Below are 53,785 nucleotides of genomic sequence, written 5' to 3' on the forward strand. Positions count from 1 at the left end.
CCAGCGCCATGCACGCGCCCTGGGCGGCGTACTGCAGCATGGGGTGCGCGGCGTCGCCGAGCAGGGACACGCGGCCGTCGGTCCAGCCGTCGACCGGGTCGCGGTCGCAGAGGACCCAGCGCCGCCAGTCCTCGCCCAGCTCCAGAAGCTGCTGCGCGGTGGCCCCGAGGCCGGGGAACTCCCCCAGTACACGGGCGCGTTCGGCCGGAACTCCCGTGACCACCTCGCGTGCCCCGTCGTCCCGTACGGCGGCGAGGTTGAGGAACGCGCCGTGCCCGATCGGGTAGTGGACGAAGTGCCAGAGGGGACCGGCCCACAACGTGACCGTGTTCCAGCGGAGTTGGCCGGGAACCCGCTCCATCGGGATGACGGACCGGTAGATGGTGTGACCCGAGACGTGCGGCTCGCCGTCCCCCACGAGCTGCGCCCGCACCGCCGACCGGATCCCGTCGGCACCGATCAGCGCCGCCCCGGTGACGCGCTCCCCGGTACCGAGGACGGCCGTCACGCCGGCGCCGTCCTGCTCGTACGAGACGACCGGGCTGCCGGCGCGCAGCACCACTCCGGAGGCGGTGCGGCAGGCGGCCAGCAGCGGCTCGTACAGGTCGTTGCGGTGGACGACGACGTACGGGTTGCCGAACCGCGTCCGGTACGCGCCGGTGAGCCGCATGCTCGCGACGCGCTCCCCCGTCGTCCCGTCCATGAACCGCAACTCGTCGATATGGACGGCCCGTTCGCGTACGGCATCCCCCACGCCGAGGTGGTCGAGGGCACGGAAGGCGTTGGGGGCGAGCTGGATCCCGGCGCCGAGTTCGGCGAAGGCGTCGCGGCGCTCCAGCACGGTCGCGCGGTGCCCGCACCGGGCCACACCGAGCGCGGCCGCGAGCCCACCGATACCGCCTCCGGCGATGAGGACGTCCACACTCTCCACCTCCCTTCGCCCTTCTCGCGCCCGGGGCCGGGCGCGCAGCGTCACGGCCCCGGGGACGCGCTCAACTCCGGGCCGCGGCCAGCTCCTCGGCCGCCTCGTCGAGATCCTTCGCGGTGTCGATCGCCCGCCAGTAGGCGCCCTGCGGGAGCGGGAATCCGGCGAGGCGCCGCTCGCGCGCGAGGCGGGGAAAGGTCGTCCGCTCGTGGTCGCCCCGCTCGGGGAGCAGTCCGGTGAAGGCGGGCGCGAAGACGTAGACGCCGGCATTGATGAGGTACGGCGAGGGCGGGGCCTCGACGAAGTCCACGATCCGGCCGAACTCGTTGGTCTCCACGGCCCCCCACGGCATGCGCGGCCGGGACAGCGCCAGCGTGGCGAGCGCGTCACGCTCCTCGTGGAAGGCGGCCATCTCGCGCAGGGAGAAACGGGTCCAGATGTCGCCGTTCATGGCGTACCAGGGGCGGTCGGGCTCCGGGAGCGACGCGGCCGCGTACCGGAGGCCGCCGCCGCGGCCGAGCGGCTCCTCCTCGACCACGGTCGTCACGCGCAGCGGGAGCCGGCCCGCCCGGGAGGCGAGCCAGTCCTGGAGGACCCGGGCGAGGTGCCCGCACGAGACGACGGCGTCCGTGACGCCCTCGGCCGCCATCCAGGCCAGTTGGTGGCCGATGATCGGGGTCCCGGTCCCGGGAATCTCGACCATCGGCTTGGGACGGTCGTCGGTGTACGGACGCAGCCGCGCCCCCTGGCCACCGGCCAGGACCACGGCCTGCGTCGGAGAGGGGTGGCCGTCGCCGCGGCCCGCACGCTGCTCTTCTGTCATGTTTCGCACCTTATGCGCAGGAGCGGCATGCAGAAATGCGGAGCGGCGGAACACGAGGGAGCGGAGCGGGAACGGGGAGGGGCGGAGAGCGGCGGGCCCGGACCTCGGGCCCGCCGCCTCAGCTCGCGTCCTGCGCCACGCCGTACGCGAAGGAGGTGTCGCACACCGGGCGGGAGAAGCCCTGCGCCTTGCGGGGGCCGTACTTCGAGACGGCCGCACGCCCGAGCGCGCGGGCGATCGACGCGCAGTGACGGGCCAGCGAGGGACGGGCCTCGGTCGCTTCCTGGAGACCGGTGAGCGCGGCGCCTGGATCCTTCTCCTGGAGCTCCGCGAGCAGCCGGTCCCGCAGGACGTCCTGCGGCGCGCGGGACACGGCACGCGTGGAGGCATTCTCCGCGGAGGCGGTGAGCACCTGGGTGTCGGCGTCGGGCGCCGCCCACGGAACACGGGCGACCGCGAGCGTGCCCGACAGCACCAGGACGACGGGGAGGACAAGTGCGAGGGTTCTGCCGATACGGCGGGCTGCTTGGTTCACGCGGAGATCGTAGCGAGAGGTAGTGATTTGGCGACATTTAGTCACCCTGTCGAGCTACGGATCCCGAGCCGGTCCGTTCAGCGGGTTGACGCACAGAACCGAAAAGCCTGAAGTGTCCCTGGATGTACCGCGGCGCCGCACACCACGCGGAGTGGTGTGCGGCGCCGCGTACCTCGATGCGACGACGGTCCGGGGCCGGAACGTCCGTCGGCCGGAACGTCAGTCGGTCAGGCGCTCGCCGGTGGACGTGGAGAACACGTGGGTCTCGCCCGCACGCGGAACGACGTGCAGCGTCGAGCCCTTCTCCGGAACCTGGCGGCCGCTGACGCGCACCACGAGGTCCTTGCGCTCGCCGCCGCCGACCTCGGCGGTGCCGTAGACGTAGCCGTCGGCGCCGAGTTCCTCGACGACGTTGACCGTGATGGCCAGACCTGCGGGGGCGTCCGCGGACTCCTTCGACAGCGAACCCGCGGCGCCGCCGTTCTGCTCGACGACGTCGAAGTGCTCGGGGCGGACGCCGACGGTGACGGTGCGGTCGCCCTTGTCGGCCGCGGTCGACAGCGCCTCGCGGGACACCGGCACCACGCTGTTGCCGAACTTCACGCCGCCGTCGGTGATCGGCACCTCGACGAGGTTCATGGCCGGGGAGCCGATGAAGCCGGCGACGAAGAGGTTGGCCGGGCGGTCGTACATGTTGCGCGGCGAGTCGACCTGCTGCAGCAGACCGTCCTTGAGGACCGCCACGCGGTCGCCCATGGTCATGGCCTCGACCTGGTCGTGGGTGACGTAGACGGTGGTGATGCCGAGCCGGCGCTGCAGGCTCGCGATCTGCGTACGGGTCTGGACGCGGAGCTTGGCGTCGAGGTTCGACAGCGGCTCGTCCATGAGGAAGACCTGCGGCTCACGCACGATCGCCCGGCCCATCGCCACACGCTGGCGCTGACCGCCGGAGAGCGCCTTCGGCTTGCGGCCGAGGTACTCGGTGAGGTCGAGGATCTTCGCCGCGTCCTCGACCTTCTTGCGGATCTCCGCCTTGTTGACCCCGGCGATCTTGAGCGCGAAGCCCATGTTGTCGGCCACGGTCATGTGCGGGTAGAGCGCGTAGTTCTGGAACACCATGGCGATGTCCCGGTCCTTCGGAGGGAGGTGGGTGACGTCGCGGTCACCGATGCGGATCGATCCGCCGTTGACGTCCTCGAGCCCCGCGAGCATCCGCAGGGAGGTGGACTTGCCGCAGCCGGACGGGCCGACGAGGACGAGGAATTCGCCGTCCTCGATCTGGATGTCGAGCTTGTCGACGGCGGGCTTGTCGGAACCCGGGTAGATCCGGGTAGCGCTGTCGTACGTGACCGTAGCCATGGTGTTGTGGTCCCTTCACCGGCAGGAACGTGCCGGACGATCCGTTGTAAAGGTGTAGTCCACCCGAGTGAACTGCCGGTGACGGTACCTTGCGGCTCCGCGGTTTGTCAGTAGTCGGTGGCGCGCGAAACCAACGTGCACGCCCCCGCTCACCTGCGCGGTCGCCCGCCCCCGGCGACGTGGCTCGGGGCACCGGCGGCTGTGTAGTCTGTACGCGCTGCCGCCTTAGCTCAGCTGGTAGAGCACCGCTCTTGTAAAGCGAAGGTCGTCGGTTCGAATCCGACAGGCGGCTCGGACCCTGAACAGGCACGACGGAAGGGGCGGCACCGGAGGATCCGGTGCCGCCCCTTCCGGCTGTCCGTCCACGCGCTCAGGAGCCCGACATGACGTCCCCGAACATGGGGTCGTCCCCCGAGTTCCCGATGCCCACGGATGACGCACCGAAGCTCACCGCGCCGGTGGCCGTCACGCCTCCCGTGGAGCCGCGCAGGACCCACACGGCGCCGTCATCGCTGTTCTCGCCGCCCGCGCCCACCGACAGTTCGGCGCGGCCGTCCTTGTTGTGGTCGGCGAGCCGGACGGCGTCGCCGAACAGATCCGACGACTCGTTGGCGCCTGGGACACCCGAGCTGCCCTGGTTGAAGGACCGGGCGCCGGTCCCCGTCAGGCCGGAGGCGCCACCGCGCAGCACCCAGACGTTGCCCGCGTGGCTCGCGGCGCCCATGGTCTCGAAGTTCGCGCCGACGGCGAGGTCCGGGTAGCCGTCGCCGTTGACGTCGCCCGCGGCGAGTGCGCCACCGAACGAGTCGTGGGACTCGTCCGTTCCCGGCACACCCGCCGTGTCCTGGCTGAAGACGGCGCTGCGCGCGGTGTCGACGCCCGCCGTACCGCCGTAGAACACGGTGGCGTATCCGCCCTTCGCCGTCTGATCCGTGACGGAGACGAAGTCGGATCCGACGACCAGGTCGTCGTGCCCGTCGCGGTCGAAGTCGGCCACGGTGAGCGCACCCGCGTACCCCGTGCCCACCCCGGTCTGCAGCGTGGGCCCGGTCGAGGCGCCGCGGTAGACGAAGTTGCCCGCGGAGGAGCCCACCACCGCGTCGTCCGCGCCGTCGTCGTCGAAGTCTCCGGCGGCCAGCTGGACGGCGCCCCTGGGGTACGGGCCGGACTCGATCTGCGCGTCGAAGCGCAGCTTCCCGGCCGCGCCGCCGGACTTGGTGAAGCCGCCCTTGAAGATCCACACGTCCTTGCCGGTGGAACCGACGGCCAGATCGGCCTTCCCGTCACCGGTGAAGTCCCCGACCGCGAGGGACTGGCCGAACGCGTCGTGGCCCGAGGCGTTCGGGTCGCTGATCGTCGTGCCGCCCGACAGGCCGGACGGGCCGCCCCACAGGATCGTGACCGAACCGCCGCCGACATCGCCGCTGACGTCCTCCAGCGGTGTGCCCACGACGAGATCGCCGTAGCCGTCCCTGTTGAGGTCGCCGTGCGCGAGCTCGGTGCCGAAGCGGTCGGAGGTCTCCGACGCGCCTGGGACGCCGGAGGAACTCTGCGATGTGACCTTTCGGCGCGCCGCGCTGATTCCGCTCGACGAGCCGTAGTTGACGACCACGGCGCCCGCCTTCGCCTTCCCGCCCGCTACGGCACCCGGGGCGCCGGTCGCCAGATCGCGGTAGCCGTCACCGTTGAAGTCGTCGGCGAGGCCCGATGGCGCGGCACTCGCGCCGCCGGGCACCGTGATGAGCAGGCAGCCGGCCAGGACGGCAGCGACGACGGTGGCGCCCAGGACAAGGGGACGCCGGGAGCGCTTGCGATGGGACGGGGGCATGAATTCCTCTCCAGGGCACACGTGCGAGCCCAGGGATGACCTCCGGCGAGTTCGGAGGGTTGTACGGAAAAGACGAGCTTGTGGCGCCGACGACACCATGGCGCGCGATTCCCTCCAGGAGCCGAGGAGAACGCCCCGTCAGTCGCCAGGAACCCAGTCCGTGTGCTTCAACGTCGGCATGAGCCGGGTGAGGACATAGGCGATGACCGGTGTCTCCCGATCCTCGTCCTGGAAGCCGAGTGCGTGCTGGAACTTCTCCATGTCCTGCGGCTCGGTAAGGGCGAAGGACGGACTCAGCGAGACACCGGGGCGCGCCACAAGATCTCGCAGGTGTTCGGCCCCGCAGCCCTCCGCCAACTGAGCCGTGGTGAGAGAACGCTTCTGCTTCGGCCTTCCTGCAGGCTGAGGCAGTGAGAGGTAGGCCATGATCCGGTGTCGTCCCGGAGCGATTTCAGTGATCCCGGCGCGGTGCCGACCGTGCAGGTTGGCCAAGGCCGCCGGCATCTCGGGCAGTAAGGGCGGCTGTTGGAGAACCACGTCCCGTTCGCCGTTGTCCCACCGGGTGTCGTGGATGGTCAGCGGAGGGCGGCCGGGAACCTCGAGCCGCCACGCGGTGGCGAAGCCGGCGCAGCTCACGCCGGAGGTTGTGGTGCCCTGCTTCGCGACGTAGCTGCGCGTCGGTTTCAGGGTGATGGTGCTGCCGAGTCTCATGAAGGGCTGTGCTCCTGTTCGGCGCCGGGGGTGGACTTCGGGCTTCACGGCGTCAACGGCGTTGGCGTCGGCGGCGTCAACGGCGTTGGCGTCGGCGGCGTCAACGGTGTCGGCCGGGTGACCTGGGACCGTTCCGTCAGGCGTACGTCCAGCGCCACGCGTTCGCGCTGTACGCGCACTTGATCCTCGCGCCGCTCGCCGTGGTCGTGACGGCCCCGTGGTCGCTGTTCCGGCAGAACTGGCCCGCCGAGTAGCAGTTCCCCGCGTTGGAACGGATCGAGCACGTCCCGGTGGTGTCCTCGCCTCCGCTGCCGCCACCACTGCCACTGCTACTGCCGCTGCCGCCGCCGCTACCGGTGGCGGCCTCGGCGGCGGCCGTCCTGGTGACGGTCCTCGTCTCGGTGACGGTGACCGTGGGCCGGGGCCTCGCCTTGGCCTTGACGGTCTCGGTGACGGTGGGGCCGGGTTCGGGCGTGGCCGTCACGGTCTCGGTGACGGTCGTCGCGGGCTTGACCGTGGTCTCGGCGGGCTGCTCCGCGCCGTTCCCGAGGGCGGCCATCAGCACGCCCGCGAGGAACAGGCCCGAGCCGCCGAACCACACGCGCGGGCGCTTGCGCAGCGGGCGGGTGTCGGGCGGGCGCGGCGTGGGCGGTGTGGGCGCGGTGTACGGGTTGGTCATCTTTACCCCCCAGATTTCCGGTGAAGTGACCGTAGCGCCTGGGAAGTTGAAGCGTGAAGAAAATGTGAGAGACGTGATGGTTCCGTGACTACCGCTGTCGATGTGCCCCGGAAAGCTTCGGTGTGCCCCAGGAGGTGGCCGACCGCGGCCCGCAGCCGCGGCAGGGAACACCCGGCGGACGGAACGGAACGGCCGTCCGCCGCGTCTTGCGAGGGGACCACGGCAAGGGAGGTTCCGTGCTCGAAGGTGTTTTCATGGCTGTGCCGGCCCTGATGATCGCGGTCGGCCTCTTGTGGGGTGCCCGGGCCCTGGGGCGTTATCTGCGGCTCAAGGCGGCCTGGACGAGCGGCGTCTCCGCACAGGCGAACTGCCTGCGGGCGTACGTCACCACGAGCGGCAACCGCGACCGTGTCCGCTCCACCCAGCACCACGTCTACGAGTTCACCGACCGTACGGGCCGTCCCGTGCGGTTCGAGGAGACCAACGGCCCCACGACCACGGTCGTGGGTGACACCGTCGTCGTCCACTACCCGCCCGACCGGCCCGAGCGGGCCACCGCGATCCCGCCGCAAGGCTCCGGTGAACTCGCCCGCATGGTCGGGACGCTCGTGTTCCTCGGCGTCTTCATCGGCGTCTGCGTCGTCTTCATGGTGGTCACGCAGTCCTTCTTCACCACGGACGAGCCGACGTTCACCGAGATGCCCTGACGGCCCGGCCCCCCGTCACGTCACGTCAGGCTCACGCCCCGACAGCGCCGACGCCCCGGACGAAGGATCGTCCGGGGCGTCAGGCGTCCGGAGTCCCCGGGCGCGCGGGCCGGTCAGCCGAACGCGGGCGGGACGCTCTGCTCGTACTGGAAGACGTTCTGCGGGTCGTACTTCGCCTTGATCCGGCGCAGCCGGTCGAAGTTCGATCCCCAGTAGGCGGTTTCCCACTGATCCATACCGACGTTCGGCACGTTCACGTACGCGCCGTTCACGTACGGCCGGAGCGCCTGGCTGAACTCGGCGATCCAGGCCTGCGCGACGGGGGTCAGCTCGTCGCCGCTGTCCGGTTCCCCGCGCGTTCCCCAGCCAGCGCCCGGCTCGGAGTAGAAGAGCGCGTCACGGTGCGGGAACGAGGTGCCGCCGCGCGGCGGCCTCCGCACCGCCCCGCCGAAGGCCTGGGTGAAGAAGTTGCTGTCGTCGGTGGGGGCGTCCCGCATGAACGAGGCGATCACGCTGATCGCTCGCCTCGGGAACGGCTCGCTGGTGAACTGCGAGAAGAACTTCCAGTTCGCGGGCTCGTCCTCGGTCGGGATCTGGAACCCCGCATAGATGTCGCCCCAGTTGCCGGTCTGCACCGAGACCTCGGGCGTGCCGATCGACAGGATCGGGGCCAGCAGTTCCTTCGCCTCCGCCTCCGACCCTTCCGCGAGCACCGCGAACAGCAGGATCTGGTTGCGGTGGATCTCGACCTGGGTTCCGAGGCGGTTGTCGGCGACCGGCGCCGTGCGCTGCCAGGCGTCGAAGACCCCGTGCAGGTTCCCGAGGCCGTCCCACGTCGCCTGCACATAAGTGACGCTCTTCAGCGGGGTCACCTTGTACGTGAGCGAGGTGACGATCCCGAAGTTGCCGTTCCCCGCGCCGCGGAGCGCCCAGAGCAGGTCCGCGTGGTCCTTCAGGTCCGCGTTGACGACCTTGGCGCACTCGTCGCCCGACGGGACGACGATCTCGGCCCCGATCAGACTGTCGCAGGCCATGCCGAGGTAGCGGGTGAGGAAGCCGAAGCCGCCGCCGAGCGTGGCACCGGAGAGGCCGACGCTGCCCTCGGTTCCGGTCGTCACGGCGAGGTCCTGCTTGGCGAGCGTGGTCACCGCTTCCAACTGGTTGAGTCCGGCGCCGACCCGGGCGATGCGCGCCTCGGTGTCGATGTCGGCGCCCTTCAACTCGCTGACGTCGATGACGATGCCGTTGTCGACGTTCGACCAGCCCTCGAGGCTGTGGCCGCCGCTTCGCACCCGCAGTGCGACGTCGTGCTGGCGCGCCCAGGTGAGGGCGTTGACCACGTCCTGGGTGTTCTGGACGTAGACGATGACCAGCGGATAGTGGACGAACAGCTCGTCCCAGCCGAGGCTCGCGTCCGCGTACCCGGGGTCGTTGGGGCGGACGATGCGGCCGGTCAGTTTCGCCGGCGCGCACCGCACGGTTTCGGTGGCTCCGGTCGCGGCGCTCGCGGCCGGGGCGCCTGCGGCCGCCACGCCTGGGAGCACGACCGAGCCGGCACCGGCTGCCGCCGTCGCCTTGAGCAGGCGGCGACGAGAAAAGTCGTTCATGGTCCGTATTCCTCTCGACCGGAATCCGCCAGTATCCGGCTGAGGAAATTCCTGTCCGCCAGCTGGCGCGTTGAGTGCTTTGTGGACGATTTCTCGGACCGCAGATTAACAAGGCGGGGCTACGGAATTGCCGCCCGACACGCCAATGAAGGATGACGGTGGAATGTTGAAAGGTGATATAGGCGAGCGGGCATAAAAGAGGGCCCGTCCGGGTGGAACAGGGCGTGCACCATCCGCGTCATCGGCGTGGCAGCGAGCCTGCCGCGACGTCGGCTGTGGTGCCGCGCACGAGCCGGAAGCCGCTCGCTCCGCGAGCGCCAGGCGGGTGCGGGCGCGTCGATCCGGACTGTGCTCGACCAGCACCCCTGCATTCATTACGCGATTCCACCGGGAAGACACGATGCCTGCGGACGGCATTCAGCGCGGCGGGGGATCCCTTTCCCTTGCGCGAGGGCGGGAGTTCTTCAGAATTCCGGCCCGCGAATACACCATGCCAGTAGCCGCATCCACCAGGAATTGCTCCCGGCCGGCGCCACGATGCGAACTCCCGGTGACGTCCTCACGGTTGTGCCGTCGGGGCGATCTCCTCGATCAGGCCCCGGATACGCCGTTCGATCTCGTCGCGAATGGGGCGTACGGCATCGACCCCCTGCCCGGCCGGGTCGGGGAGTTGCCAGTCGAGGTAGCGCTTGCCGGGGAAGACGGGACAGGTGTCGCCGCAGCCCATCGTGACCACCACGTCGGAGACCTCGACCGCCTCGGCGGTGAGCAGCTTCGGGACCTCGGCCGCGATGTCGATCCCGGCCTCCGCCATGGCGTCCACGACGGCGGGGTTGACGCTGCCGGCGGGGGCGGAGCCGGCGGATCGGACGTCGACGCGGTCGCCCGCGAAGTGGGCGAGGAAGGCCGCGGCCATCTGTGAGCGCCCGGCGTTGTGGACGCAGACGAAGAGCACGGACGGCACAGCGGCGTCACGCATGGGTTCCGGGCTCACGAGGCGGCTCCGGCTGCCGCGGCGGTGCGCTCGGGCATCGGTTCGCCCGCGGGCCGGGTCAGGATGCCGGCCAGGCGGTCGGTCATCTCCGGGACCAGCCAGTAGTGGACCCACGTCCCGCGTCGCTCGCAGTCGATGAGACCGGCCTGCCGCAGCAGCTTGAGGTGGTGCGAGATCGTCGGCCGGGACAGGCCGAAGGCCGGGATCAGGTCGCACACGCAGACCTCACCGCCCGCCCGGGAAGCGATCATCGACAACAGGCGCAGCCGTACGGGATCACCCAGCGCCTTGAACACCGCGGCCGGCTCGACGGCCTGGCCCTCGTCCAGCGGGGCGGTCAGCAGGCCGGGGCAGCATGCGGCGGTCCCCTTGCCCCGGTCCGGCACGACGATCCCTTGATTCGACATACCTCTATGTTGACAGCCTTCGATCCAGGGCGCAATCTTGAATCGAAGAACATCAATACACAGAGATGGGAGCCTCACCATGTCTCGCGCTCAGCTCGCCCTGCGTGTCAGCGACCTGGAGGCGTCGATCAACTTCTACGCGAAGCTCTTCGGCACCGAACCGGCCAAGCGTCGCGAGGGCTACGCCAACTTCGCCATCGCCGAACCCCCGCTCAAGCTCGTCCTGATCGAGGGCGAGCCCGGACAGGACACCCGCCTCGACCACCTCGGCGTCGAGGTCGAGTCGACCGGCCAGGTCGGCGCGGCGGCCACCCGGCTCAAGGACGCCGGCCTGGCCACCTTCGAGGAGAACGACACCTCGTGTTGCTACGCCCTCCAGGACAAGGTCTGGGTCCACGGCCCCGGCAGGGAACCGTGGGAGGTCTACGTCGTCAAGGCCGACGCCGGCACCCTCGGCCCGAGCACCGTGCCCGGCGCCACCGGCGACGCCTGTTGCACCACCCAGGCCGCCGCACCGGCTTCGGCGTCCTCAGGGTGCGGATGCGGCTGACCGCCGGTGCGGCGACCGCACGGCAGCGGTCGCCGCGCACCAACGGCGTACGGTCGGCCACAGCAGCCGCCTGCGAGCCCGCGGCCCAGCACCCCTGCAGCGGCAGCGCCCCGGACGACACCGGCCGTCCGGGGCGCCCGCCACGCCGTCGCTCAGCAGCTCAGGTTCTCGCCCGGCTCCACGCCGAGCAGCCCGGTGGCGTTCTTGTACGCGTCGATCCGGCTCTGCACCTGGCCCGGGTTTCCGCCGTTGCACTCCAGGCTGCCGTTGATGCTGCGGATCGTCTCGCCGAAGCCGCGCTGGTTCACCATCGCGTCGTGCGGCGTCATCGCGCCCGGCCCGGTCTGGGTGTTCCAGTACCAGAGCGCGGTCTTCCATGAGACGGCGGCGTTCTGCTCCACCTGCCAGGGGTTGTTGAGCAGATCGATGCCCAACGCGTCGCCCGCCGCCTTGTAGTTGAAGTTCCAGCTGAGCTGGATGGGTCCGCGACCGTAGTACGCGGCCTGACCCGCGGGGCAGCCGTACGGCTGCCCCGGGTCGCAGTAGTGGGGGTAGTTGGCCTCGTTCTGCTCCTTGATGTGGACCAGACCGCCCGTCTCGTGACCGACGTTGGCCAGGAACGCCGCCGCCTCCTGCTTCCTGACCGTGTCGCTGCCGGTGGCAGCGAAGGCCGGGTACGCGCTCAGGGCCTCCGTCAGCCCGCTGTACGTGTAGAAGGAATTCCGGTTCGGGAACATCTGGTTGAACTGGGCTTCACTCACCACGAAGTCCGCCGCGCGCGGTGTCTTCGGGGCCGCACTGGAGGTCATAGGCATGACAACCAAGAGCGCGCATCCGACCACCGCGGCGGCCAGCCACGCCAGGAGGCGTTTCCTCGGCACTTGAGCACTCCTTCGTCTCGCGAACCGCACGCGAACAGGCCGGGACAACAGGGTCCCAACACGGCGGCCGCTGTGGGGGATTGAGAGCATCCAAGCTCCTTGGTCTGCACCAAGTACGTCAAGGTGTAGACCAATTCTTTTACGGTCGGTGCCGGGCGAGCACACCGCCCCGGTCGTCCCAACGCCCGCGCTCGGCCCCGTAGTCGGCGATACGGCAGCAGCCCCGGCGACCAGCGACCGCGTACGACCGACCCCGTACGCGACGACCCCCCGTACACGACGACCGACCCCGTACACGACGACCGGCGCCGCCCCACGCGACTGCGCGGGACGGCGCCGGTTCAGGACGGCCGCGGCCGGACGGGTCAGCCCAGGAGGCCGCCGAGGGCGCCGTCGCCGCCGGAACCGCCGTCCGAGCCGCCGCCGCCCGAACCGCCGTCGCCGCCCGAGCCGCCACCCGGGTTCGTGGAACCGCCGCCCGTGGACGACGGTCCTGCCGTACGGCTCGGCGGGGGCGCGGGAGCCGCGGGCTGCTCGGCCGCCCCGCTGCCGTTCTGCCCGGACGGGGACTGGCCCGGCTGCTGCCCCGTGCCCGCGGTCTCCCGCTCGCGCGCCGCGCCGGGGCCCGTCGTGGCGCCGGACGAGGCGGACGGGCCGGCGCTGCTCCGGCCGGCCTCGGGCGAGCCCGTACCCGCCGACGTGGGCCCCTGCGAGGCCTTCTCCTCGCCCGGCTCCTGCGGCAGCGGCGACCCGGGCAGGTGGTTGCGCGGGGCGTCCGTCGGGCCCGGCACGGTCGTCATGTCGGTCGACCGCACCGCGCCGCCCAGCATCGAGCCGACGAGCAGGGTCAGTCCGCCGACGACCGTGGCCATCAGCGTGCCGCGCCGGAGCACCCGGCGCCGGAGCTGCCAGATCGTGACGCGCGGGCCGAGCTTGCGCCATGCCTCACCCGCCAGCCGCGAGTCCATCGAGTACACCGGGGCGCCCGCGATCACCAACGGGCTCCACGCGGCGAGGTAGATGATGTCCGGCGCCTCGTACGCCGGTCCGGAGCTCCAGCTCACCGTGACCAGCAGCGCGGCCGAGAGCAGCGCCCCGACCGAGGCCGCCAGCCGCTGCCAGAGACCGAAGATCGTCAGCACCCCGACGACGACCTGGAGGAAGGCGACGGTGAGTCCGGCACCGACCGGGTGGGCGACCGCGAAGTCCCGCAGCGGGGACGCGATGGCCCACGGCTCCAGGCGGGAGAGCCAGGTGACCATCGAGCCGCGGTCCCCGCCGTCGAAGTAGACGGGGTCGCAGAGCTTGCCCATGCCCGCGTAGACCGAGATCAGGCCGAGGAAGATGCGCAGGGGGAGCAGGACGACGCCGAGGTTCATCCGGCGGCCGGGGTAGTAGGCGTGGCGGACGTTGTCCGCGTGACGACGGCCGCCGGAGCGCTCGTCTGCGGCGAACCGGTCGTCCTCGTAGGCGTCGTGGTCGTCGTACTCGTCGTCGCCCCGGTCCACGGGCGGGATCAGACTGCCCGCGCGGTGTCCGGGCCGCGTCGGCCGCAGCAGGGCGGTGTCGTCGCTCTCCGGACGCCGCGGCCTGATGACCGTGGGCGGCGCGTCGTCGAGGCTGATCCGCGGCAGCACCTGCGTGGTGGCGCCGGCGTCGTTGCCGGGCTCCGTCCCGAGACCCACCCCGTGGTTCCGCACGGCCTGCAGCAGCCGGCCCGCGGCGGGGTCGCCCGGCTCGGTACGGCCGCTCCACACCACGGGGCTGCGGCGCTTGACGGCGGAGCCGAGGGCGGCGGGGGTACGGGTCCTTGCGCCTGCGGGCAGCGCACCGGCGAACAGCGCGGTGTCCACGAGCGTTCGTCTGCCGCTCGCGGCCTGCACCGGCGTGGCGAGCTGCACTCGGAAGCTCGCGTGGTTGACGATGACCTGAGCCGGGTCGCACGGCACCTTCACCGTGCTCAGCGCAGGCTCGGCGTCGAATCCTGGCGAGCGTCCCCCCATAGGGCGGGGTGTTCTGGTGTCCACGCTCATCTAACCGAGTGACCCGCGTTTAAGACACTGCCTTGCCGGGATCTGTCGGAAAACGTGTCTGAAAGTCTGGCGCGGAAGACCGCTGCGGACTCCCTCTGAGACCGTTCAGACACGCCTGGCGACAGGCCACGATGGCGGCCAGCGAAGGCTCAGCCACCGCGGTCAGTGTAGCGGGTAGTGCAAGATCCGAAGACGTGCATATGGGGCACAGCCTCAGGCGGCGAGAGTCTGGGTGATCTTGGCTCGGGCGACAGAATTGCTGAGCCAGGCGTAGCCGATGTAGATCAGCAGGGCTGCGTGGGCGCCGTAGGCAGGGACTCTCTTGTGGGGGTAGCTCTGGTCGAAGCGGGAGTGCTGGGACTCGCTGTCCTGGCGGAAGCCCTTGAGGCGCCGGCCAGCGTGCGTGTCCGGCGGGACCTGCCTCAGGTGTTCAGTCCGGTTGAAACGCTGCCGCTTGGTCGACGGGTCGATCTCGCGGTCCTCTGGGGTCTCATCGACTCGGACTCGGGTGGTGTGCTTCTTCACCGCGCAGGGGATGGTCAGGCGGTGGTAGAAGCGGGTTCGCTTCCCTTCCCGGCACTCGAGCTCCTCGACTGGCAGCGGGCTGTAACGGGTGGCGCCGTCGACGGCCATGCGACGAAGGCAAACGCGTCCCTCGACGACGTAGAGGTCGTGGCGGCAGGGGCCGTCTTCGTATCGGTGGAGGGACTCGGGCGCGAGTCCGCTGTGCTGGGTGGTGAAGACGACGAGGCCGTCGGCGATGAGCGGGGCTCTGTGAACTCCGCGGATGGCGTTGTCGTACGTGATGGCGCGCAGGCCCGGGGCTCGGCTGAGGATGTGCTTGGCGAGGCTGACGAAGGCGGTGCCTTCGTCCTTGCGCTGAGGATCGCGTTTGGCTGACTTGTGGCGGATGGACTCGATGCCCAAGATGACTCGGCTGTGCGGCGTGTCTGCGAGGCGGACCGCTGCAGAGAGGAACTTATTGCCGTAGACGCGGGCGCCACCGCCCTCGACGGTGTTGCCTGCGTCCGGATCAACGCGGTGGCGTCGGATCTCGCCGGTCACCTTGTCCACCGTCTCGCGATGCTGCTGGGAGGAGGGCGGACAGGCAACGGTGGCATCTGCGTGGATGACCTGGTGACGTGCGGGGTAACTCCGGCTGGTTCGTGTCCCCGTCTCGCTCATCATTCCGTGGTCGAGAGCCTGTTGGATCCACAGGTCTCGGCTGATGTCACGGACCTCCTCAAAGACCGGCTTGAGCTTCTTGTGGAAAAAGTAGTTCCACTGTCCCCTGCTGGGCCCAAGAGCAAGGAGGCCGTCGGCGATCTCTTCACCCATGTGACGACGGATGCCTGCACGGACGAGGTCCCACCAGAGCGGGCGCTGGAGGTGGCAAGCCGTCGCTCTGGCGGAGCCGAACAGGGAGATCGCGCAGAGGAAGATCAGATACACGATGGGCGGATGATGAGCGGGACGGCCAACGAGACCGGGACCGGGGAGGGCGTGCGCGGCAGCGTAGAGGTCGGGGTTGTCCAGGAGATGCTCGAACCGCTCGTCCGCGGTGAGCGGCGGGGCCTCGGGGCTCTTGGCCGGAACGGGGTCGGCTGCCGCTCCGAAGGTGTCGTCCGGGATGGCCGTCAGGACGTAATCGGGCTTCTTCTTGACGAGTTTGCGCCTGGTGCGCTTCCTAGGGGCAGTCATGCGGCGCTGCCTCCCGTGCGCCATTGCAGATCGGCCAGCCCGGCAGCGATGTCCAGGGAGGACAGACCCAGGCGACGGGCGACCTCGGAGAGCTGTCCGGTCTCATTCAAGATCCTTCGGGCCACATAACGGGTGACGTCGCGGGGCTCGACTTTGCGAGCGTGTGTGGATAGACCGCTGCGCCGCGCGATATCCCCGAATCCCGAACCGACGCTGGATTGCACGACGTTGGGAGCAGATGCGGCACTGGCCACGAGCTGGTGCGGTCCTGGCCCGCGCTTGCCGAGGTGGGCGGCGCGCAATCTCAGGACGCGGAGTCCCCATTCGTCCAGTGGGCAGGTCCGGGCGAGAGTGCGGGTCGAGCCGGGGGTGTGCACCACACCCGTCGCGAGCTCAAGATCGGCGGTAGAGGCGGCTCCAGTCTCGGCGCTGGAGAAGCCGGCGAGCAGGAGAGCGAGCAGGGCTGCGTGCCGGGTGCCAGGCATGCCTCGTTCGGAATGGAACTGGAGCTGGGCGATTTCGTGGGCTTGCAGGTCCGCCCCCGGCCGACGAGGGCTGCGGGAGATGGGTGCGGAGTCGACCAGCGGTGCAGCCTTGGTCATTCCGAGAGCGCGGGCGTGCGTGAAGAGGGAGGTGACAGCGGAGCGCCGCTGCCGGCGCGTTCCTCCTGCCGGAGTGTCGATTTCGCCTCGATGCCGGTCGTAACCCGGAGCATTGACGAATGCTTCGGCCAGGGCCGGGGTGATCTCGTCGAGCCGCGTGGCCTGGTGAGCAAGAGCAAAGTCGATGAGCCGTTCACTGACTTCGATGTACTCGTCGACGGTGTCAATGCTCATCTCCCCGTCCATCGCGAGCCGCTTCCATACACGGGACACCTGCAGGAGCGCCTGCTTGACGGTGGGCCTAGTCATGGGAGCCTGCCGACGCTGTGTGCCGTGCGGGTGATTCCCACCCGCTGCATTGCGAGGTCGCGCTACCGTGGGCAGCGTTCCTCTCCTTGTGTGAGGGCATGCCGAAGCCCCTTCCGTGCGGCCACGCCGCATGGTCGATGGGTGGAGGTGGGGTCCGGTAGCGCCAACCTGGCCAAGGGATAAAGGCGCTGCCGGACCGTTTCTCAGGTGGTCAGAGGGCGGCTTGCCCCCTGAGCTTGGCTGTCAGGGTGGCTAGGCCACGAAGATGTCCGTGCAGCTGCATCACCTCTTCCGGACTCAGGCGGATCAGGTCCGCCAAGAGGATCGGGGGGCACAGCAGGGCCAGCAGGTCCAAGTCGGCGTTGACATCGGAGCTGGGTGCCGCACTGGGGCCCACCGACTCTTGCCGAGGGGGCGGGATGTCAGCGCCCTGCGTACTGGTGTCCGACTCGCTGTGGTGAGTCTCCGATTCCGGCTGGGCGCGTGAGCTCGAGTCGGAACGGGCGCCTTCATCCGGTGTGCCGTCGTCGTGTGCATCTCCGGGCGGGGACGGTGTGGCGGTGTCGTCCGTTCTGTCATGAGCATGCGGGGTGCCATGGACGGGGCTGTCCCGCCAGATCATGAAACCGTCGCTATCCGGAGCGACCATCCGGACGGCAACGAGGAGATCGAGCAAGACCTCTGCCTGGCGCATGCGCCGCGTTTCGGCGCGCGCTGTCTTGAGGAGCCGGGCGACCAGTCCATCACGTGGTACCGGGCCATGCTGCAAGCGGTCCCTCAGGGTGAGGGCAAACCACTGGTCGCTCCAAGCTGACCGCAGGGCACGTAAGCCCGACTCGTCGCCTTCCTGCCAGGCAGCAGCGATCTGGGCGCCTGTCGCCGTCGGCCTGTACCGGGAGAAATGCCCCCCGGCTTTCTTCAGTAGGCCGGTCTCGAGCAGAAAGGCTGGGACGAGCCCACACTTTTTCGCATCCAGCCCAGTCGCTTCCGCGATCCGGGTCGCGTTGACGAACGATGCGGTGCTCGAGCAAGCGGCTCGGATCACGCGGAGCTGTTCGTCGGCACGCATCTTGCTGATGGGCAACAGCCGCTCGTCCGGCTCCAACTGGGATCGCCCCTGAGCCATCCCCGCTCACCTCCATTCCATGTTGTGGCCCAGCCCGGACGTGTGCTGTCGAGGAGCGGGCGTGAAGCGTCGACTACACACGGCCTTGCTATTTGAGTAGCATGCAGGATGTGATTGCGCATCCTGACGACCCCTCCGTCACACTGGTCGCGTGCCTGGAGGAACCAGACGGAACAAGAAGCCGTTCCAGTACGCGCTCGACGCTGACTGGCCGTACGCGGTAATGGACGGGTACCGGCCTGCGCAGGTCGCCCAGGCGATCGCCCGGGCGCTGTCGGAAGCGATGGAACGGCAGGCGCTGAGCGCCAATGCCCTCGCGTCCGCTGCGGGCGTCAACCGGCAGGTCATCACATACGTTCTGCGGGGCGAAACATGGCCCGACATCCTGACCCTGGCAAGCCTGGAGGCGGCGCTCGGCGAAATGCTCTGGCCCCGTCACATCGACTGGCCCGCCGACGAGAAGGGCGTCCGGCGACAGCCGCCGCCGGCCCGCAAATGAAGCAGGGCCGAATAGGCCGTTTGCGACTGGGCCATGGTTCGAACGGAGCAGGGAAAATGGCATGTCTGATCGACCATTCAGTGTGGAGGATACGGCCGATCACCCCGCACGCGCCCGAGTGAGCCGCTAGCGTCGGAGGTGGCGGCCAAGCCGCTGTTCAGACCGCCGCCCCCTGCACGGTGTGGCCTAGGAACCTGGGCCGTGCTCGGGTGCGGCGGTCGCCTATGCTGACAGCCTTCGTCTAGGCCGCCTCCCACGGGACCGCGAGCCGGTAGTACGCCCGTTTTCGGTCCTCGCTGTGGACCTTGCGCAGCACAGCCAGTCGCTGCAGGTACTCCAGGAGGCACCGGGTTCGCCTGACAGCTCCGCGAACGTCTCCTTCGAGGAGCTGTGCGACCTCCGATGCACTCCACGCCCGCCGAGGGTCGCCGCTGATGATCTGCATGGCTGCGATCGAACGTGCGCCGCCGATCCGAACCGGTGAAGCTGGCCGTGACGGGGCAGGCTCGGGCTCCGGTGCGGGGCGTACGAGCTTGAGCTGGACAGGTGCCGTTGTCCGCGACGCCTTTAGAACTGCCGCTTCCTGAAGCGTCGCCTGAAACCCGCCAAGCCAGTCTTCGGCCTTCTGACGCTGGAGGACTGCCTGTTCGCGCTCTTCGGAGGCCTGGGCCATCTGACGGCGAAGGGTCTCAATGGTCTCCTGCAGGCGGCGCATGAGCTCATCCTTGGACAGGATGAGCGCTTCGCACTCCCGGAGCATCGCCTCCATGTCCTTGGCGATCCAATCCGCGGACGGCGGGCAGCCGTCGATCAGGCTCATGGCGCAACAGTAGGGGGGCGTAAGGCTTCAGTCTGCCCTTCTGGACCAAGAGCGCACAGGTGACTGATCTTGACTGCCAAAGGCTGCCAGCGATCGATTCTTTTCGCTGACCTTCGGGAACATCTGCCCCAACTGCCGTGAATCCAGCAACGCAGGTGCCATGTGAGGCTCTCTGGAGCACGCTGGCTCATATCGCCCAAGACCTGGGCTCTCAAAGGGAGCTCTGAAGGGCTGTTCGCGGTCATCAACCAACGACTCGGATACTCCGGCCACGGCCCGAACTCCCGGTTGCGCCGCAGGTCTGGATGGCAAGTAATCCGACCGACCGAAAGCATCAAAGCTTCACGACGGTCCAGCTGAGGAGCGTCGGCGGCCCTTGGCGATGGCATGAGCTGGCGGAGCTGAGGCGGATCAGGTTTCCCTTCCCTGGCGCCGGTACAGGTCCAGCAGAGACGGGGAGGGCAATCAGCCGGACTCGGCCGGTGCTACGCGTCGGCCCGCGACGCCGGCTCGCCCGTGCGGCGAGCCTCGTCCTGGACGAGCAGGGAGAGGAACGAGGCCACGGTGAGGCCGGCTTCAGCTGGGTGTCGCAGCACCTTCCCGGGCTCGATCCGGTACGTATTCGTGCGGCCTTCGCGCGTGTGGGACAAGTACCCCTCGTGCTCGAGGTCGCTGATGATCCGTTGGACGGCACGCTCGGTGAGCCGGCAGTGAGCGGCGATGTCGCGGATGCGGGCGTTCGGGTCATCGGCGATCGCGGCCAGCACGCGCGCGTGATTGGTGATGAACGTCCATCCGCTGTGCGGGTCAGGCACTCCCATACGGCAGATCCTAGGGGCCCCCTTGGCCGACATCAAATACATGACATATATTTCGTGCATCACGCGGCGCATGTGGATGTCGCGGCGCAGAGAGGACTCCAGGAAGGGCGAGCGGGGTGGATGCTTGGGAAGAGGCGGCGGAACGCGCCCGGGGGGCGAAGCCGCAATCGGGGAAGCCGGTCGGCGCGGCGGTCGGCCCGCCCTGCCTGATGGGGATATACGCAGCTCCCGACAGGGGAGAGACCGTCGTCGTCGTGCGCGGCGAGATCGACATCGCCTGCGAAGATGCACTCCAGAGGTCGCTCGCCCAGGCGTTGAACTGCTCTGCCCGCGGAATCGAGATCGACCTCAGCAAGGTCTCCTTCTGGGCGTTCTCCAGCGTGAAGGTCCTCCTCGCCATACGGCAGCTGGCGTTGCGAGAGGGCAAGGCTGTGTCTCTGCGGGCGATCAGTCCCATCGTTCGCCGTGTGCTTGAACTGTCCGACACGCTTTGCCTTTTCACCACCCGCGCGGCTCCTGCTCCTCCGACCCCCACCGGCGGGCAGACGGCCACCCGCGACAGCGTTGAGTGCGAAGACCCAGTGATGGCCCTGTGGAACAACACCCGAGACCGGTTCGAGCTAGAGAGGGCGGTCCCCATGACGACAGTCCGGCAGCATGCGACCTCCGAGGCTCTGACACCTTGCACGGCGCATCCGGACTCAGAGGCGTTGCCTCTGGTGGAGAACCCGGGCGCTGTGGCTCCGCGGGATGCCAGGGCATTGTCGAAGGTGTTCTTCGACCGGCTCTCGGAGCTGGAGGAGGGCACTGCGGAGTACCAGTACGCCCGGAACACCCTGATCGAGCTGAACCTCAACCTCGTGCAGTTCGCGGCCCGCCAGTTCCGCGACCGGTCCGAGGAACGGGAAGACGTTGTGCAGGTGGGCACGATCGGTCTGATCAAGGCGATCGACCGCTTCGACCTCTCCCGCGAGGTCGAGTTCGCCACATTCGCCCTCCCCTACATCCGGGGCGAGATCAAGCGGCACTTCCGCGACACCACCTGGTCCGTCCACGTCCCCAGGCGCCTTCAGGAACTGCGCATCGCCATCGCCAAGGCGTCGGAGAAGCTCGCCCACGACCAGGACCGGGACCCCACTCCCGCCGAGCTCGCCGCGTACCTGCAGATCGGTGAGGAGGAAGTCTGCCAAGGCCTGGTGGCAGCCAACGGATACACCGCCTGCTCCCTGGACTTCCCGGTCGACGACGGCGACGAGGGATCGACCACCTACGCCGACTGCCTCGGCGACCTCGACCCCGCACTGGGCCGCGTCGAGGACATCGAGGCACTCAAGCCGTTGATCGCTGAACTGGACGAGCGGGAACGCCTCCTCCTCGACATGCGCTTCGGCCGCGAGATGACCCAGTCCCAGATCGGCGCTGAACTCGGCCTCTCCCAGATGCATATCTCCCGCCTGCTCACCCGCATTTTCCGCCGACTGCGTGAAGGCATGCTCGCCCAGGAGTAGGGGGAAAGGGGGCCGTGGAGCTGCCGGGGGGCTCGGCCACACACCGTGTTCTCCACCACCGCACAGTGTCACCTCATGCTGGTGAAGGGCAGCTGCGGAGTCGGCGGGTAGTCCATCCGCCCCACGGGCACCCGTAAGCCATGGATCATTCCGAAGCACCCGTCCTGGAGGCTCTGCACCGCTATCACGCAGCCGGGACTCTCCCCTTCACCCCGCCCGGCCACAAACAGGCCCGCGGGACAGATCCCGAGGTCCTGAAGGTTCTCGGCGATCCGGTCTTCCGCTCGGACGTGTTGGCGCTCGGCGGCCTCGACGACCGCCATGCCTCGAACCACATCCTCGAGCGTGCCGAGGCCCTCATGGCGGACGCCGTACGGGCGGAGCACACCTTCCTCTCCACCTGCGGAAGCTCCCTCTCGGTGAAGGCGGCCATGCTCGCGGTGGCCGGCCCCCACGAAACACTCCTGGTGGGCCGGGACGCCCACAAATCGGTGGTGTCCGGACTGATCCTCTCCGGCGTACGCCCCATCTGGGTCGACCCCGAGTGGGATACCGAGCGGCACATCGCCCACCCGCCCTCCGCAGCCGCGTTCGAGGAGGCGCTCGCCGCCCACCCGGAAGCGCGAGGCGCCCTGGTCACCAGCCCCACCCCGTACGGCGCGTGCGCCGACCTCGCCGGAATCGCCGAGGTGTGTCACCGGCAGCATCGAGCGCTGATCGTCGACGAGGCGTGGGGAGCGCATCTGCCCTTCTGCTCACAGCTCCCCGCCTGGGCGATGGACGCCGGAGCCGACATCTGTGTCACCAGCATCCACAAGATGGGCAGCGGCCTCGAACAAGGGTCGGTGTTCCACCTGCAAGGAGATCTCGTCGACCCCGCCGTCCTCAAGTCCCGGGCCGACCTGCTCGGGACCACCAGTCCATCGGTCCTCGTCTACGCCGGGATGGACGGCTGGCGGCGTCAGATGGTCCTCTCGGGTGAGAAGCTGATCGGTGGAGCACTGAAGCTCGCGGACGACGTACGGAACGAGATCGATGCCATCGACGGTCTGACCGTGGATGGTCGCGAGGAGTACGTGGGTCCGGGCCGCGCCGCCGACTTCGATCCGCTCCCTGTCGTCATCGACCTCCACCGGCTGTCGATCAGCGGATATCAGGCCGCCGACTGGCTCCGGGAACACCATCATGTGGACGTCCATCTCGCCGACCACCGCAGGATCAGCACGCAGCTGACCCACGCGGACGACGCGTCGACGACCGGCCCCCTCCTGAGAGCACTGCACGAACTCGCCAGCCGCGCAGGGGAATTGCCTCCCGCACGGCCGGTGGACTTGCCCTCTCCCGATGAGCTGCGGACCGAGCAGACATGCCTCCCGCGCGACGCCTACTTCGGCACCGTCGAAGACGTACCGCTGGATGCGGCGGCGGGGCGCGTGGCTGCCGAAATGATCACTCCGTACCCACCCGGCATCCCCGCCGTCCTGCCCGGCGAGCGGTTGAAAGAGCCGGTGCTGCGCTACCTGAGGACGGGCGCCCAGGCAGGCATGATGCTCCCCGACGCGACGGATCAGCGCCTGGACACCGTCCGCGTCCTGGTGGAGGGACAGCACGCGGACTGAGGACCTACGGCGCACCCGCGAGACCGTCAACCGGCAGCGGAGTCGCATTTTTGGTCTCAGCCGCCGAACTCGCCGCAGACTCAGCAGGCGAGATGAACAAGAAGTGGTCGGCGACCTCTCTGTGCCTCTGAGGTCCGGCCAGTGGGCTCGCCACCGGATTCGCCCACTGGTAGGTGGATCTGCTCCCTCCGTCGCTGCAGACCAGTTTTTTTGTTGCTGACCATGTGGTGCCCCGTGGTCCCGACTTCGGCTGCAGTCGGGACCACGAAACGAAGCGGAGCCGCCAGAGCGTGAGGACATCCGCGTCCTGTCATCGACACCGCAGGCGCGGGTTACCTCCACGAACGTCCCCCGGCCTTGCAATACAACCGCTCCGGAATGACGGCCCTATGGGCCCGGCGTGGTTTGTCCGGCGAATTTCGTCCTGGCACCCATGACCCCGTGCATACGTGGGACGGGAACCAGATCTCTGGTTCCCGTCCCACGCAGGTTGCGGCTGGTCTGTCTACCAGCGGTACCAGCGGCCCCTGCGTCCGCCGGCTCCGGTGGAGCGCATCACGAAGCCGAGCAGCCAGACGACCAGGACGATGACGGCGATCCACCACAGGGCCTTTATGGCAAATCCTGCGCCGAAAAGGAGCAGTGCCAGAAGAAGAACGAGAAGCAGGGGAACCATAGTTATCAACCTCCGAGACATCGTGTGCCCGGACCGAATCCCGCCATGCCCGCAAGCCTGTGAGTTTGCAAGACTTCCTTTTGGGAATTCGCGCCCAGGGCTGCTGCTGTCATGCCGCAGTGCAGCGGGTGGGATGGATCGTGTGTGGTGGTCTCCAGCTCGCCCGTGCCGTCGGCCTTCGACCCATAGGTGGCGGTGGGCGACGACAGTGTCGCCCACCGCCCCTGTCATGCCGCTTCCGCGCTGAGCAACGAATCGTCCTGGACGCGAGCCCCGGGAAGCTGATGGCGGGCGGCGATGAGGGCCGCGTCGACATCCCGCGTGCCGGTGGCCACACACAGCGTGTAGGAAACGTCGGCAAACCTCTGCTGCGCTTCCAGCCCGCCCTCGCCGGCCTGCACAGCCTGCAGGGCCTCGTACTGGGCGATGAGGTCGGTCAGAACCGCGGGATGAGCCATAAGCATGGGGGTGTTCCTTCCGGGGGCGCTCAGCGATGCACCGCCCGCCTTCCCTCCCCCACCACGTCTCATTCCACCCGGCTCTCCGGGCCAGAAGTGGTTTGCCAGCCCTGGGTGTTTTGCCACCGGAGGGCGGAGGGAACCCGTGGCAGGCACCACCGGAAAACGCACCCGGGCCTGGCGACAAGAACGGACTGTTGCCGCAAGAAAGGGTGATCGCAGACATGGCCACGGTGGATATGAGGCGAGTCGCAATGCCTCAGTGGACTGACCAAGGCGGAGCTCTACGAGCGAACCGTGCCAGCGGATTTCTCGGGCCGCTCCAGCATGAGCCGGAGCGAGTTCGAGAAGGCGATTGCCCGAACCGCCGGCACATCCCGCGCCTCGGGTAGAACGGGATCACGAGCCACGACGAAGCGTCATGATCTCACCTTGGACTCGAACCGCTCACAGCCGAGCGACGAGCCGAGGGCCTCCTGCGGACCGGGCGACGCAGGAGGGGAATGGGCATTTCCCGAGTCGGAACCGCAAGCAGCCCAGTGCAATGAGCTGCCCGTCTCTCCCAGATGCACCCGGTGGCCTTGTTTCCGGGCGAGTGGTACCAGGAGCGGCGGAAGTGAACCAGCAAAGGAGAACGAAGTGGCACAGGAAGCCGGACGGCAGGGCAGGGCGCAAGACCCGGTCGAGAAGCATCCGAGGCCGGAGTTTCCTCAGCAGGACCAGGAGCATCCTGGGCTCACCGAGCACATGGACCCCGAACCGGATCACGGCGAGACCTCTTATCGCGGCAGCGGCCGGTTGAAGGACCTCAAGACCCTGATCACCGGAGGTGATTCAGGCATCGGCCGTGCGGTGGCGATCGCCTTCGCCAAGGAAGGTGCCGACGTCGTCTTCAGCTACCTTCCGCAAGAGGAGAAAGACGCACAGGAAACGGCCCGCATGGTCCAGCAAGCAGGCCGCCGGGCGGTTGCCGTGCCCTGCGATCTGCGGGAGGAAGAGGATTGCCGGAGGCTGATCGACCGGGCGGTTCACGAATTCGGCGGAATCGATGTTCTCGTGAACAACGCCGCTTACCAGATGTCCCAGCCTGAGGGTATCGAGTCCATCAGCACCGAGCAGTTCGACCGCGTCATGCGCACGAATCTCTACGCCATGTTCTGGCTGTGCAAGATGGCCCTCCCCCACATGAAGGCCGGGGCCAACATCATCAACAGCGCCTCGGTCCAGGGCTACAAGCCCAGCCCTCACCTGCTGGACTACGCCACCACCAAGGGCGGCATCGTCACCTTCACGCAAGGCCTGGCAGCCACGCTGGCCGAACGTGGCATCCGGGTCAACGCCGTCGCCCCAGGCCCGGTATGGACCCCGCTCATCCCCGCCACGCTTCCCGACACGGCCAAGTTCGGGAAGCAGTCACCCCTCGGCCGGGCAGCTCAACCGGTGGAAATGGCGCCCGCCTATGTCTTCCTGGCCTCCCCCGAAGCCAGCTACATCACCGCCGAGGTCGTCAACGCCACCGGCGGCACTCCCCTGCCCTGACCCGCGGTCAACAAGAAGACCGACGCTCGGGCGGACCAGGGACAAGGGCATGGCCGCCTCTTCAGCCGCGGCCGCAGGCTGGAGATCTACTCGGTCGACCAGACCGACATCACACCCGGCCGCGTACGGCCATCCAGTGGCGCAGTCCCAGGTCCGCTACGACTGGGACGACATCGCCGACGCCTGGGTCGCACCCATGCTGGACGAGCTCCACGCCATCGGGGAGGACGACCAACGAACTCGGCTCCGACCTCGCGGCTCATGCGTGCGTCTCCGCCACAGCTCGATTGCGACTTAGGCGGTGATCCAAATCCGGCCCGCACGAACCCCGGGGACGACCCCATGCGGTTGTGACGCCACGGGGTGTGGTCACACCATGTCGAGGCTACCTTGAGGCGACCTGCGCCCTAAATGTCTCATTATCTGCGGATGTGGTACTCGCATGCCGGACGCTGCACCGGCGTCCTCAGGCTCCGGCGACCAGTCGGCCGCAACGGGAGGAGACGAGGATCATGAACAACGGGCAGGTGGCCGCAGCGGTCGCCGGTGGCTACATCCTCGGACGCACGCGCAAGGCGCGATTGGCCGTCACGCTGGCCGCACTCGCAGCCGGTCGTCGCGTGGGGAGCCCTGGCCTGGGCAAGGCGCTCGACCTGGTCAAGACGCCCGAGGTCGAAAGGCTCGTCGGGACGCTGCGCGGACAACTCGTATCAGCGGGCCGCGCCGCCGCGGTGAACGCGGTCGGTCATCGTGTCGATGCTCTGAGCGACCGCCTGGAGCAGGGGACCTCCACACTGCGCGGCCGGCCTTCCAGCGGGGCCGAGGCTACGGAGGATGACGACGAGGAACCTGCGGACAGCAAGCGCCGATCGACTCAGCGGCAATCCAAGGCCGGCACCGGAACCGCGTCCAGGGCGAAGTCCGGGAGCGGGACCTCGTCCAAGGCGAAGTCCGGTGCTGCGTCGAAGAAGTCCACCAGCAGCTCGGGGAGCACGGGTAAGGGCAGCTCGCGTCGGTCGAGCGGTGCAGGCGACTCGCGTGGCTCGGCCCGGAGCCGAGGGTGATGACGTATGGCTGATCGGTCCAGCGGCAGCGGAGGCGGAAACGGCGGCCTGAGCCAGGACCTGCACACCGACCGCCTGAAGGAGCAGGTGCAAGACCTGCTCATGGTGCTCGCGGAGCGCGCGGCGGGTTCGCTGAGCGACAAGGTGGGCGGCGTCACCGAACGATTGGCGAATGTCGGACCGGACGGCAGCGGGCTGGGACTTATGACCGCGCTCACCGGTGGGAAGTCGCCGGTGGGGGCGTTGCTCGGAGGTGGCCTGTCCAAAGTGAAGGACAAGGCCATGGAGGCCTTGACCGGCGGTGACGGGGGCGGCGGGGGTGACAAGGGCTCGAAGATCAAGGTCACCAACATCGTCGAGCAGATCGATGTGGGGGTTCCGGTCTCGACGGCGTACGACTACTGGACCCGGTTCGAGGACTTTCCGACGTTCATGAAGAAGGTGGAGGACGTCGAGCAGGGCGAGACGGAGGCGGAACTGGAGTGGAAGGCGCAGGTTCTCTGGTCCCACCGGAAGTGGCAGTCGACGATCCTGGAGCAGGTGCCGGACGAGATGATCGTCTGGGAGTCCAAGGCGGAGAAGGGCCATGTGGACGGTGCGGTCACCTTCCATGAGCTGACGCCGAATCTGACACGCATCCTGCTGGTGCTGCAGTACCACCCGCAGGGCTTCTTCGAGCAGACGGGCAACATCTGGCGGGCCCAGGGGCGGCGGGTGCGTCTGGAGCTGAAGCACTTCCGCCGTCACGTCATGACCGACGCCTTCCTCAACCCCGAGGAGATCGAGGGGTGGCGGGGCGAGATCCACGAGGGCGAAGTCGTCAGCACCGGCGAGGAGGAAGAGCCGGAGGACGAGTACGAGGACGAAGAAGAGCCCGAGGACGCGTACGAAGAAGAACCCGAGGACGAGTACGAAGACGAAGAGGGCGTCGAAGAAGACGAGGGCGAGGAAGAGGAGGAAGAAGAGCCCGAGGACGAGTACGAGGAAGAGGCCGAGGACGAGGACGCGCACCCCGACGGCTCCAAGGGCCGCACAGGGAAGTCGACGCAGAGCCCCCGGCGTCGCTCACGAGCCACGTCGAGGTGAGCAACCGTGACCATGGCCAGCCAACGCAGCAACTACTTGGACAGGCCGTCCTCCAGCGGACTGGTCGACGTTGTCGACCTGATCCTGGACAAGGGCCTGGTCATCGACATCTACATTCGCGTGTCCCTGGTGGGCATCGAACTGCTCACCATCGACGCCCGCATCGTCGTCGCCAGCGTCGACACCTATCTGCGCTTCGCCGAGCGCGTGAACCGTCTCGACCTCGCCCGCAGCGGAACCGAGACACGCGGCCTCCCCGGAATGATGGAGGAGATCAGGGAAGGCGGTGCCGAGAGCAAGACCAAGGGAGTGCTGGAGGGCGTCAAGGAGAAGGTGGGCGATGCCTTCGAGAGTGACGACAAGGACGAGGAGGAGGACAAGCGGGAGCCCGAGGAGCGGCCGCGCCGCAGCTCCCGGTCCTCCCGGTCGAGCCGCAAGGAGCGTGAGCGATGACGACCGCCGACTCGATGCCCGAGGTGCCCGAACAGGCCGAGCGTGCCTGCTACGTCTACGGGATCGTGTCCGAACCCGATGACACGGACGTGCTGGAGAAGCTGCCCGCGGTGGCGGACCCCGACGCCGAAGTACGGCTGGTGGCGCAGGGCGGAATCGCCGCGATCGTCAGCGAGGTCCCGCTGGACCGTCCCCTGGGCACTCCGGAAGACCTCCACGCCCACGCCCATGTACTGGACTCCTTGGCAGCCTCCGACCTGGTCGTCCTCCCCTTCCGCTTCGGAAGCGTGCTTCCGGACGACAGCGCCGTGATCGACGAACTGCTGGAGAACGGCCGTGACGACTTCCTCCGGGCCGTCGAACGGCTCGCGGACCAGGCTCAGTTCACGCTCCGGGCGCGCTACGAGGAGGATGCCGTCCTCCGCGAGGTCCTGGAGGAGCGCGAGGACATCCGGAAGCTTCGGGAAGAACTGGTCGGAGTAGCCGCAGAGGCCGCGCACGAAGGCAGAATCCAACTCGGGGAGCTCGTCTCTCAGGCGGTTGCCGAGAAGCGACGCGTGGACGCCGCCGCTGTGGAGGAGCACTTGATGCCTTTCTCGGCCGCCGTGAAGTCCACCGAACCGGCATCCGCCGACGGGGTCGTGGACTCGGCGTTCCTGGTCGAGGACAGCCGCCGCAAGGAGTTCGAGGAAGCCGCGGAGGCGCTGGCCCGGAGCTGGCACGGCAGGGTCCGGTTCCGCCTGCTCGGCCCCGTCGCCGCCTATGACTTCGTCGACGACGCGCTGAGCGAACCCAAGGGAGACCGGTAGCCATGGGACTGTTGACCGGACTGCTCACGCTGCCCCTGGCTCCCGTACGGGGTGTGGTGTGGATCAGCGAGCGGATCCGCGACGAGGCGCTGCGCCAGACCACCGACCCCGCCGTGATCCGCGAACGCCTCGAAGAGGTCTCCGACGCCAGGGCATCGGGCGACATCAGCGAAGAGGAGGCGTCGCGGCAGGAGCAGGAACTTGTGCGCCGGCTGCTCGCCTCCCGGCAGACCGACAAGGGCGCGGGGGTGTGAGCGATGCCCGCGGCCAAGCGTTCCAGGGGCGAGAACGGCGGGGCGCGCGCCTCCGGGTCCAAGGCGGCCGAGCGCGACCGCGCCGAGGAGCAGTCTGAGCAGCGGACCGAACGCCGGGAGCGGAAGACGAGGACCACGTCCGGCGGCTCAGGGCGTGCGGCGAAGAAGACCACGTCGGGCAGCTCCGGTCGTACGGCGACCAAGCGCACCTCCGGAACGGAGCGCACTTCCGGCACGTCGGCTCCGCCGAAGGAGACCACGAGCGGGACGCGCCGTCTGACGGCCAGTGATGCCGCGGTCCAGGCCGCCCTGCACGTCACGTCGCTCACCGGTAGACAGCCGGAGGGCGTGACCTCGCTGGAGCACAGCGAGGAGGGCTGGCGCGTCGGAATCGAGATCGTGGAGACCCACCGCGTCCCGGACTCCACCGACATCCTGGCCGAGTACCGGGTCGACGTGGACGAGGAGGGAGAGCTCCTCTCGTACCGCCGCGAGCGGCGCTACTACCGCAGCAGGCCCGAGGAGAGCTGATGGGCACCGGGTGGAATCCCCCGAGCCGACGCATGGGCGAGTCCTACGAGCCCGCCCGGCGGGGGGAGCCCGCGAACCTCGCCGACATCCTCGAACGGGTCCTGGACAAGGGGATCGTCATCGCCGGCGACATCCAGATCAACCTCCTGGACATCGAGCTCCTCACGATCAAGATCCGCCTTCTGGTGGCGTCGGTCGACCGCGCCCGGGAGATGGGCATCGACTGGTGGGAGCACGACCCGACCCTCTCGGCGGGCAAGCGCGACGTCCTGGAGGAGAACGAGCGGCTACGGCGCAGGATCGGTGACCTCGAGTCCAGGATGACGGAGGAACTGGAGACCCGTCGCGGGTCCGGTGGCGAGGAGCGCCGCAAGCGGCCCCGGACCGAGGGTGGGGAGGACGAGCCGTGAACGATCGGCAAGGGGCCGACGCCACCTGGGTGTACGCGATCTCCCGCGCCGCCGGGACAGGCTCGCGGCCCGTCGGAGGCGATCTGTCCGGGGTGGCCGGCGAGGCCGTGCGCCGCGTCGAGAGCGGCGAACTGGCCGCTGTCGTCGGCTCCGTGCCGCTGACCGACTTCAGCGAAGAGGCCTTGCGCGAGCACCTGGAGGACCTCGCCTGGCTGGAGGACGCCGCCCGCGCCCACCACCGGATCATCGATGCCGCGGTCGCCGCGCTCGCGGCCGTCGTCCCCTTGCGCTTCGCGACCGTCTACCACGACGACGACCGGGTCCGGTCCCTCCTCGAGCAGCGGCGCGAGGACCTTCTGGCGGCTCTGGAACGCGTGGAGGGCCGTACGGAATGGGGCGTCAAAGGCTATGTCGACCCCCGCAGGTTCGCGGCGGGTGATGCTGCTTCCGGTGGCGGTCAGAGCGATGCGAGAAGCGCGTCGCGGGAGAGCAGCGGCGGAGGTGCACGGCCGGGGACGGACTATCTGCTCCGGCGGAAGGCGGAACGTGAGAGCCAGGACACGGCTCATGAGCGCGCGATCCAGCGCGCGGCCGACATCGACGCCGCACTCGTCTCGCTGGCCACCGACCGAGCCGAGCACCGACCGCAGGACGCACGTCTCGCCCAGTACGAGGGCTGGATGGTCCTCAACAACTCCTACCTCGTTGCAGACGCCCGTGCCGAGGAATTCGCCGCTCTCGTTGCCGACTTGAGGACCCGCTTCCCCGACGTACGGCTGGAGCTCAGCGGACCGTGGCCCCCGTACTCGTTCACCGCATCCGATCCCGCTGCTGATCCCGGTGTCGAGGAGGGACAGGCGCATCCCGCAACGAGCACCGGCCCCCGGGCGGAGTACGGCCGCGCATCGGGCACCACCCCGGACGAGGTGTAGATCGTGACCGGCGCCCCGCCCACACGCGCCACCCCGCAGGGCATGCGGGGGCGCGAGATCGCGCTCGTCGACCTCTTGGACCGGGTGCTCGCCGGCGGGGTGGTGATCAGCGGTGACATCACCCTGACCATCGCCGACATCGACCTGGTACAGATTTCGCTGCGCGCCCTCGTGGCGTCCGTACGCGACGCCGTCGCCCAGGGCGAGGACGCCCGGTTCGTCGATCCTCAGCGCCCGGAACTCGGCGCAGCCGCGGAGGCCGGAGGCCCCGATGCCGCGGCGTGAGCGCAGGGACGGCCCGCCCTACCGCGCCTCGCACGCACGGGAGACGGAGCGGGACGCGTCGGGCGTGCGCCGCCGTCTCGAAGTGGATCCCGAATCGGTCGAGCGCGGCCTCGCGGGCCTAGTGCTCACCATCATCGAACTCCTCCGGCAGCTCATGGAACGCCAGGCACTGCGCCGCGTCGAGCAAGGAGGACTGAGCGAGGAGCAGATCGAGAAGCTCGGTCTGACCCTGATGGCACTGGAGGAGCGGATGGACGAACTCCGTGAAGAGTTCGGCCTGGAGCCGGAGGACCTCAACATCGACCTCGGTCCGCTCGGGCCACTGCTGCCTCGCGACTGAGGAGCGCCGTCGCCCGCTGGTCGGACCGCCGGGCCTGTCGTTTCCCTCCAGGCTGCAGGGGTACCCCGAGCGGACGGATGACGACGGGCGACGACGAAAGGAATGCGTCATGAATCGTCATGCCTCCACACGCGACGGCGGCCTGCGCGTCGTGGTCGTCGGTGCGACCGGCAATGTGGGAACGGGCGTCGTCCAGGCGCTCGCCGCCGACCCTGCCGTCGAATCCGTCGTCGGGATTGCGCGCAGACGGCCCGCGTGGGCGCCACCCAAGACGACTTGGGCGGAAGCGGACATCGGCGAAGGACACGACCTCGTCGAACTGTTCAGCGGTGCGGATGCCGTCGTCCATCTCGCCTGGCTCTTCCAGCCCACGCACCAGCCGGCGATGACTTGGCGCACCAACGTCCTGGGATCCGTCGGCGTCTTCGAGGCCGTCGCGGAAGCGCACGTGCCGTCACTCGTGTACTCCTCCTCCGTCGGCGCCTATTCACCCGGGCCAAAGGATCAGGCCGTGGACGAGTCCTGGCCCACCCACGGCTGGCCACAGGCCGCGTACTGCCGGGAGAAGGCCTACGTGGAGCGCGTCCTGGACGCGTTCGAACTCGAGAATCCCCAGGTGCGTGTGGCGCGCATGCGACCGGGGTTCATCTTCAAGGAGGAGTCGGCCACCGAGCAGCGTCGCTTGTTCGCCGGTCCCTTCCTCCCGCAGAGCCTGGTCCGTCCCCGGCTGCTGCCCGTGGTGCCGGACCTGCCGGGGCTGCGCTTCCAGGTACTGCACTCGAGGGACGCGGCGGACGCGTTCCGGCGGGCGATCATCCGGCGGGCCCAGGGCGCCTTCAACCTGGCTTCGGATCCCGTGGTCGACGCCGAACTCCTGGCCGAGGTCCTGGACGCGCGTGTCGTTCGCCTGTCCGCGGGACCTGCCCGTACGGCGCTTGCGGCCGCGTGGCGGCTCCATCTGCTGCCCGCCTCGCCCGACCTCTTCGACGCCGTCCTGCGGCTGCCGGTGATGGACACGAGCAGAGCGCGGGCGGAACTGGACTGGACGCCGCGGCACACCGCGCAGGAGGCGCTGGCCGACTTCCTGCGGGGGCTGCGGCAGGGATCCGGCATGGAGACGCCTCCGCTCGCGAGGAACCGTCCGCGCCGCCGTTTCCAGGAACTGGCGACCGGGGTCGGACAGCGCCCGTGAGGGCGCCCGAGACCGATGCTGCGCCCGAGCAGTTTGAGGTGGTATGTCCGTGGTAGTCGAGTGGGGTGCTTCTTCTGAGGCCACCAGGGGTGTACGCACCACAGGCGGATACGTTCCTCCTGGCCAGGGCACTGGAAGGGCTGTCGCTACCACCGGCGGCCCGGGTACTCGACCTGTGCACCGGAACCGGCGCGGTCGCTCTGGCCGCCGCCCGTGCCGGAGCCGCCGGGGTCACCGCCGTGGACACTTCGGCGCGTGCGGTGTTCGCGGCCCGCTTCAACGCGCGGGTACGACGGTTGTCCGTGCGCGCGCTGCGGGGTGATCTCCTGGCTCCCGTCGAGGGGCAGGTCTTCGACGTGATGCTGGCCAACCCGCCCTATGTGGTCTCGCCCGGCCTCCCGCCGAGAGGAAAGGCCCACCGTGCCTGGTACGCGGGCGGCGACGGGCGGTCCGTGGTGGACCGCATCTGCCGGCATGCGCCTGGACACCTCGCGCCCGGCGGGCTGCTCCTGCTCGTCCACTCCGCACTCTGCAACGCACCGCGGACGCTGGACATGCTGCGGGACGGGGGGCTGAAGGCCGCCGTTGTCGACAGGACAGTCGAGCCGTTCGGACCGGTGATGCGCTCCCACGCTCCGCACCTGCGCGAGCGGGGCCTGATCGATCCGGAACAGAACTCCGAGGAGTTGGTGGTGATCCGTGCCGACCGGCCACTCGTCCCCTGACGAGACCCCCCGGAGCCCCGACGCGCAGCAACCGGGCACCCCACGTCGCGTGTTCAGCGAGCAAGGGGGCCCCTTGCTGATCGAAGGGCCGGTGGAAGTGGTGCTCGAGGACGGGAGCACGGCCGTCTCCGAACGGTTCATGGTGGCCCTGTGCACCTGCGGCCGCAGCGCTACGCAGCCATGGTGCGACACCAGTCACCGCCGCCGCGCACGCGAACCCGCACTGGAGCGCCGCTCACCCGCACCGGAGCGCCGCTCAGGAGGATCCTCCCGTCGGCAACGGCCGCAGGAGTGAGGAGCGCCCCTCCTCCCAGGCGGAGAGCACCTCGCGCTCCAGGCGCTCCTCCAGAAGACCGGTCGCCTGAACGCCGAGGACGACGTCACGGGCCAATGACGGCTCGTCCGCCAGCAGACCGCCGACCACGTCGCGGCGCATGACCTGCTCGTGCACCGCGTCCGCCTCGATGTGTTCGGCGTAGAAGTGCCGGCAGGCGGCATCCGCCCTCATGCGGTCCAGGGCCTGGACCATGCGGGCGGCGCTGGGCGCCGTGGTGATCTCCGCGGCCGTGAAGTGCCCGACGAGAGCGCCCCGCAGGGCCCGGTGCAGGCCGAAGTACGACATCAGATTGACGGGGGCGAGGGCGGCCGCCGGGACGGCGTCCACATAGGCCCCGTACGTGGGATCGAGGCCCGCTCCGGTCATGAGATCGGCGAACAGCTTGGCGTGCAAGCGATCGGCGTGACCGCCCCCGAACTCGTCGAACTCCACGGCGACCAGAGAGGCTTTGGCCCGGCCCTCCAGCCGGGGAATCACCCACGCATGCGGGTCGGCTTCCTTGAGGTGGTAGATCGATCGGTGGACGAAGAACTCCCTCATCTGGAGCCAGGTGCCTTGCCGTTTCAGGTGGTGCGAGATGCCGGACGGGTGCAGCGGCTCCACCAGCAGCGCGTCGAGTTCTCCCGCGACATCTGTGCCGCCCGGGACCTCATCGAGCACCGCCGCGTGGAAGCAGCGCTCCATCGCCCCCCGGAGCCGCAGCAGTTCGGGATCCCACTCCCACCCGGCGTCGACGCCGGCGAAGCCCCGGTAGTGCAGTTCGTAGCAGACGTAGAGGGCCAGCTGCAGATCCGCGCCGAAGGGATCGGCGCACGCCACCTCGTCCATGGGCGGCAGCATGCTCCGCCGCGGCTCGCGGGCCAACGCCTCCTGCACGCCGGACGACAGCGGCCCCCTGGCCTCCGGGAGCCGGGGCCCGGCGGTGGTTCCGTCCTCGGGCGGCACACCCGCGAGCGTGGCGTTCATCGCGCGTTCCCGTTCATGGCTTCGTCCTCGTGACTTCGTCGTTCTCCGTGGACCGCCGCGAGGCGGGGGAAGGGGAGGTCTGTTCGACGAGCAGGTCCACGACCGCCGGGAGGCCGTGAACGTAGGCCGTACGCTGGCGATGCGCGCCTGATCCCGTCTGCCGCAGTCGCGCCAGCGCTTCTCCTACGGTGCCCAGGTCGCCCGTCGACTCCAGAGCCGGAGTCACGTGCTCCAGCAGACGGTCGACCGCCCTGCGCACCGGGATCCGCCGGGCGTCCGCGGGATCCACCGCGGGACCGTCGAGACCGTAGCGCGCCGCGGACCACAGCGCCGCGGCGAGGAGCTGATCGTCGCCCTGAGGCGCTTCCCGTCCGCGGGCGAGATCGTCCAGGGCCGTCATCACCAACCCGCGCGTCAGGCCGGCCTGCAGCACCGCCTCCCCCGGAACGCCGAGTGCGTCGGCGGTGCGGACCTCCACCGTCGGCCACTGCGGAGAGGGCCGGGCCAGCCAGAACGACATCGCGGAGTCGATCAACGCACCGGCCTCCACCAGCCGCGCCACCCTGGTGTCGAATTCCCGGGCGGACCCGCACCAGGGCGGCACACCCGCACCCGGGAACCGGGCCTGCTCCATCATGCGCCAGGACGCGTAGCCCGAATCATGGCCGCGATCGAAGGGGGAGTTGGCGGACAGCGCCAGCAGCGTCGGCAGCCACGGCCGCAGATGGTTGACCACGGCGACCGCCCTCTCCCGATCAGGGACACCGACGTGCACGTGGCAGCCGCACGCCTGGTAGTCCGTCACCTGGCCGGCATGGACCCGCACGATCTCCGCGAAGCGCTCGCCGTGGGTGCTTCCGACGGGCCCCGTCAGCACCGGGGTTCCGGAGGACACCAGCCGTACGCCTTCGGCCCGCGCGGCATCCCCCAGCAGGTGCCGCCCGAGCGCGAGCTGGTACCTGAGCACACCGAGGTCCGTGCAGACGCCCGTGGCCGCCTCGACCTGGCTGCTCAGCAACTCCGGCTTCACCGCGGCATCCGGCGCGGCCGGGAAGACCTCCGTCAGACGGGCCAGCACGGCGGCGGCTCGCGGCGCGGAACGCCGCGACACGGGGTCGACGAGCAGGAACTCCTCCTCCACACCGACCGTCCACCCCGGCGGGACGGACGACGGATCGTGACCGCCCATCGGCAGGCTGTCATTGATCACCTCCGCCATCGCGCCTCCTGGGTCGCTCGCCGATCCCCTCGCGAGTGCCGCGCCCCGGGCCGCCCCAAACACGTACGGCGAAAGCCTCGTGCAGACGTCCGGTGCAGGTCCCCCCGGCGCCCCTCCACACCCCGGAATGGCCGCTTTCCGCCGCCATGGCTGCGTTTCCCTGCGCAGCACTCCGGTCACCCGGAGGCACGGGACGACGAGCCCGGACGATTCGCAACCCGGCGCGGTCCCTCTCTGCCGAAAGGAGCTCCACCAGATGAGCGAGACCGTTGCCGATCGCATTCTTGCCCGACTGCGCGAATGGGATGTCGCCGACGTCTTCGGCTACCCCGGGGACGGCATCAACGGACTGCTGGCCGCCTGGGGCCGCGCCGGGAACACCCCGCGGTTCATCCAGGCACGACACGAGGAGATGGCGGCGTTCCAGGCGGTCGGCTACGCCAAGTTCAGCGGCCGGGTGGGTGTGTGCGCCGCGACCTCGGGCCCCGGGGCGATCCACCTCCTCAACGGGCTGTACGACGCCAAACTCGACCACGTCCCCGTCGTGGCGATCGTGGGCCAGACACACCGGTCCGCGATGGGCGGCTCGTACCAGCAGGAGGTCGACCTCCACGCGCTCTACAAGGACGTCGCCTCGGACTTCGTGGAGACCGTGACCGTCCCGGAGCAGCTTCCGAACGTCCTGGACCGGGCGATGCGCACCGCGTACGGCCGCCGTGCGCCCACCGCCGTGATCGTCCCGGCGGACGTCCAGGACATGACGTACTCCGAGCCCTCCCACGCCTTCAAGATGGTGCCTTCCAGCCTCGACCGCAGCGCCTGGGAGACCGTGCCCGCCCAGGAGTCGCTGGAGCACGCCGCCGAGATCCTCAACGCAGGGGACAAGGTCGCCGTCCTGGTCGGTCAGGGCGCCGCGGGCGCCAAGGCCGAGGTCGTCCAGGTCGCCGAGCTGCTCGGCGCCGGGATCGCCAAGGCCCTGCTCGGCATGGATGTGCTGCCGGACGACCGCCCCAACGTGACCGGGCCGATCGGGCTCCTCGGCACGCGCCCCTCCTACGAGCTGATGCGTGACTGCGACACCCTGCTGACCATCGGCTCCAGCTTCCCGTACTCGCAGTTCCTGCCCGAGTACGGAAAGGCCCGGGCCGTGCAGATCGACCACGACCCGCACATGATCGGCATGCGCTACCCCTACGAGGTCAACCTCATCGGCGACGCCGCGGCGACACTGCGCCGGCTCATCCCACTGTTGCGCCGGAACGAGGCACGGGACTGGTACGACGAGATCTGTGCCGCGGTCGAGCGGTGGGACGACGTGATGCGACGGCGCGCCGAGCTGTCCGCCGACCCGATCAACCCCGAGTACGTGGCGCACCGGTTGAGCCCGCTGCTGCCGGATGACGCCATCGTCACAGCCGACTCGGGGTCGGTGACCAACTGGTACGCGCGTCACCTCCGCTTCCGCGAGGGGATGCGCGGCTCGCTCTCGGGGACGCTGGCCACGATGGGCTGCGCCGTCCCGTACGCGATCGGGGCGAAGTTCGCCCATCCGGACCGGCCCGCCGTCGCGCTCGTCGGGGACGGAGCGATGCAGATGAACGGCGCGGCGGAGCTGATCACCGCGGCGAAGTATGCGCAGGACTGGGACGACCCGCGGCTGGTCGTCGGCGTGTGGAACAACCGCGACCTCAATCAGGTGACGTGGGAGATGCGGGCGATGGGAGGCGCCCCGCAGTTCGAGCCTTCGCAGGCGCTTCCCGACGTTTCGTATGCCGCGCTGGCCTCCGCGATGGGCCTGACCGGTATCCGGGTGGAGAAGCCCGAGGGAGTGGAACCGGCGTGGCGGGAGGCCCTGGCCGCGGACGGCCCCGCGGTGGTGGAGTTCCTCACGGACCCCTCGGTGCCGCCGATTCCGCCGCACGCGACCTGGGACCAGATGGAGGCCACGGCGAAGTCGCTGCTCAAGGGCGACCCGGACCGGGGCGATGTGGCGAAGCGAGGACTCAAGGCGAAGCTGCAGGAGTTCCTGCCGGGATCCGGGCCGGCCGCTGACTAGGCGGACGGGCCCCTGACAGGGCGGCCGGACGTCCCGTTCAGGCCGCTCGGCCTCCTCGGCCGGGTGGCCAGGTACGGGTGTCCCGCGGCTCGACGTAGGGCTCTTCCTCCTCGGGATGCCCACCCGCGACGACGCGTTCCCGTGAGAGTTCGGCGTCGAATTCCAGCCCGAGCAGGATGGCCAGATTGGTCAGCCAGAGCCACACGAGGAAGACGATGACGCCGGCCAGCGTGCCGTAGGTCTTGTTGTACGAGCCGAAGTTCGCCACGTAGGCGGCGAAGCCCGCCGATACGGCCAGCCAGATCAGCAGGGCGAGGAAGCTCCCCGGGGTCACCCAACGGAATCCACGCCCGCGGACATTGGGCGCGGCCCAGTAGAGGAGGGCGATCATCAGGGTCACGAGCACCACCAGCACCGGCCACTTGCCGATGTTCCACGCGGTCACGCCCGCCTCCCCGAGCCCGATGAGCTCGCCCGCGCGCTGCGCCAGCGGCCCGGTGAAGACGACGATGAGGGCGCTGGCGGCGAGGAGGATCATCAGGAGCAGTGTCAGACCCAGCCTGAGCGGGGTGACCTTCCAGACCGGTCGGCCTTCGCGCACGTCGTAGACGGTGTTGGAGGCCCGGATGAAGCCACCGACGTAGCCGGAGGCGGACCACACGGCACCGATCAGACCGACGACGGCCAGCACGCCACCGGTGGTGCTGCTCTGCTGGAGTTGATCGACGGCCGAGTTCAGGATGTCGCGTGCCGAGCCCGGAGCGAACTGCTGGATGTTGTCGAGGACTTGATCCGTGGCCGATGCGCCGATCACCCCGAGCAGCGAGACGAGGACCAGCAGGGCCGGGAAGATCGAGAGGACCGCGTAGTAGGTGAGCGAGGCGGCGCGGTCGGGGAGTTCGTCGTCCATGAACTCCTTGCGCGTGCGTCGCAGCACGGCCGACCAGGAGCGCTTGTCCAGCGTCGTGGGCTGGTCGGGGGCTGCCGCCTCGACCTCAGGGGCGGGCCCGAGTCTTTCGGGGACGCCGGTCTCGTCCCGTCGGTTCTTGTCTTCCGGTGCCATGGCGCGGCCCTCTTCCTCTGACGCGGTCCCGGCCCGGAGTCGGGTAACCGAAAAAGTGGGACAAAACCACTTCGTGCGTCACAGAAGAAGGCAGCGCGTCCTGCGCTCGCGCGACCTGTGCCAACCGTAAGGGAAGGCCCCGCTCAGGCGAGGACAGCGGCACGGACGGTGGCCACCGAGCCGCGCTCGGTGGCCACCGTCCCAGGGTCGTCCGCCGTCCCTGGTCAGCGGCCCAGAGCCTTGGCGAGTTCGTCCTTGGTCATCGAGGAGCGACCTTCGATGTTCTTCTTCTTGGCCTCGTTGTAGAGCTGGTCGCGGGTGGGACCCTTTGGACCTGTGCCCTTGCCGGACCGCTCGCCGCCACGCTGGGGTGCGGACTTGGGGTCCTTCGTGGAGGTGCGGCTGGCGGTCTTCGCTTCGCCGGAGCGTGCGCGCTCCTTGTTCACCGTGCGAGCGGCGATCTCCTTGGCCAGACCGGTCGAGGCGCCCCTCTCCTCCTGGCTCTCCTTGATCCGCTCGTACTGTCGTTCACGCTTCTGGTTCGACCCTGCGGGCATGGCGATACCTCCCTTGTGCTGTAGCAGTCATCGGGTTCCACACCGGAGGCCGCCCATGCACCCCACGGATAGAGAATCACCGGGTTGCGGGAGTGCCCGCGGTGCCTGGGCGCTACGCGAGAGAGGTCGCGTGACGGGCGGGTGCGCGGCAGCAGAGCGCAGCTGGAGTTGTTCCGTGCGAGGGAGGGGGAGCCCTGCCCGAAGCGGCGGAACGAGGAACGCCGCAGGCGTCATAGTCGCCACAGATCTGGATACTTGTTCACCCATGAACTGATGTGCTGGCGCGGGCCACGGCCTCCGCCGACGCAGTTTTTCAAGAAATGGACAGCGAGACCCAGGCGGACACCGGAGGTTGGTATGACGGTCACCGACGACGCGAGCGCCGCACCGGACATCACGCACTCGAGCGCCGGGCCGTCCGTCCAGAACGAGGCCCCCGACGACCGGCCCGAAACGCCTCGCGAGCGAGTTAATCGCAGATGGAATGAGATTCTGCAAGAGACCAGAGTTGCTCAGACAGGAATACAGATCCTCTTCGGATTCCTCCTCAGCGTCGCCTTCACCTCTCGCTTCGAGGACCTGTCCACACCTGACCGGTCCATCTACGTCGTCACGGTCGTCCTGGGTGCCGCGGCGACCGCCTCGCTCATCGCCCCGGTCTCCATCCACCGTTTCCTCTCCGGTCAGCGCATGAAGGACGAGGTCGTCGACGTGGCCGGCCGCCTCATGATGGGCGGCATGGTGCTGCTGGCGCTCACCGTCGGCTCCACCCTGCTACTGCTTCTGCGCGTCGTCATCCCCGGGCTGCTCGCGGAGATCCTCGTCGGCGTCGTGATGCTCTGGTTCATCCTCTGCTGGTATCTGCTGCCGGTGTGGCTCCGTCGGCGCTCGTCCAGGAACGGGGCCGCGCGGTAGCGGGCACGGCCCTTCCCCCAGGTCGACCGCCGGCGAACCACGCGCCTAATCCACGTCCCTGCGTTCCAGCGGCGATGTGGCCGGTCCCTGGATGACGGATCCGTCCACGGCGAAGCGGGAGCCGTGGCACGGGCACTCCCACGCCTCCTCCGCCGCGTTGAAGGCGACGAGGCAACCCAGGTGCGTACAGCGTGCGGACACGGCATGAGCGGTGCCGTCCGGCGCCCGGTACACGGCACAGCGACTGCCGTCGAGACGCACCACCGCGCCCGTCCCGGGCGCGATGTCCCCGACGGAGTCGACGTGCGCCGTGCGCAGCCGGTCCCCGATGAAGTGCCTGCCCACCTGGGCCTGGTGCTTGAGGAACTCCGGCATCTCGCGTACGGCACTCCACAGACGCCGCGGGTCGTACAGACCGGACCAGGGGAGGCTCTCACCGTTGATACGGGCTGCCAGGAGACGGCCCGCCATCACGCCGCCACTCAGACCCCAGCCGCCGAAGCCGGTCGCGACGTGGGTGTGGCGGGCGCCGGGGTGGAGCGGCCCCACGAGGGGGACGGTGTCGGTCGGGTCGGTGTCCTGCGCGGCCCAGCGGTGACTGATCGTGGCCACGGGGAAGCGAGCGCTGGTCCACTCCTCCAGTCGGCGGTAGCCCTCGGGGGTATGGGACGTCCCCGGGATGAAGCTCTCCCCGGTGACGATGAGCAGACGCCGTTCGCCGTCGTACGGCGCGGTGCGCACCGATCGCTTGCCGTCCTCGTCGGTGATGAACATCCCGCCGGGATCGGCCGAGGCCGGGATGGGGGCGGCCACCACGAGTTCCCGGTGGACGGAGAGACGGGCGAACAGCAGGGCCCGGTCGAAGACGGGGTAGTGCGTGGCGACGACGACCTCGCCGGCTGTCACCACACGGCCGTTCTCGCTGGTGAGCCGGCAGGGCTCCCCCTCGTCGAGCCCGGTGATCCGGGTGCGTTCGTAGATCTCTCCGCCACGCGCGACCAGGTCGGCCGCGAGGGCGAGCAGGAACTTCCGCGGATGGAACTGCAGTTGGTCCTCGACTCGTACGGCGCCCGCGATGGGGAACGGCAGTCCGCTGTCCGTCACGAACGATGCGTTGAGTCCGGCATCCCGGGCGGCCTCGGCCTCCTGCCGCAGGGCGTCCACGCCGGCGGGGTCGGTTGCATAGGTGTAGGCCGGGGCGAGTTCGAGCTCGCAGTCGATGTCGAGTTCCGCGGTCAGGTCCACCACTTGGCGGACGGCTTCCGCTTGCGACTGCGCGTAGAGACGGGCGCCCTCGGCTCCGCGCGTCCGGCGCAGGTGGTCGTACACCTGGTTGTGCAGGGCGGTGACCTTCGCCGTGGTGTTGCCCGTGGTCCCACCGCCGACGCGGTCGGCCTCCAGCAGGGTGACCCGTCGCCCGCGGCGAGCCAGTTCCCAGGCGGTGGCCACACCCGCGATACCCGCCCCCACGACCGCGACATCGGTCCGCAGGTCGCCCTCAAGGGCCGGGTGGGCGGGGCCGGGAGCTGTTTCCATCCAGTACGACATGGCCGGTGGACACCCTTCTTCGCGAAGTTCTCTCGTACGGACACGGCCGGAAGGGCCTGACCGTCGCATCGGCAACCGGTGGACGGAACTTCAGTCAGCTCCGGGCACAGAGGGTCACGGGACAGCACGGTGTGGCTGTGCGGGCCTGTTCGTCGTGCTCGGCGGTGCCGCCTGCGGGCGCATGGGGACGACGTCGTTACTCCTGGCTGAGCCCTGGGCACCCGGGTCGGGAAGCGAGAAGCCACAGGCAGGCAGGTGAAGCCGTCATGACGACCACGAACCGAGCACTCATGGAGTCACTTCTGGAGCGGGAAGGGACGACGTACGCGGCGGAGGCCGGCATCCGGCTGCGGAACACGCCCGCACCGCTCTACCAGCTGCTCGTGCTCTCCCACCTGCTCTCCGCCAGGATCAAGGCGGACATCGCGGTGGCATCGGCCCGCGCGCTCTTCGATGCCGGACTGAAGGACCCGCGCAGCATGGCCGAGGCCGACTGGCAGCAGCGTGTGGACGCGCTGGGCAAGGGCGGCTACCGCCGCTACGACGAGCGCACGGCCACCCAGCTCGGGGAAGCCGCGGAACTCCTGCAGCGGGAGTACAAGGGGGACCTGCGGCGCATGCGGGAGGCCGGGAACCCGAGGAAACTACTGCGTGCGTTCCCCGGGATCGGGCCCACAGGCGTCAATATCTTCCTCCGTGAAGTACAGGGCGTCTGGCCGGAGTTCGCTCCCTACCTGGACAAGAAGGCCCTGCAAGGAGCCCAACGCGTCGGGTTGCCCAGGACTGCGAAGAGCCTGGAACGGCTTGTGGATGCCGAAGAGTTGCCCAAGCTCGCCGCCGGGCTCGTTCGGGTCGCACTCGACGAGGAGGCGGCTCACGCTGTGCGCGACGCCGCCTAAGGCTGTCTCATGGCCGAGCGTGGGGGCGTCAGCCCGCTGCTCTGACCTCGATCTCGATGGGCCCCCGCCTGTCGCACACGTACGACACGGTCGAGGTCCGCGTGGCCGACGTCTGCGGGAGGTAGTGGTCGAGTGCACGAAGCGTACGGCCGACTGGGCCCGAGTGCCGCAGCGAACCAGGCCGGGCAGTGCGTCGCGTCGTCACGTCAGAAGTAGGGGCGCGCGTCTCTAGTCCGGTGTGAAGGCGATCCGATCGGACGGCAGGACCTGCGTATTCATGTTCCGTCGCATCATGCGGAACGCCGCATTGGCGAGGTCGGGATGGATGTGCGCCACGGCGTCGTCGGCGACCGTTGCTGCGAAGTGGCGGATGTGGGCGTCGAGGGCCGAGTAGAGCACGCACTGCTCGGTGACCTGCCCGCACAGCACGATGCGGTCCACCTGGTGCTGGCCCAGCAAGTACTCCAGGGGTGTCTGGTAGAAGATCGAATGCCGGGCCTTGACCACGAACAGCGATGAATCGTCCGGCCGCACCGGTTCGACGAGATCGGCGTGAGGCCCTTGGAGGGCGGTGTCGAGCAGCTCGTCGTGGTGCGAACGCCATCGGCCGAAGTTGTCATTGACATAGATGACCTCCGCCGCGTGCTCACGGGCGCGACGGATCAGCGTGCGCATCCCCGGCAGCGCCTCTCGGACGGAGGGGACCAGCGTTCCGGCGTCTGCGTGCTCATAGGTGTTGATCATGTCGATGACGACGAGAGCGGTCTTCGTCATGAGGGAACCAGCTTCCGTGGACGCGGCGCGGTCGGCGGGAAAAGCTTGCAATGGCAGGGGCGCTCCCCTGGAAAGCCGGTTTGGCCTCGGGTGCTCTCGCTGTCGTCGGGCCGGCCGACGCGATCCCTTCCATGGCGACCACCATGCCTGACGCGCATCGCTGACCGGAGCCCGGCGCGCTGCATCGGAACGAGACGGGTCCGCTTGGACACCTGATGAGGGAGGGTCCCCTGGTGATCCTCGGCGACCCAAGCCGGGGCGCCCCTGAAACGCGTACGGCGAGAGCCGGAGAACGGCTGGACTGGGCATGACACACGGTATGCACCTGAGGCACAGGTGACGGTCACGCCCAGCGAATTTTCTCGTTCATCCGGCGTGACACCGCTCCTGCCCTGGCGCGCAGCAACTCGGCGTACGCGCAGACCCCCTTGCCGCTACGTCCCGTACTTCGCTGTGTAGGTACGGGCGATCTGCAACTGCTCCCGTTCCATCCACTCTGCGGCTGCCAGCACGCCGGGCAGCATGGCGCGGTCGGTCGTCACGGCCCGGAACAGACGAGAGACGGTCACGGCGTGGGCGGGCCGGTGGATGACCTCGATCGGATCGCCGACACCGAGCTCGCCCGGCTCGATGATGCGCAGCATGGCGCCGGGGGAGGCGCCTTGGGTGAAGCGCCGCAGCCAGCCCTTCTCCCCGAGCCGACCCGCGAAGGTGCGGCAGGGGATCCGGGCACCGGTCACTTCCAGCACGACGTCGGAGCCTACCTTCCAGCGTTCGCCGACCAGGGCATGACGCAGGTCGATACCCAGAGTGGTGAGATTTTCGCCGAAGGTGCCGTTGGCCAGCGGGCGCCCCAGTTCGTGTTCCCAGCTGTCCAGGTCCTCGCGCGCAAAGGCGTACACGGCACGGTCGTCGCCGCCGTGGGAGCGCAGGTCACACACGACGTCCCCGGCCAGGCCGCTGCCTCCCGCCCCCGGAGGGCCTGGCGGGCTCACGTGGACAGAGGTTTCGACCGGATGCTTTTCGATACCCGTGGTACCGGAGGCAGCATTGGCATAGGCCGCGGGCTTGGCCGACCCGACGTTCACGCTGAGGATTTTCATGCCGTCGTCACTCCGGCCGGTGGTTACTTGCCGCGGCCGGTGACGAAGTCCCGGGCGCGATCGACCAGTCCGGTTCCGGGGGCGAGCAGCTTGTTCCCGGGCGGGGTGTCGGGCGCGGTTGGGTGCGGCCGGGTCGGTGCGACCTTTTTTGCCTTGCGAATCGTCTCGCCGAGTTCCTCCAGGGCGGAGGCTGAGCAGGCGCTGCGCAGCTGGGGAAAGAGATTGGTCTCTTCGTCCTGGATGTGAGCGGTGACCTCGGTCTTGAGCTTGACGACGAGCCGGTCGAAGTCCTTGTCGTCGGCCTTGCGATCCTCGAGTTCCTTGAGAAGCTCCTCGACTCTGGAGTGGTCGGCAATCTCCCGGTCGGCGATATCGTCGCCTCCGGCGAGATGTTCGCGGACGGCGGGGTAGAGGTACATCTCCTCGGCCACCGAGTGGCGTACCAGCTCGATGGTCAGCTGATCGACCAGCCGTTTCCGCTCACTGTTCCCGGGGGCTGTTTTCTCGATCAGTTCGAAGAACTCATCGACTTCACGATGGTCCGTGGTCAGCTCCGCGATGACATCTCCGCCGTGACCCATGACTGCCGACATCCTTTCGGTTGACGTGCTGTGGTCGCCTCCAACCAGCCGGGTTGAGGGGCGACATCACGAGTTCCTGTCAGCACCGATGTCGAAACCTGAAAGGACGGCATTGCCACCGAATCGGGGGAGCGGGATCCTGGTCACCCGTCTCGAAGGAGGCGAGAACAGCATGAGGACGGCCAGAACTGCGAGGTTGGTCATGGCCCGCCCCACTTCCTCTGGCTGTGTCCTATTCGCGGGACCGGTGACGGCTGTTGCCGAACAACTCCCCCTTCTCTCGTGGCGCAGGAAATTTTCGCTTGGCGCGTTGATCGGCGCCTCATGCGTCTCGAAGGGTCCGGTGGGGCGACAGACCGTAGGTCTGCCGGTAGTGGGAGGCGAAGCGGCCGGCGTTCCAGAAGCCCCACCGGGCTGCGATCTCGGTGACCGTGGCTCCCCCGCCGGGGTCGGCGTGCACCAGATCGTGGTGCGCCAGGGAGAGACGCACCCGGCGCAGATGGGCGAGGGGCGTGGTGTCCATGTGCCGGCGGAAGGCGTACTGCAGCGCGCGAACGGTGACGTGGGCCGAGGCTGCGATGTCGGCCACGGTGACAGGCTGGTCGGCGTGGTCGTCAATGTAGGCCAGAGCGCGGCGGAGCATGAGCGGATGCGCGTCGTTGCGGTCGGACGCGGTGGCGTCGCCATGCGCGGTGTTGGGGAACGTGGTCAGGACGCTTGCCGCGAGGTGCTGCGCCGCTGTGGAGACGATCAGCGGCTCCGACGCTGCGGCGGGGACCATCAGGATGTGGTCGCGTACGTAGAAGATCGTGTCCCGTAACTGCTGGGCCGCGGCGGGGGACACCGGGCGGTGCCCGGTGAGGCGGACCGGACCGGCGTCGAAGGCGTCGGCGGTTACGGCCACTTCGGCCAGCAGGGCCGGGTCCAGCATGGTGATGTTGTAACGAGCGCTGCAGATGCGTCCCGCGTAGGGCAGTTCGGGCGGTGCGAATGACACCACGTCACCAGGGCCGAACGAGTCCTCGACCCCCTGGAACGCGTGGTTCTCGATGGTGCCTTCGTGAACGACGCACAGGCAGATGCGGCCCAGCGGCGTGACCGCGTAGCTCATGTCGAAGTCCAGATCGAGCTCGTCGATGCTGAGGAAATCGACGGCGCTGCGGGAGATGCGGGCCCGGCTGGTCTCCGTGCTGCTGTTTCCGATGCTCATCTTGGCGTAGGCGCGGCTGAGGAACGCCTCGGTCTGCTCGAGGTCGTCGCTGTCAAAGGTCAACGTGTGCATGCCAGCGATGTCCTCTCGCTGATGAAGCGGTCGGTCGCAGGAGCGGGCCGTATCGGCCCGCACACTCGCTGCCCGCTTCGACATCCGGGAAGGACCAGGGGATTTTCGTTCTCTGGACGGCTGCCCGCGATGGCGTTCGTTACGCGGGTGGTCCCAACGGTTGCTACGTCGCAGGGTGGGTCGGAGCGACCCGATGCCAACAGCCGCCGATCACGGCTGTTGGCCGGAGAGGAATGGCGGCCACACATGACCGACGGGACCGAACTGAAGGAGAAGGTCACCGACCTTCAGGAAGAAGTCGACCACCTCCGCCAGGCGTTGGTCTCGCACGCCGTGATCGACCAGGCGATCGGCGTGCTGATCGCGAAGACGGGCCTGAGGTCGGACGAGGGCTGGGAGGTGCTCAAGGAGGTCTCGCAGCACACCAATATCAAGCTACGCGAGATCGCCTGCCACGTGGTGCGGTGGACGCAGAACGGCCGGCTTCCCGAGGACATCCGTACGCGGCTGCACACCGCGGTCATCGACGCACGCCGGGCACGGGGCGAGAGCGCCTCTGCCTCGGGGCGGGGCCATGGCTCTGATGAGCCAGGAGATCGGACGGGACGGTGCGAGACGGCGACGAGGGCCGCCCCGTGGTACGGCCCAGCTTCGTCCTACCGCCGCTGCCGCGGCGCAACGGGGTGAGGCGAACTCGGTCCATGCTGTTGCGAGTCGGTGGCTCGTCGAGCTTGTGAGACCACCAGGCGGCCCATGTCCCGGCGACAGCGCTGGGTGTACCCGGAGGAAATCCTCTTACCTACCGCGTCCGGAAACGAAGTCCCGGGCGCGGTCGACCAGTCCGGCTCCGGGAGCGAGCAGCTTGTTCCCGGGCGGGGTATCGGGCGCAATGGGATGCGGCCGGGTCGGCGCCACTTTCTTCGCCGTACGAATCTTGTCTCCCAGGTCGTCCAGGACGGTGGGCGAGCACTCTGCGCGGAGTCGGGGGAACAGGCGGGTCTCCTCATCCTGGACGTGCGAGGTGACCTCGGCCTTCAGCCGTGCGATGAGCCGGTCGAACTCCTGGTCGTCCACCGGTCGCACCTCGAGTGCCTTAAGGAGCTCCTCGACTTCTGCATGGTCGGCGATCTCCTTATCAGCAAGTGCGTCGCCTCCTGCCAATTGCTCGCGCACCGCGGGGTAGAGGTACATCTCTTCCGCGACCGAGTGTCGTACCAACTCGATGGTCAACTGGTCCACCAGGCGCTTGCGCTCTTCCGCGGACGCCGTCCGGTCGATCTCGTCGAACAATGTGTCGACCTCGCGATGGTCGGTGGACAGCTCCGCGATGACGTCTCCGCCGTGACCCATGATTGCCGCGATCCTCTCGGTTGACTGCTCTGCCGCGTGCACCCGTTCGGTCGGGGCGAGGCCACGGGTTCCCGGGCCGTGCCCATGCCGAAACTCGCAAACACGGGCTCCCTCCGATCAGGTGACGGCCAGGGCGTCCGTGGCGGCTGCCTCTGCTCTCTCCACGGGGCCAAGAGAGCGAATGACGTATGAGGCGGTGGGGCAGTCGAGCAATTGAGTCCCGTGCAGATCACCCGGAACATCGTGCCCGGGCGAAGCGATTCCCTTCGAGCGGAGGAGCGTTCGGTGTTGATTCATGCATCTCAGGTCTTGGCGGCGTCCGGCACAGGCGCGCTCTGGCTGATCGTTGTCGGCGCTGTCATTGGAGCCGTACTCGTCGGCGCCTTCCTGCTCGGAAGCCGTAAGGCACGCCACCGCAGGCGGTCGACCCCGACGCCGGGCACCACTGCTCGCCGTGGCCGTCAGGACCAGCGGGGTGAGTCCTGGCAGACTCCGGATGACATGTAAAGCGGACGGGGGGACGCGCCAGGCCGGCCTTCTGTCAGGGGATCAGGAGCGTCTTGATCATGTGGTCGTCCTTGGCCTGGAACGTCTCGTACGCCTGCGGGGCCTGGTCGAGCGGGAGCTGGTGTGTCGCGAAGCCCTCGACCCCGAGGGGATCGTCATCGTTGAGGAGCGGCAGGATGTCGTCCACCCAGCGTCGGACGTTGGCCTGGCCCATGCGGAGCTGGATCTGCTTGTCGAACATCGTCAGCATCGGGACCGGGTCCATGGCACCGCCGTAGACGCCCGCGATCGAGATGGTGCCGCCGCGGCGCACCGCATCCACCGCTGTGTTGAAGGCCGTCATGCGGTCCACGCCTGCGCGCTGCATCGCCTTCTCCGCCAGGCTGTCGGGCAGGAGGCCGACGAGCCGCTGAGCGGCTTCGGCCGCCGATGCTCCGTGGGCTTCCATGCCGACGGCCTCGATGACAGCGTCGGCGCCACGGCCGTCCGTGAGCCGCCGGATCTCCTCGGCGACATGGTCCCCGTACTCGCTCATGTCCAGGACGTGCACGCCGTGTTCGCGCGCCCGGATCAGGCGCTCGGGCACCAGGTCGACGCCGATGACCTGTCCGGCGCCCTGATGGAGGGCGATTCGGGCGGCCATCTCGCCGATCGGGCCGAGCCCCAGGACGGCAACGGTGCCTCCGTCCGGGACGTCGGCGTATGCAACGGCCTGCCATGCCGTGGGAAGGACATCGGAGAGGTAGACGAAGCGTTCATCGTTGGGGCCATGGGGCACCTTCACCGGAAGGGTGTTGCCGAAGGGGACGCGCAGATACTCCGCCTGGCCGCCCGGGATCTGCCCGTAGAGCTTGGTGTAGCCGAAGAGCGAGGCCCCCATCCCTTCATTTCGCACCTGCGTGGTCTCGCACTGCGATTGGAGCCCTTGCCGGCACATCCAGCAGTCACCGCAGGAGACGTTGAACGGAACGACGACGCGGTCGCCCGCTGTGAGGGCGGTGACCTCGGGACCGGTCTCCTCGACAATGCCCATGGGCTCATGCCCGAGGATGTCACCGGGGCTCAGGAACGGCCCGAAGAACTCGTAGAGGTGGAGATCGGACCCGCAGAGGCCGGTCGAGGTGATGCGTACGACGACATCGGTGGGTTCCTCGATCTTGGGGTCCGGAACGGTGTCGACTCGGACGTCCCGTTTTCCGTGCCATGTCAGGGCTCGCATCACGTTCTCCTTCGCGCGAGTACCGGTCGGTGCCCGTCACCGCCCCGGTTCCGGCGCACTACGGCGGGCAGCCGATCTGCGCGGTGAAGGTGTGCACCGCGGTGACTCTTCGCAGTCGGCCGCTCCCGCACGTAGCTTCATCGCCCGGAACCGGGACGGCCATGCTTCCGTGACTGCGGAGTTCCTCCGGTCCGGCAGGCAGCTGGACCGAGCACCGCAGCTCGGGTGCCCCTGGCTTCTCGGCGCAAAACGGCGGCGGCCTCACCGATCCACCACTCGCGATCAGCAGGAGCCGGTGAGGTCGGCGCGGCCCGCGGCGATGCCGACGGACGCCTTTCGGGGCCGCCTCACCCTTGGTGGTCGAATTGGTCCGGCCCGGGGCGAAACGGAGAGTGTGACCTGGGCATTGCGCGGAACACGCTGGGTCTCTGCACTCTGACCGGAGACAAGGGGTTCGGCGTTCGCAGACGGCGAGCCGGCCACCGCCGGCATCTGGTTCAGATGCCGGCGGGGCGCCGCACCGAGAGGTCAAGGGAGGCCACCGTCCTCGCAGACCTGCCGGGCGACCTCGCGGAGCTTGACGTTGGTCTCCTGTGAACAGCGGCGCAGGGTCTTGAATGCTTCTTCTTCGTGGAGACCGTAGCGATTCATGATGATGCCCATGGCTTCGCCGATGATGTGGCGTGTGGCAATGGCCTGTTCCAGTTGTGTGTGCGTGCGTGCGCTGGAGAAGGCTACGGCGGCGTGGGAGGCCAGGAGCCAGCCGGCCAGTTCGCTGTTCTCGGTGAATCGGCCGGGTCGACGAGAGTAGAGGTTCAGAGCGCCGAGTTCCTCATCCTCGGTGTAGAGGAGGAAGCCCATCATGCTCCCCACTCCGAGTGCGCGTGCCTGAGCGGCGAACCGGGGCCAGCGTTGATGCTCGGTGCTGAGGTCGGCGATGCGGTAGACCCGCTCGCCCTGCGAGGTGCGGGCAGCGTCGAAGCACGGCCCCTCTCCCAACCGCTCCTGCAGTTGGTCACTGTCGATGACCAACTGGCCAGTGGGGGCAAGCGTCTCCACCCGTCTGTCGTGCAGTACCAGGATCCCGGCCTCGTCGCACCCCTCCACCAGCTCGATGGCCGCGGCAGTGATCTGCTCCAGCGTGGTGGCGACCGACTCCTGTGACAGAAGATCCCGCGCCATCGACGCCATCTGCTGGGCGAACCGACTCCACTCCACCTCGTCCTCCATCCTCTGTCCGGACACACGTCACCCCAGGTCTTGTGACGGAAAGAGCGCACCACCTGACCTACCGTTGCGGGGTGATCTCCCCCGGTGGGCCGCCGTCAAGGCTCCTCCACCTGCCGGAGTCGGGTCGCCCGGCGCGCCAGACGGCAGTACACAAGGATCATGAACCAGGAGACCTACCACCCAGGCGAGAAGGTTCCCCAGAGCGGCATCTACCGGTGCGATTGCAGCGAGAGCCACGAGTTCACCAGTACGGACGTGGAGGGCAAGACCTTCCCGCCTCTGCCCAGCGCGTGCACCGGCAGCTCCTGGGTCCTCAAGACCCCCGCCCACCCCAGCTGAATGCGGACCTACCTCCCGAGCCTGGGCCTCTGCCGCGTTGTGGAGGCAGGAGGAGCTTGAGCTCCCGGAGGCATATGGGAAGGAGCGGCCGCCGCCCTGGCAGGTGGGTGCTCCCCCATATCGGAGGGCGACGGCTCAGGCGTTGCGCGTGACGACACATACCCGTCCCTGGCCGCGCGGCGCCTCACCCGCACACCCCCGGCGGCTTGCAGCGGCGGGGCAAAGGGGGCGGGGTGGGCTGCAGAGGCGAGATCGTCATGCATGAGAACGTCCTTCCGGGCTGAGGCCGATCGCGCCCCGATCGGCTCCGACGACAGCTCGTTCCGGCGTGATCGGGCGGGCCGGGCACCTGGTCGATGGCTTGGTGGCCGCGCGGTGGTGGGTCAGTCTGTGCTGCGGCGCTGGTCGTTGCTCTCGCGTCGGATCTGGTGGGTGTGGCGGTTGACGCCGTCGATGCGGGCGGCGAGGTCGGGATGGCTGTCCTGCAGATGCTGGTGGGTGTCAGCGAGGGGGCCGACCAGGCCTGCGGCGTCGTCGGCGGCCAAGGCGTGGTCGAGGTCCCCGACCGGTGTGCGGGCCGAGGTCGGCAGGTCGGAGAGGGCGGTGATCTGCCCTGCAAGACGGCGCAGATCGGCTGCGTGGCGACGGGCCCAGTCATCGACACTGCGGTCAGCGGCACGGCGATCGCGGGTGTCCTGGATGCGCTGCTCGCCCGTGCTGCCGGCGGCACCTGGACGCAGGCGGAGGTAGCGGCGTTCGGCGGCTTGCCGGCTGGCGACACCGAGGGGGTGGGCGAGCTGGGCCCAGCTGACCCCTGCCTCCCGGGCTGCCTCGATCAGGCCCGATTCCCAGGAGGCCAGACTTTCGCGCACCTCGCGGAGCAGAGAGAGGGCGGCGAGGGCTTGCTCTGCCTGGTCACCGCTGTCATCGGTACGCGCTCCGCCCACGTGCGTGGCATGCGCGGTGCGGACGACCTCGGCGATGTCGATCAGCGCCTGGTTCGCGGTGGGCACTGCGGGTGCCGGGCCCTGCTCCGGGGTGGCATTGCAGTCGGTCTCAAGCAAGGTCTTCCTCCTCCCGAGGGGGGCGTCAACGTGTCGGCGACACTCAAGTTGTCATCGTCTGGATGACATGATACAACGGTGTCAGGTGAAGCGCATTGGCTGACTTCAACGAGCCGATGGAGGTGTATCCCGATGTTGATGCGCACTGACCCGTTCCGGGAACTGGACCGTCTGGCCCAGCAGTTCATGGGAACGACAGGGACCTGGTCGCGGCCGTCCTCGATGCCGATGGACGCCTACCGAGAAGGCGACACCTTTGTGATCGCCGTGGACCTGCCTGGCGTGACCGCTGACGCGATCGAGATCGACGTAGAGCGGAACACCCTCAGCATCAAGGCCGAGCGCCGGCCCCTCGCACACGCCGACGACGTGCAGGTCACCGTCTCCGAGCGGCCCCTCGGCGTCTTCTCCCGCCAGGTCATGCTGGGCGACAGCCTCGACGCCGAGAACGTCCAGGCCCACTACGACGCAGGTGTCCTCACCCTGCGCATCCCGATCGCAGAGCGGGCCAAGCCCCGCAAGATCGCCGTCACCGCTCCCGACAGCGGTCAGAAGCTGATCACCAGCTGAGCCCACCACGCATGGGACAGGGCAACTGTCCCGGCGGACGAAGGGCGGGGAGCTCTCCCCTTCATCCCCGCCTCAGGCGAAGGGGGGCGGCCCGGACTCCGGGCCGCCCCCGTCGCCTCGCGCACGGGGCATCCCACCATTCGATGCGGAGCCTCGTGCCCGCCTCATGCAACCGAGCGGTTCTTCGAGGACCCGGTTCACCACCACCACGAGACGACAGAAAGGCAGCAACCGCCGATGTACGCCCAGCCCCACCTCGACCGTCCGGCCCCCGCCATGACGTACGACCAGATGCTGGAGCGAGTACGGTACGACGGCGCCTACGCCACCCGGGAACGAGCAGAAGCGGCCACCACAGCGGTGCTGGCCGCACTCGGCCGCCAGATCATCGGCGACGAACGCGTCGAC

The 53,785-nt window shown here is 68.9% G+C and carries 59 protein-coding genes, 1 tRNA gene and 1 pseudogene (2 of these 61 running past the window's edge); 29 read left to right on the forward strand and 32 right to left on the reverse strand.

Annotated features, from left to right (window positions below):
- From ABZ822_RS02470 to ugpC, 4 genes are all read right to left on the reverse strand, one after another.
- Nucleotides 1-922 carry the 5' portion of an FAD-dependent monooxygenase gene (locus ABZ822_RS02470; protein WP_360846962.1) on the reverse strand. 257 nt of this gene lie to the left of the window's left edge, so the window shows 922 of its 1,179 coding nt (coding positions 1-922); it begins with the start codon at nt 920-922; its stop codon lies beyond the left edge, outside the window.
- 70 nt (nt 923-992) lie between these two features.
- Nucleotides 993-1,748 (reverse strand): nucleotidyltransferase family protein, encoded by a 756-nt coding sequence (locus tag ABZ822_RS02475; RefSeq protein ID WP_360845912.1) that lies wholly within the window; start codon nt 1,746-1,748, stop codon nt 993-995.
- A 118-nt stretch (nt 1,749-1,866) separates the two neighbouring features.
- Nucleotides 1,867-2,283 (reverse strand): hypothetical protein, encoded by a 417-nt coding sequence (locus tag ABZ822_RS02480; RefSeq protein ID WP_360845915.1) that lies wholly within the window; start codon nt 2,281-2,283, stop codon nt 1,867-1,869.
- A 219-nt stretch (nt 2,284-2,502) separates the two neighbouring features.
- The gene (gene ugpC, locus ABZ822_RS02485) at nt 2,503-3,642 is read right to left on the reverse strand and encodes a sn-glycerol-3-phosphate ABC transporter ATP-binding protein UgpC (protein ID WP_360845917.1); all 1,140 of its coding nucleotides are present in this window, start codon (nt 3,640-3,642) and stop codon (nt 2,503-2,505) included.
- 219 nt (nt 3,643-3,861) lie between these two features.
- Between ugpC and ABZ822_RS02490 the strand changes: the two genes are divergently transcribed.
- Nucleotides 3,862-3,934 (forward strand) — tRNA-Thr (locus ABZ822_RS02490).
- A 78-nt stretch (nt 3,935-4,012) separates the two neighbouring features.
- On the opposite strand, the gene ABZ822_RS02495 is transcribed toward ABZ822_RS02490, so the two are convergent.
- From ABZ822_RS02495 to ABZ822_RS02505, 3 genes are all read right to left on the reverse strand, one after another.
- Nucleotides 4,013-5,470: an FG-GAP and VCBS repeat-containing protein gene (locus tag ABZ822_RS02495; RefSeq protein WP_360845919.1), complete on the reverse strand. Its 1,458-nt coding sequence runs from the start codon at nt 5,468-5,470 to the stop codon at nt 4,013-4,015.
- A 138-nt stretch (nt 5,471-5,608) separates the two neighbouring features.
- Nucleotides 5,609-6,181: a hypothetical protein gene (locus ABZ822_RS02500; RefSeq protein WP_360845921.1), complete on the reverse strand. Its 573-nt coding sequence runs from the start codon at nt 6,179-6,181 to the stop codon at nt 5,609-5,611.
- Nucleotides 6,182-6,317: 136 nt separating this feature from the next.
- Nucleotides 6,318-6,860, reverse strand: coding sequence for a hypothetical protein (locus ABZ822_RS02505; RefSeq protein WP_360845923.1), 543 nt, complete (start codon nt 6,858-6,860; stop codon nt 6,318-6,320).
- Between the two features lie 254 nt (nt 6,861-7,114).
- Here ABZ822_RS02505 and ABZ822_RS02510 point away from each other — a divergent pair, with 254 nt between their 5' ends.
- On the forward strand, nt 7,115-7,567 hold the full coding sequence (locus tag ABZ822_RS02510) for a DUF3592 domain-containing protein (protein ID WP_360845925.1): 453 nt from the start codon (nt 7,115-7,117) through the stop codon (nt 7,565-7,567).
- A 113-nt stretch (nt 7,568-7,680) separates the two neighbouring features.
- On the opposite strand, the gene ABZ822_RS02515 is transcribed toward ABZ822_RS02510, so the two are convergent.
- From ABZ822_RS02515 to ABZ822_RS02525, 3 genes are all read right to left on the reverse strand, one after another.
- Nucleotides 7,681-9,174: an FAD-binding oxidoreductase gene (locus ABZ822_RS02515; protein ID WP_360845927.1), complete on the reverse strand. Its 1,494-nt coding sequence runs from the start codon at nt 9,172-9,174 to the stop codon at nt 7,681-7,683.
- A 559-nt stretch (nt 9,175-9,733) separates the two neighbouring features.
- Complete coding sequence (locus ABZ822_RS02520; RefSeq protein WP_360845929.1) at nt 9,734-10,153, reverse strand: arsenate reductase ArsC; 420 nt, start codon at nt 10,151-10,153, stop codon at nt 9,734-9,736.
- A gap of 11 nt (nt 10,154-10,164) precedes the next feature.
- Nucleotides 10,165-10,575, reverse strand: coding sequence for a metalloregulator ArsR/SmtB family transcription factor (locus tag ABZ822_RS02525; RefSeq protein WP_360845931.1), 411 nt, complete (start codon nt 10,573-10,575; stop codon nt 10,165-10,167).
- Nucleotides 10,576-10,654: 79 nt separating this feature from the next.
- On the opposite strand from ABZ822_RS02525, the gene ABZ822_RS02530 reads away from it, so the two are divergent.
- Nucleotides 10,655-11,125 (forward strand): ArsI/CadI family heavy metal resistance metalloenzyme, encoded by a 471-nt coding sequence (locus tag ABZ822_RS02530; protein WP_360845933.1) that lies wholly within the window; start codon nt 10,655-10,657, stop codon nt 11,123-11,125.
- A gap of 152 nt (nt 11,126-11,277) precedes the next feature.
- On the opposite strand, the gene ABZ822_RS02535 is transcribed toward ABZ822_RS02530, so the two are convergent.
- The 5 genes from ABZ822_RS02535 to ABZ822_RS02555 form a co-directional block, all read right to left on the reverse strand.
- A complete protein-coding gene (locus ABZ822_RS02535) occupies nt 11,278-11,940 on the reverse strand; it encodes a chitinase (RefSeq protein WP_360846965.1) in 663 nt (220 codons plus the stop codon).
- Between the two features lie 431 nt (nt 11,941-12,371).
- Nucleotides 12,372-14,009, reverse strand: a complete 1,638-nt coding sequence (locus ABZ822_RS02540; protein ID WP_360845935.1) for a DoxX family protein — start codon at nt 14,007-14,009, stop codon at nt 12,372-12,374.
- 243 nt (nt 14,010-14,252) lie between these two features.
- Nucleotides 14,253-15,740 carry a hypothetical protein gene (locus ABZ822_RS02545; RefSeq protein ID WP_360845937.1) on the reverse strand — a complete coding sequence of 496 codons (1,488 nt, stop codon included), beginning with the start codon at nt 15,738-15,740 and terminating at the stop codon, nt 14,253-14,255.
- Nucleotides 15,737-16,576 (reverse strand): hypothetical protein, encoded by an 840-nt coding sequence (locus tag ABZ822_RS02550; protein ID WP_360845939.1) that lies wholly within the window; start codon nt 16,574-16,576, stop codon nt 15,737-15,739. Before ABZ822_RS02550 ends, ABZ822_RS02545 begins: the two co-directional genes overlap by 4 nt.
- A 286-nt stretch (nt 16,577-16,862) precedes the next feature.
- Nucleotides 16,863-17,777 (reverse strand): hypothetical protein, encoded by a 915-nt coding sequence (locus ABZ822_RS02555; protein ID WP_360845941.1) that lies wholly within the window; start codon nt 17,775-17,777, stop codon nt 16,863-16,865.
- Nucleotides 17,778-17,928: 151 nt separating this feature from the next.
- Between ABZ822_RS02555 and ABZ822_RS02560 the strand changes: the two genes are divergently transcribed.
- The gene (locus ABZ822_RS02560; RefSeq protein ID WP_360845943.1) at nt 17,929-18,276 is read left to right on the forward strand and encodes a helix-turn-helix domain-containing protein; all 348 of its coding nucleotides are present in this window, start codon (nt 17,929-17,931) and stop codon (nt 18,274-18,276) included.
- A gap of 241 nt (nt 18,277-18,517) precedes the next feature.
- Here the strand turns inward: ABZ822_RS02560 and ABZ822_RS02565 are convergent, their stop codons facing one another.
- The gene (locus ABZ822_RS02565; protein ID WP_360845945.1) at nt 18,518-19,096 is read right to left on the reverse strand and encodes a hypothetical protein; all 579 of its coding nucleotides are present in this window, start codon (nt 19,094-19,096) and stop codon (nt 18,518-18,520) included.
- Nucleotides 19,097-19,581: 485 nt separating this feature from the next.
- On the reverse strand, nt 19,582-19,917 hold the full coding sequence (locus ABZ822_RS02570) for a helix-turn-helix domain-containing protein (RefSeq protein WP_360845947.1): 336 nt from the start codon (nt 19,915-19,917) through the stop codon (nt 19,582-19,584).
- 209 nt (nt 19,918-20,126) lie between these two features.
- On the opposite strand from ABZ822_RS02570, the pseudogene ABZ822_RS02575 reads away from it, so the two are divergent.
- The 3 genes and pseudogenes from ABZ822_RS02575 to ABZ822_RS02585 form a co-directional block, all read left to right on the forward strand.
- Nucleotides 20,127-20,414, forward strand: a pseudogene (locus tag ABZ822_RS02575) (STAS domain-containing protein); the annotation flags it as partial.
- A 141-nt stretch (nt 20,415-20,555) separates the two neighbouring features.
- The gene (locus tag ABZ822_RS02580) at nt 20,556-21,425 is read left to right on the forward strand and encodes an RNA polymerase sigma factor SigF (RefSeq protein ID WP_360846968.1); all 870 of its coding nucleotides are present in this window, start codon (nt 20,556-20,558) and stop codon (nt 21,423-21,425) included.
- Nucleotides 21,426-21,565: 140 nt separating this feature from the next.
- Complete coding sequence (locus tag ABZ822_RS02585) at nt 21,566-23,044, forward strand: ornithine decarboxylase (protein WP_360845949.1); 1,479 nt, start codon at nt 21,566-21,568, stop codon at nt 23,042-23,044.
- A 505-nt stretch (nt 23,045-23,549) separates the two neighbouring features.
- Here ABZ822_RS02585 and ABZ822_RS02590 read toward each other — a convergent pair.
- On the reverse strand, nt 23,550-23,741 hold the full coding sequence (locus ABZ822_RS02590) for a hydrophobic protein (protein WP_360845951.1): 192 nt from the start codon (nt 23,739-23,741) through the stop codon (nt 23,550-23,552).
- A gap of 206 nt (nt 23,742-23,947) precedes the next feature.
- Entirely contained in the window at nt 23,948-24,184 is a 237-nt protein-coding gene (locus ABZ822_RS02595) for a DUF5133 domain-containing protein (protein ID WP_360845953.1), read from the reverse strand.
- Between the two features lie 633 nt (nt 24,185-24,817).
- Between ABZ822_RS02595 and ABZ822_RS02600 the strand changes: the two genes are divergently transcribed.
- The 14 genes from ABZ822_RS02600 to ABZ822_RS02665 all read left to right on the forward strand — a co-directional run bounded on the left by ABZ822_RS02600 (nt 24,818) and on the right by ABZ822_RS02665 (nt 34,093).
- Nucleotides 24,818-25,717, forward strand: coding sequence for an SDR family oxidoreductase (locus tag ABZ822_RS02600; protein WP_360845955.1), 900 nt, complete (start codon nt 24,818-24,820; stop codon nt 25,715-25,717).
- A gap of 512 nt (nt 25,718-26,229) precedes the next feature.
- Nucleotides 26,230-26,781 carry a hypothetical protein gene (locus tag ABZ822_RS02605; RefSeq protein ID WP_360845957.1) on the forward strand — a complete coding sequence of 184 codons (552 nt, stop codon included), beginning with the start codon at nt 26,230-26,232 and terminating at the stop codon, nt 26,779-26,781.
- A gap of 6 nt (nt 26,782-26,787) precedes the next feature.
- On the forward strand, nt 26,788-27,867 hold the full coding sequence (locus ABZ822_RS02610) for an SRPBCC family protein (protein ID WP_360845959.1): 1,080 nt from the start codon (nt 26,788-26,790) through the stop codon (nt 27,865-27,867).
- A 12-nt stretch (nt 27,868-27,879) separates the two neighbouring features.
- The gene (gene gvpJ / locus ABZ822_RS02615) at nt 27,880-28,320 is read left to right on the forward strand and encodes a gas vesicle protein GvpJ (protein ID WP_360846971.1); all 441 of its coding nucleotides are present in this window, start codon (nt 27,880-27,882) and stop codon (nt 28,318-28,320) included.
- The gene (locus ABZ822_RS02620) at nt 28,317-29,129 is read left to right on the forward strand and encodes a GvpL/GvpF family gas vesicle protein (protein WP_360845961.1); all 813 of its coding nucleotides are present in this window, start codon (nt 28,317-28,319) and stop codon (nt 29,127-29,129) included. Before gvpJ ends, ABZ822_RS02620 begins: the two co-directional genes overlap by 4 nt.
- A gap of 2 nt (nt 29,130-29,131) precedes the next feature.
- On the forward strand, nt 29,132-29,383 hold the full coding sequence (gene ccmI, locus ABZ822_RS02625) for a c-type cytochrome biogenesis protein CcmI (protein WP_360845963.1): 252 nt from the start codon (nt 29,132-29,134) through the stop codon (nt 29,381-29,383).
- Nucleotides 29,384-29,386: 3 nt separating this feature from the next.
- On the forward strand, nt 29,387-29,914 hold the full coding sequence (gvpO, locus tag ABZ822_RS02630; RefSeq protein ID WP_360845965.1) for a gas vesicle protein GvpO: 528 nt from the start codon (nt 29,387-29,389) through the stop codon (nt 29,912-29,914).
- Nucleotides 29,915-29,946: 32 nt separating this feature from the next.
- A complete protein-coding gene (locus ABZ822_RS02635) occupies nt 29,947-30,324 on the forward strand; it encodes a gas vesicle protein (RefSeq protein ID WP_360846974.1) in 378 nt (125 codons plus the stop codon).
- Complete coding sequence (locus ABZ822_RS02640) at nt 30,321-31,256, forward strand: GvpL/GvpF family gas vesicle protein (protein ID WP_360845967.1); 936 nt, start codon at nt 30,321-30,323, stop codon at nt 31,254-31,256. The genes ABZ822_RS02635 and ABZ822_RS02640 overlap by 4 nt, the downstream gene beginning before the upstream one ends.
- A 3-nt stretch (nt 31,257-31,259) precedes the next feature.
- Nucleotides 31,260-31,541 (forward strand): gas vesicle protein, encoded by a 282-nt coding sequence (locus ABZ822_RS02645; RefSeq protein WP_360845969.1) that lies wholly within the window; start codon nt 31,260-31,262, stop codon nt 31,539-31,541.
- On the forward strand, nt 31,528-31,881 hold the full coding sequence (locus ABZ822_RS02650) for a gas vesicle protein K (RefSeq protein ID WP_360845971.1): 354 nt from the start codon (nt 31,528-31,530) through the stop codon (nt 31,879-31,881). The genes ABZ822_RS02645 and ABZ822_RS02650 overlap by 14 nt, the downstream gene beginning before the upstream one ends.
- Before the next feature lie 109 nt (nt 31,882-31,990).
- Nucleotides 31,991-33,073 carry an NAD-dependent epimerase/dehydratase family protein gene (locus ABZ822_RS02655; protein WP_360845973.1) on the forward strand — a complete coding sequence of 361 codons (1,083 nt, stop codon included), beginning with the start codon at nt 31,991-31,993 and terminating at the stop codon, nt 33,071-33,073.
- Between the two features lie 89 nt (nt 33,074-33,162).
- Nucleotides 33,163-33,798: a HemK2/MTQ2 family protein methyltransferase gene (locus tag ABZ822_RS02660; protein ID WP_360845975.1), complete on the forward strand. Its 636-nt coding sequence runs from the start codon at nt 33,163-33,165 to the stop codon at nt 33,796-33,798.
- A gap of 100 nt (nt 33,799-33,898) precedes the next feature.
- The gene (locus tag ABZ822_RS02665; protein WP_360846977.1) at nt 33,899-34,093 is read left to right on the forward strand and encodes a CDGSH iron-sulfur domain-containing protein; all 195 of its coding nucleotides are present in this window, start codon (nt 33,899-33,901) and stop codon (nt 34,091-34,093) included.
- On the opposite strand, the gene ABZ822_RS02670 is transcribed toward ABZ822_RS02665, so the two are convergent.
- Complete coding sequence (locus tag ABZ822_RS02670) at nt 34,055-35,101, reverse strand: iron-containing redox enzyme family protein (RefSeq protein WP_360845977.1); 1,047 nt, start codon at nt 35,099-35,101, stop codon at nt 34,055-34,057. The genes ABZ822_RS02665 and ABZ822_RS02670 overlap by 39 nt on opposite strands.
- A gap of 13 nt (nt 35,102-35,114) precedes the next feature.
- On the reverse strand, nt 35,115-36,320 hold the full coding sequence (locus ABZ822_RS02675; RefSeq protein WP_360845979.1) for a glutamate--cysteine ligase: 1,206 nt from the start codon (nt 36,318-36,320) through the stop codon (nt 35,115-35,117).
- Nucleotides 36,321-36,576: 256 nt separating this feature from the next.
- Here ABZ822_RS02675 and ABZ822_RS02680 point away from each other — a divergent pair, with 256 nt between their 5' ends.
- Nucleotides 36,577-38,376 (forward strand): thiamine pyrophosphate-requiring protein, encoded by a 1,800-nt coding sequence (locus ABZ822_RS02680; protein WP_360845981.1) that lies wholly within the window; start codon nt 36,577-36,579, stop codon nt 38,374-38,376.
- A gap of 37 nt (nt 38,377-38,413) precedes the next feature.
- Here ABZ822_RS02680 and ABZ822_RS02685 read toward each other — a convergent pair whose 3' ends face one another.
- Together ABZ822_RS02685 and ABZ822_RS02690 are read right to left on the reverse strand one after the other, a co-directional pair.
- Nucleotides 38,414-39,439: a YihY/virulence factor BrkB family protein gene (locus ABZ822_RS02685; protein WP_360845983.1), complete on the reverse strand. Its 1,026-nt coding sequence runs from the start codon at nt 39,437-39,439 to the stop codon at nt 38,414-38,416.
- Nucleotides 39,440-39,663: 224 nt separating this feature from the next.
- On the reverse strand, nt 39,664-39,996 hold the full coding sequence (locus ABZ822_RS02690) for a plasmid stabilization protein (RefSeq protein WP_360845984.1): 333 nt from the start codon (nt 39,994-39,996) through the stop codon (nt 39,664-39,666).
- A gap of 357 nt (nt 39,997-40,353) precedes the next feature.
- On the opposite strand from ABZ822_RS02690, the gene ABZ822_RS02695 reads away from it, so the two are divergent.
- Nucleotides 40,354-40,911 carry a DUF6328 family protein gene (locus ABZ822_RS02695; protein ID WP_360845986.1) on the forward strand — a complete coding sequence of 186 codons (558 nt, stop codon included), beginning with the start codon at nt 40,354-40,356 and terminating at the stop codon, nt 40,909-40,911.
- A gap of 45 nt (nt 40,912-40,956) precedes the next feature.
- On the opposite strand, the gene ABZ822_RS02700 is transcribed toward ABZ822_RS02695, so the two are convergent.
- Nucleotides 40,957-42,459 carry an FAD-dependent oxidoreductase gene (locus ABZ822_RS02700; protein WP_360845988.1) on the reverse strand — a complete coding sequence of 501 codons (1,503 nt, stop codon included), beginning with the start codon at nt 42,457-42,459 and terminating at the stop codon, nt 40,957-40,959.
- Between the two features lie 266 nt (nt 42,460-42,725).
- Here ABZ822_RS02700 and ABZ822_RS02705 point away from each other — a divergent pair, with 266 nt between their 5' ends.
- Nucleotides 42,726-43,358, forward strand: a complete 633-nt coding sequence (locus ABZ822_RS02705) for an endonuclease (RefSeq protein WP_360845990.1) — start codon at nt 42,726-42,728, stop codon at nt 43,356-43,358.
- Nucleotides 43,359-43,586: 228 nt separating this feature from the next.
- Here the strand turns inward: ABZ822_RS02705 and ABZ822_RS02710 are convergent, their stop codons facing one another.
- The 4 genes from ABZ822_RS02710 to ABZ822_RS02725 form a co-directional block, all read right to left on the reverse strand.
- Nucleotides 43,587-44,132 carry an isochorismatase family cysteine hydrolase gene (locus ABZ822_RS02710; protein ID WP_360845992.1) on the reverse strand — a complete coding sequence of 182 codons (546 nt, stop codon included), beginning with the start codon at nt 44,130-44,132 and terminating at the stop codon, nt 43,587-43,589.
- A 434-nt stretch (nt 44,133-44,566) separates the two neighbouring features.
- Nucleotides 44,567-45,235: an MOSC domain-containing protein gene (locus tag ABZ822_RS02715; protein ID WP_360845994.1), complete on the reverse strand. Its 669-nt coding sequence runs from the start codon at nt 45,233-45,235 to the stop codon at nt 44,567-44,569.
- 23 nt (nt 45,236-45,258) lie between these two features.
- A complete protein-coding gene (locus ABZ822_RS02720) occupies nt 45,259-45,816 on the reverse strand; it encodes a hemerythrin domain-containing protein (protein WP_360845996.1) in 558 nt (185 codons plus the stop codon).
- A gap of 322 nt (nt 45,817-46,138) precedes the next feature.
- Nucleotides 46,139-47,098, reverse strand: coding sequence for a helix-turn-helix transcriptional regulator (locus ABZ822_RS02725; RefSeq protein WP_360845998.1), 960 nt, complete (start codon nt 47,096-47,098; stop codon nt 46,139-46,141).
- 246 nt (nt 47,099-47,344) lie between these two features.
- Here ABZ822_RS02725 and ABZ822_RS02730 point away from each other — a divergent pair, with 246 nt between their 5' ends.
- Nucleotides 47,345-47,785, forward strand: coding sequence for an ANTAR domain-containing protein (locus tag ABZ822_RS02730; protein ID WP_360846000.1), 441 nt, complete (start codon nt 47,345-47,347; stop codon nt 47,783-47,785).
- Between the two features lie 108 nt (nt 47,786-47,893).
- Here ABZ822_RS02730 and ABZ822_RS02735 read toward each other — a convergent pair whose 3' ends face one another.
- Nucleotides 47,894-48,448, reverse strand: coding sequence for a hemerythrin domain-containing protein (locus ABZ822_RS02735; RefSeq protein WP_360846002.1), 555 nt, complete (start codon nt 48,446-48,448; stop codon nt 47,894-47,896).
- A gap of 285 nt (nt 48,449-48,733) precedes the next feature.
- On the opposite strand from ABZ822_RS02735, the gene ABZ822_RS02740 reads away from it, so the two are divergent.
- Entirely contained in the window at nt 48,734-48,955 is a 222-nt protein-coding gene (locus ABZ822_RS02740) for a DUF6479 family protein (RefSeq protein ID WP_360846979.1), read from the forward strand.
- A gap of 34 nt (nt 48,956-48,989) precedes the next feature.
- Here the strand turns inward: ABZ822_RS02740 and ABZ822_RS02745 are convergent, their stop codons facing one another.
- Together ABZ822_RS02745 and ABZ822_RS02750 are read right to left on the reverse strand one after the other, a co-directional pair.
- Nucleotides 48,990-50,174 carry a zinc-dependent alcohol dehydrogenase gene (locus ABZ822_RS02745; protein WP_360846004.1) on the reverse strand — a complete coding sequence of 395 codons (1,185 nt, stop codon included), beginning with the start codon at nt 50,172-50,174 and terminating at the stop codon, nt 48,990-48,992.
- 528 nt (nt 50,175-50,702) lie between these two features.
- Nucleotides 50,703-51,404, reverse strand: a complete 702-nt coding sequence (locus ABZ822_RS02750; protein ID WP_360846006.1) for a GAF and ANTAR domain-containing protein — start codon at nt 51,402-51,404, stop codon at nt 50,703-50,705.
- 159 nt (nt 51,405-51,563) lie between these two features.
- Between ABZ822_RS02750 and ABZ822_RS02755 the strand changes: the two genes are divergently transcribed.
- Nucleotides 51,564-51,743, forward strand: a complete 180-nt coding sequence (locus ABZ822_RS02755) for a hypothetical protein (RefSeq protein ID WP_360846008.1) — start codon at nt 51,564-51,566, stop codon at nt 51,741-51,743.
- A 383-nt stretch (nt 51,744-52,126) separates the two neighbouring features.
- On the opposite strand, the gene ABZ822_RS02760 is transcribed toward ABZ822_RS02755, so the two are convergent.
- A complete protein-coding gene (locus tag ABZ822_RS02760) occupies nt 52,127-52,807 on the reverse strand; it encodes a type III effector protein (RefSeq protein ID WP_360846010.1) in 681 nt (226 codons plus the stop codon).
- Between the two features lie 132 nt (nt 52,808-52,939).
- Between ABZ822_RS02760 and ABZ822_RS02765 the strand changes: the two genes are divergently transcribed.
- Both ABZ822_RS02765 and ABZ822_RS02770 read left to right on the forward strand, forming a co-directional pair.
- Nucleotides 52,940-53,377 carry an Hsp20/alpha crystallin family protein gene (locus tag ABZ822_RS02765; RefSeq protein WP_360846012.1) on the forward strand — a complete coding sequence of 146 codons (438 nt, stop codon included), beginning with the start codon at nt 52,940-52,942 and terminating at the stop codon, nt 53,375-53,377.
- Between the two features lie 237 nt (nt 53,378-53,614).
- Nucleotides 53,615-53,785, forward strand: partial view of a DUF2267 domain-containing protein gene (locus ABZ822_RS02770; protein WP_360846014.1) — the 5' end (the start) only. The gene runs 264 nt beyond the window's last position; only the first 171 of its 435 coding nucleotides appear in the window; the start codon lies at nt 53,615-53,617; its stop codon lies beyond the right edge, outside the window.

The sequence above is a fragment of the Streptomyces sp. NPDC047108 genome, assembly GCF_040643575.1.
Lineage (GTDB): Bacteria > Actinomycetota > Actinomycetes > Streptomycetales > Streptomycetaceae > Streptomyces.

Excerpts from the sequence above, each read along its gene's own strand:
- ABZ822_RS02540 (WP_360845935.1), bottom strand. The coding sequence starts at position 14,009 with ATGGGGGGACGCTCGCCAGGATTCGACGCCGAGCCTGCGCTGAGCACG.
- ABZ822_RS02750 (WP_360846006.1), bottom strand. The coding sequence starts at position 51,404 with ATGGAGGACGAGGTGGAGTGGAGTCGGTTCGCCCAGCAGATGGCGTCG.
- ABZ822_RS02715 (WP_360845994.1), bottom strand. The coding sequence starts at position 45,235 with ATGAAAATCCTCAGCGTGAACGTCGGGTCGGCCAAGCCCGCGGCCTAT.
- ABZ822_RS02620 (WP_360845961.1), top strand. The coding sequence starts at position 28,317 with ATGACGACCGCCGACTCGATGCCCGAGGTGCCCGAACAGGCCGAGCGT.
- ABZ822_RS02595 (WP_360845953.1), bottom strand. The coding sequence starts at position 24,184 with ATGCTTATGGCTCATCCCGCGGTTCTGACCGACCTCATCGCCCAGTAC.
- ABZ822_RS02710 (WP_360845992.1), bottom strand. The coding sequence starts at position 44,132 with ATGACGAAGACCGCTCTCGTCGTCATCGACATGATCAACACCTATGAG.
- ABZ822_RS02565 (WP_360845945.1), bottom strand. The coding sequence starts at position 19,096 with ATGAGCCTGATCGACGGCTGCCCGCCGTCCGCGGATTGGATCGCCAAG.
- ABZ822_RS02475 (WP_360845912.1), bottom strand. The coding sequence starts at position 1,748 with ATGACAGAAGAGCAGCGTGCGGGCCGCGGCGACGGCCACCCCTCTCCG.
- ABZ822_RS02580 (WP_360846968.1), top strand. The coding sequence starts at position 20,556 with ATGACGACAGTCCGGCAGCATGCGACCTCCGAGGCTCTGACACCTTGC.
- ABZ822_RS02530 (WP_360845933.1), top strand. The coding sequence starts at position 10,655 with ATGTCTCGCGCTCAGCTCGCCCTGCGTGTCAGCGACCTGGAGGCGTCG.
- ABZ822_RS02570 (WP_360845947.1), bottom strand. The coding sequence starts at position 19,917 with ATGGGAGTGCCTGACCCGCACAGCGGATGGACGTTCATCACCAATCAC.
- ABZ822_RS02670 (WP_360845977.1), bottom strand. The coding sequence starts at position 35,101 with ATGAACGCCACGCTCGCGGGTGTGCCGCCCGAGGACGGAACCACCGCC.
- ABZ822_RS02520 (WP_360845929.1), bottom strand. The coding sequence starts at position 10,153 with ATGCGTGACGCCGCTGTGCCGTCCGTGCTCTTCGTCTGCGTCCACAAC.
- gvpJ (WP_360846971.1), top strand. The coding sequence starts at position 27,880 with ATGGCCAGCCAACGCAGCAACTACTTGGACAGGCCGTCCTCCAGCGGA.
- ABZ822_RS02675 (WP_360845979.1), bottom strand. The coding sequence starts at position 36,320 with ATGGCGGAGGTGATCAATGACAGCCTGCCGATGGGCGGTCACGATCCG.
- ABZ822_RS02610 (WP_360845959.1), top strand. The coding sequence starts at position 26,788 with ATGGCTGATCGGTCCAGCGGCAGCGGAGGCGGAAACGGCGGCCTGAGC.
- ABZ822_RS02745 (WP_360846004.1), bottom strand. The coding sequence starts at position 50,174 with ATGCGAGCCCTGACATGGCACGGAAAACGGGACGTCCGAGTCGACACC.
- ABZ822_RS02605 (WP_360845957.1), top strand. The coding sequence starts at position 26,230 with ATGAACAACGGGCAGGTGGCCGCAGCGGTCGCCGGTGGCTACATCCTC.
- ABZ822_RS02650 (WP_360845971.1), top strand. The coding sequence starts at position 31,528 with ATGCCGCGGCGTGAGCGCAGGGACGGCCCGCCCTACCGCGCCTCGCAC.
- ABZ822_RS02525 (WP_360845931.1), bottom strand. The coding sequence starts at position 10,575 with ATGTCGAATCAAGGGATCGTCGTGCCGGACCGGGGCAAGGGGACCGCC.
- ABZ822_RS02765 (WP_360846012.1), top strand. The coding sequence starts at position 52,940 with ATGTTGATGCGCACTGACCCGTTCCGGGAACTGGACCGTCTGGCCCAG.
- ABZ822_RS02655 (WP_360845973.1), top strand. The coding sequence starts at position 31,991 with ATGAATCGTCATGCCTCCACACGCGACGGCGGCCTGCGCGTCGTGGTC.
- ABZ822_RS02515 (WP_360845927.1), bottom strand. The coding sequence starts at position 9,174 with ATGAACGACTTTTCTCGTCGCCGCCTGCTCAAGGCGACGGCGGCAGCC.
- ABZ822_RS02505 (WP_360845923.1), bottom strand. The coding sequence starts at position 6,860 with ATGACCAACCCGTACACCGCGCCCACACCGCCCACGCCGCGCCCGCCC.
- ABZ822_RS02755 (WP_360846008.1), top strand. The coding sequence starts at position 51,564 with ATGAACCAGGAGACCTACCACCCAGGCGAGAAGGTTCCCCAGAGCGGC.
- ABZ822_RS02535 (WP_360846965.1), bottom strand. The coding sequence starts at position 11,940 with ATGCCTATGACCTCCAGTGCGGCCCCGAAGACACCGCGCGCGGCGGAC.
- ABZ822_RS02690 (WP_360845984.1), bottom strand. The coding sequence starts at position 39,996 with ATGCCCGCAGGGTCGAACCAGAAGCGTGAACGACAGTACGAGCGGATC.
- ABZ822_RS02685 (WP_360845983.1), bottom strand. The coding sequence starts at position 39,439 with ATGGCACCGGAAGACAAGAACCGACGGGACGAGACCGGCGTCCCCGAA.
- ABZ822_RS02545 (WP_360845937.1), bottom strand. The coding sequence starts at position 15,740 with ATGACTGCCCCTAGGAAGCGCACCAGGCGCAAACTCGTCAAGAAGAAG.
- ABZ822_RS02510 (WP_360845925.1), top strand. The coding sequence starts at position 7,115 with ATGGCTGTGCCGGCCCTGATGATCGCGGTCGGCCTCTTGTGGGGTGCC.
- ABZ822_RS02730 (WP_360846000.1), top strand. The coding sequence starts at position 47,345 with ATGACCGACGGGACCGAACTGAAGGAGAAGGTCACCGACCTTCAGGAA.
- ABZ822_RS02585 (WP_360845949.1), top strand. The coding sequence starts at position 21,566 with ATGGATCATTCCGAAGCACCCGTCCTGGAGGCTCTGCACCGCTATCAC.
- ABZ822_RS02495 (WP_360845919.1), bottom strand. The coding sequence starts at position 5,470 with ATGCCCCCGTCCCATCGCAAGCGCTCCCGGCGTCCCCTTGTCCTGGGC.
- ABZ822_RS02555 (WP_360845941.1), bottom strand. The coding sequence starts at position 17,777 with ATGGCTCAGGGGCGATCCCAGTTGGAGCCGGACGAGCGGCTGTTGCCC.
- ABZ822_RS02695 (WP_360845986.1), top strand. The coding sequence starts at position 40,354 with ATGACGGTCACCGACGACGCGAGCGCCGCACCGGACATCACGCACTCG.
- ABZ822_RS02735 (WP_360846002.1), bottom strand. The coding sequence starts at position 48,448 with ATGGGTCACGGCGGAGACGTCATCGCGGAGCTGTCCACCGACCATCGC.
- ABZ822_RS02700 (WP_360845988.1), bottom strand. The coding sequence starts at position 42,459 with ATGTCGTACTGGATGGAAACAGCTCCCGGCCCCGCCCACCCGGCCCTT.
- gvpO (WP_360845965.1), top strand. The coding sequence starts at position 29,387 with ATGCCCGCGGCCAAGCGTTCCAGGGGCGAGAACGGCGGGGCGCGCGCC.
- ABZ822_RS02500 (WP_360845921.1), bottom strand. The coding sequence starts at position 6,181 with ATGAGACTCGGCAGCACCATCACCCTGAAACCGACGCGCAGCTACGTC.
- ABZ822_RS02680 (WP_360845981.1), top strand. The coding sequence starts at position 36,577 with ATGAGCGAGACCGTTGCCGATCGCATTCTTGCCCGACTGCGCGAATGG.
- ABZ822_RS02635 (WP_360846974.1), top strand. The coding sequence starts at position 29,947 with ATGGGCGAGTCCTACGAGCCCGCCCGGCGGGGGGAGCCCGCGAACCTC.
- ABZ822_RS02720 (WP_360845996.1), bottom strand. The coding sequence starts at position 45,816 with ATGGGTCACGGCGGAGATGTCATCGCGGAGCTGACCACGGACCATCGT.
- ccmI (WP_360845963.1), top strand. The coding sequence starts at position 29,132 with ATGGGACTGTTGACCGGACTGCTCACGCTGCCCCTGGCTCCCGTACGG.
- ugpC (WP_360845917.1), bottom strand. The coding sequence starts at position 3,642 with ATGGCTACGGTCACGTACGACAGCGCTACCCGGATCTACCCGGGTTCC.
- ABZ822_RS02550 (WP_360845939.1), bottom strand. The coding sequence starts at position 16,576 with ATGAGCATTGACACCGTCGACGAGTACATCGAAGTCAGTGAACGGCTC.
- ABZ822_RS02705 (WP_360845990.1), top strand. The coding sequence starts at position 42,726 with ATGACGACCACGAACCGAGCACTCATGGAGTCACTTCTGGAGCGGGAA.
- ABZ822_RS02725 (WP_360845998.1), bottom strand. The coding sequence starts at position 47,098 with ATGCACACGTTGACCTTTGACAGCGACGACCTCGAGCAGACCGAGGCG.
- ABZ822_RS02590 (WP_360845951.1), bottom strand. The coding sequence starts at position 23,741 with ATGTCTCGGAGGTTGATAACTATGGTTCCCCTGCTTCTCGTTCTTCTT.